Origin of the sequence: Pseudomonas benzenivorans, from assembly GCF_024397895.1 — a bacterium.
In the GTDB taxonomy this organism is placed as follows: domain Bacteria; phylum Pseudomonadota; class Gammaproteobacteria; order Pseudomonadales; family Pseudomonadaceae; genus Aquipseudomonas; species Aquipseudomonas benzenivorans_A.
Map to the genome: position 1 here is coordinate 3178771 of NZ_CP073346.1, position 55730 is coordinate 3234500.

Consider the following 55730-nt stretch of genomic DNA (forward strand, 5'->3'; position numbering starts at 1 on the left):
CCTGCGTGCTGTGGATGGACGAGGTGGAGAAAGGCCTGGCCAGCGGCGACAACGACGGCGGCGTCAGCCAGCGGGTGCTCGGCACCCTGCTGACCTGGATGGCCGAGCGGCGGGCGCCGGTGTTCATGGTGGCCACCGCCAATGCCATCGACAGGCTGCCGCCGGAGCTGGTGCGCAAGGGTCGCTTCGACGAGCTGTTCTTCGTCGACCTGCCGGATGCCGCGGTGCGCGCGGAGATCTTCCGCATTCACCTGAAGCGCCGTGAACTGGACCTTGCCGGCTTCGACCTCGAGCTGCTGGCGGCGACCAGCACCGGCTTTTCCGGGGCCGAGATCGAGCAGGTGGTGGTCAGCGGGCTGTATGCCGCCCAGGCGCAGCAGCAGGCGGTCGATCAGGCCCTGCTGCTGCACGGCATCCAGAGCACCGCGCCCCTGTCGGTGGTGATGGCGGAGGATCTCGCCGCGTTGCGCGCCTGGGCCAGTGGCCGCACGGTCAATGCCAACGGCTGATGGATAGAAGTTTCAGCCCGTGTGGGCGAACCGGCGGTTGATGCGCGCGGTGAGCCTGCGCGCCAGCCAGCGGGGGGCCAGGCGCGGGGCCAGGGCCAGCAGCCGATTGCGCCAGCCGGGGATGATGATCGCGCGCTTCTTCTCCAGGGCGCGGACGGTCATCAGCGCCAGCTCCTCGGCACCCATCAGCAGCTTGCTGCCCTCCAGCGGACGGCTGTCGAGCCCGGCAGTGCGGAAGAAGGCGCTGCGGGTGGGGCCAGGGCAGAGCACCGAAACGCTGACCCCGCGCGGCTTGAGTTCTTCGCGCAGGGCCTCGGAGAAATGCAGCACGTAGGCCTTGCTGGCGTAGTAGTTGCTCATCCAGGCGCCCGGCTGGAAGGCGGCGATCGAGGCGACATTGAGAATCTGCCCGGTGCCCCGGGCGGCCATGGTCGCGCCGATGGCATGGCAGAGGCGGGCGAGGGCCAGGATATTCACCTCGATCAACCGTTGTTCGCGACTCCAGTCCTGGGCGACGAAGGCGCCTGAGGTGCCGAGACCGGCATTGTTCACCAGCAGGTCGATAGTGAGCTCGCTTTGCTCCAGTTCATGCAGCAGGCCAGACAGCTGCAGCGGCTGACTCAGGTCGCAGGTACGAAACAGCACCTCCACGGCAAAGCGCTGGCTCAACTCCAGGGCGATGCTTTCCAGCGCCGGACGCTGCCGGGCGACCAGAATAAGGTTGCGCCCGCGGCGTGCCAGGGCTTCGGCCAGGGCTAGGCCGATACCGCTGGAGGCACCAGTGATCAGGGCGTAACGGGGCATCGGGGCGTCTCCGGGAAAGGGGGGGCTGGTTGGACCACTGCGGCGCCGCAGGGTTGCCTGGGCGGCGCCTATCTTACCGCCGCCCGCGGGCCCTTCGGCAAAAGAAACCGAGCGCGATGCGCCGGTCAGGGGCTGGGAGGGCTCAGCTCGAGGCCGCTCAGGGCTATGCCGAGCATGGCGAAGCCACCCAGGAACAGGCTCAGCAGGCCGCCGAACAGCAGGATCAGGAACAGCCCGGCGAGGACCTTCACCGCGATGCTGTTGGGCGGGGGCGGCGGTCCATAGCGGTTGGCACCGGCGCTGCCCGGTAGCACCAGCATCAGGATCCAGAACAAGCTGTTGACCACGGGAACGATATTGAGCAGCAGGAGCCAGGCGCTCCAGCCGACATCGTGCAGGCGCTGCGCGCCGATCTGTACGCTGACCACCAGCGTGCCGAGCACCGCGCCGATGGCCAGCACCAGTCCGAGTGTCTCCGCGATGTTGGTCGCGATCGCCACCACCGCCATGATCCCGGCGAAGGCGACGCTGAGCATCAGTGACCAGGCCAGGTAGCGCAGACGCCCTATGCGTCCGTCGAGGCTAAAGACGTTGAGTTCGCCGACTGCGGGCAAGGCCTTGGCGACCGCTGCCTTCGGCGTGGCGTACGGGCTGTTGGCGGGGGCGGCGGCGTGATCGGGCGTGCCGGGCGTGGCCTGGGCGAACAGCGCCTGGTGAGCGATGTACTTGCCGATGATGATGCCGCAGGCGGCGCAGGAGGCCGCCTTGCGTTGCTGCTGGCCGCACTTCGGGCAGACCATGGTGGCCGCGAACTGAGGTGTCTCCCCGAGCGTCTCCGCATCCTTGCCGCCTAGCAGGCTCATGCTGGCGCCTGCGTCGGGCTCCTTGCGGGCCTTGGCGCCGGCGCGATGCAGGGCGGCGAGGTACTGATCGGCCTCGCTTTCCTGCAGGTCGCGCTTGATGGCGACGGCGTTGCCGCAGAACAGGCTGTTGATCCGCGTGCGATCGCTCTTGAACAGACGGGCGAGGTTGTCCTTGGCGGTTTCCAGGGCCACTTCGGGCATCAGCTCGCCATCGAAGACAATCTTGAAACGAGGCTGCGTCATACAGGTTTCCTTGTCGGCCCAAGGGGGAGCCCCGCATCGGTTGGCAGGCGTACAGGCCACTATCCAGCCTAGAGCAGAACTTACACGTCTGCCCGTTCTCCAGCGCGGCTGCCGGCCGCCCTCGGAGCCTCGGTCGCTCAGCGTGGCCAGCGCGTCTGCAGCCGCTGTGCCTTGGTCTGGGCGGCGCGGTACTCGCGGTCCAGGCCGGCCACCAGCTGCTCGACCGTCGGCAGGTCGCCGATGGTGCCGACGCCCTGGCCGGCCGACCACACGGTCTTCCAGGCCTTGGCCTCGTCGGCAAGGGGCTTGAGCTTTTCGCCGTAGTTGATCGCGGCCCTGTTGTGCAGCTGCTGCAGGTCGTAGCCCGCCTGCTCGAGACTCTGGCGCATGAAGCTGGCCGGCACTCCGGACACCGCGGGGGTGTGAATGATGTCGGCGGCCTGGGCGCCGATGATCATCTGCTTGTAGGCGGGACTGGCGCCGCTCTCGTGGGTGGCGATAAAGCGGGTGCCGAGGTACGCCAGGTCGGCGCCGAGCAGCTGCGCAGCGAGCAGTTCGTGGCCGTGGTTGAGGCAGCCGGCGAGCAGCAGGGTCTTGTCGAAGAACTGGCGGATCTCCGCGACCAGGGCGAACGGGCTCCAGGTGCCGGCATGGCCGCCGGCGCCGGCCGCTACCGCGATCAGTCCGTCGACGCCGGCGGCGGCAGCCTTCTCGGCATGGCGCCGGGTGGTCACGTCGTGGAACACCAGGCCGCCGTAGCTGTGCACCGCGTCGACCACCTCCTTCACGGCGCCGAGGCTGGTGATGACGATGGGCACGCGTTGCTCCACGCAGATCGCCAGATCGGCCTGCAGGCGCGGGTTGCTGGGGTGCACGATGAGGTTGACCGCGTAGGGGGCCGATGCCTGGTCGAGGCCGGCGGCGATTTCCTCCAGCCAGGCCTGGAAGCCGCTGCTTTCGCGGTGGTTCAGCGCCGGGAAACTGCCGACGATGCCGCTGCGGCAGCAGGCCAGCACCAGTTGCGGATTGGACACCAGAAACATCGGTGCCGCGACCAGCGGTAGGCGCAGGCGTTGATCGAGCAGGGCGGGCAAGGGCATGGCAGTACCTTAGGCAGCGAGGGTCAGAACGGGCGGACCACCACCAGGACGACGATGGCGATCAGCAACAGTACCGGCGCCTCGTTGAACCAGCGGTAGAACACATGGCTGCGACGATTCTCGCCGCGGGCGAAACGCTTGAGCTGCGCGCCGCAGACGTGGTGGTAGCCGATCAGCAGGACCACCAGGGCGAGCTTGGCGTGCATCCAGCCCTGGCTGAAGTAGACGCCGGCGTTGAGGCTCAGCAAGGCGATGCCGAAGACCAGGGTGGCGACCATCGACGGCAGCATGATGCCGCGATACAGCTTGCGTTCCATCACGCAGAAGCGCTCGCGGCTGGCCTCGTCTTCGCTCATGGCGTGGTAGACGAACAGGCGCGGCAGGTAGAACAACCCGGCGAACCAGCAGACCAGGGCGATGATGTGCAGGGCTTTGAGCCACAGGTAGAGCATGCTTAGACCCTCGAGAAATAAACAGGCTCGATAGTAGAGGCCGTTGGCTCATGCGTCATCAGCAACGGTTGGCCCCTGGCCGATGCGGCTTTATCATCGGCAGCTTTCCAATGGCTTTTTCGCAAGGGGCAACTAATGATCAAGGTCGGTATCGTCGGCGGCACTGGCTACACCGGTGTCGAGCTGTTACGTCTGCTGGCGCAGCACCCGCAGGCGCGAGTCGAGGTCATTACGTCGCGCTCCGAAGCGGGCATGCGCGTCGACGAGATGTATCCCAATCTTCGCGGCCACTACCCGAGCCTGTCCTTCAGCGTGCCGGACGTGGCGACCCTGGGTGCCTGCGACGTGGTGTTCTTCGCCACCCCCCATGGCGTTGCCCATGCCCTGGCCGGCGAACTGCTGGCGGCGGGCACCAAGGTGATCGACTTGTCGGCTGACTTCCGCCTGCAGGATGCCGAGGAGTGGGCCAAGTGGTACGGCCAGCCCCATGGCGCCCCGGACCTGCTGCCGGAGGCGGTCTACGGCCTGCCGGAGGTCAACCGTGAGGCGATCAAGCAGGCCCGCCTGATCGCCGTGCCCGGCTGCTACCCGACCGCCGCCCAGCTCGGCCTGCTTCCGTTGCTGGAGGCCGGTCTGGCCGACACGGGACGGCTGATCGCCGACTGCAAGTCCGGGGTCAGCGGTGCCGGGCGTGGTGCCAGCGTCGGTTCGCTGTTCAGCGAAGCGGGCGAGAGCATGAAGGCCTACGGGGTCAAGGGGCACCGCCACCTGCCGGAGATCCGCCAGGGTCTGCGCCGCGCAGCCGGCGGCGAAGTGGGGCTGACCTTCGTGCCGCACCTGACGCCGATGATCCGTGGCATCCATGCGACCCTGTACGCCACCGTGGCAGATCGCACTGTCGATCTGCAGGCCCTCTACGAGCAGCGCTACGCCAACGAACCGTTCGTCGACGTGATGCCGGCCGGCAGTCACCCGGAAACCCGCAGCGTGCGAGGCGCCAACGTCTGCCGTATCGCCGTGCACCGCCCGCAGGACGGCGACCTGGTGGTGGTCCTGTCGGTGATCGACAACCTGGTCAAGGGCGCGTCGGGGCAGGCGGTGCAGAACATGAACATTCTCTTCGGTCTGGAAGAGCAGCTCGGCCTGGCGCACGCGGCCCTGCTGCCCTGATGGCCGGCTGGGAAGTCCGCCCGAGCGACCCGCGGCGTGCCGGGCGGGTGCGCCTGGCCCTGCTGCTGCTGATCGTCGGGGTGCCCCTGGCCTTCTTTGCTGGCGCCTGGTGGCAGGCGCGCAGCACCCAGGCGTTCATGGACGAGCATGAGGCGCTGCAGGCGCGCCTGAGCGAACAGGCGCGCGAATTGGATCAGCTGCGCCAGAGCCTGGCGGTGGTCAGCAGCGGCGAGAAGGTCGCTCAGCAGGCCAACGAGCAGAGCCGCCTGACCATCAAGCTGCTCGAAGAGCAGATCTTCAAACAGCAGCAGGACCTGGCCTTCTACAAGGGTGTGCTGGCGCCGGCCAGTCGTCGTGAAGGCTTGCGCATTCGCGCCTTTGAGTTGCAGGCCACGGACAAGCCACGGCATTTCCGTTACAAACTGCTGCTCAGCCGCGTGGGTAAGGACGACAAGCCGCTGGCGGGCCAGATACGGGTCACCGTGGAGGGGCGCCGGGGCGGCAAGGACGTCAGTCTCGAGCTGGCGGACCTTACCCGGGGGTTGCCTGATGAGTTGAGCGAGCCGGTGATCGCCTTCACCTTCAAGCACTTCCAGGCGATACCCGAGGCAGGGCGATTTGCGGAGCTGAAGTTACCTGAGGGCTTCGAGCCACGTCAGGTCAGGGTGCGCGCCGAAGTCAAAGGCGAAAAGCCCTTGGAGCGCACATTCAAATGGATCGACGAAGAGTAAGAGTCCCCGATGTGGAATAAAGACAAGAGCAAATCCGACCTGCAGCGCTTCAGCGGCAAGACCAGCCTGATTGCCACGGGAGCCGAACTGACCGGCGACCTGCGGTTTCAGGGCGCGGTGCAGGTCGACGGACGCATGAACGGCAATGTGCAGACCAGTGACGGCATGGTGCGGGTCAGTGTCGAGGGACAGGTTGAAGGTGAGATCCGTGCGCCCCATATCGTGATCGACGGCGAGGTGATCGGTGACGTACATGCCAGCGAGCACCTGGAGCTTGGCGCCCGGGCACGGGTTCGCGGCAATCTCTATTACGGCCTGATGGAGATGGCCATGGGCGCGCAGATCGAGGGGCGCCTGTGTCACCTCAAGGACGGGCAGCGACCGTTGGAGCTGCCGGAGAGCCTGGAACTCGCACAATAGTTGACCGCTTTTCTAGGGTAAGCGGATAATGCAGGGCCTCAACGCAGTATGGCGCTTGGCGCCGGGAGAAAGTCAGCATGAGCGTCGAAACCTTCACCCCCACAGCTTTGCTGTTCACCGAAGGCGCAGCGAGCAAGGTGAAGAGCCTGGTCGATGAAGAGGGCAACCCGCGCCTCAAGTTGCGCGTATTCGTCACGGGAGGCGGTTGTTCCGGCTTCCAGTACGGCTTCACCTTCGATGAAGAGGTGGCCGACGACGACACCATCGTCGAGCGCGAGGGTGTAAGCCTGGTGGTCGACCCGATGAGCTTTCAGTACCTCGCTGGTGCCGAAGTGGATTATCAGGAAGGCCTGGAAGGCTCGCGCTTTGTGATCAAGAACCCCAATGCGACCACTACCTGTGGCTGCGGTTCGTCCTTCTCGATCTGATTGACGTCTGCCGTTGTGATCGAAACGCCGTGCCTTGTGCACGGCGTTGTCGTTTCTAGGGTCGGAGCAAGGCGATCAGGCGGGATAGATGGCGCCGAGCACGCGCAGCCCGCGAGCGCCGGTGACGCTCGGTCGATTGGCCGGAATGCCTTCCAGGCAGCAGTGCGCCAGCCAGGCGAAGGCCATGGCCTCTACCCAGTCGGCGGGTACGCCGAGGGACTCGGTGCCGCTCACGACACAGTGAGGCAAAAAGGCGGCCAGACGTGTCATCAGGGCGCTGTTGTGTGCGCCGCCACCGCAGACCAGCAGCTGATCGATCCGCGCCATGGCCTCGGTCAGGGCATTGATGGTGCTGGTGGCCGTCAGCTCCAGCAGAGTGGCCTGAACGTCCTGCGCGGCGAACGGCTCGAAGCGGCTCAGCTGGCTGTCGAGCCAGGACAGGTTGAACAGTTCGCGGCCGGTGCTCTTGGGCCCCTGGGTGCTGAAGAACGGATCGCTCAGCAGGGCCCGCAGCAGTGCCGGCTGCACCCGTCCGCTGGCGGCCCAGGCGCCGTCTCGGTCGTAGCTGGCACCCTGGTGGCGGTGAATCCAGGCATCGAGCAGGACGTTGCCCGGACCGCAATCGAAGCCCCGCACCGGTTGTCCGGGTTCGAGCAGGCTGAGGTTGCTGAAGCCGCCAAGGTTCAGCACCGCGCGATGGCTGTCCGGCGCGCCGAACAAGGCTTCATGAAAGGCCGGGACCAGGGGGGCACCTTGACCGCCTGCGGCGACGTCGCGGCGACGGAAATCGCCGACTACGCAGATGCCGGTCAGCTCCGCCAGTAATGCGGGGTTGCCGATCTGGACAGTGAAGCCGCGCGCCGGTTCGTGGCGCACGGTCTGGCCGTGGCTGCCGATGGCGCGGATCGACTCGGGGCCGAGTTTCTGCCGCTGCAGCAGGGCGTCGACGCCTTGGGCGGCGAGCTCGACCCAGTGCTGCTCGGCCACTGCCGCACGAGCCAGTTCGTCCGGGCCAGGGGCGCACAGTTCGAGCAGCTCGCTGTGCAGTGCGGCCGGCATGGGCAGGAAGTGGGTCGCGAGCAGGCGGGTGTGGTCGGTCTGCTCGATCAGGGCGATGTCCATGCCGTCCAGGCTGGTACCGGACATCACCCCCAGATAGAGCGGCATGTGGTCAGCGCTTGTTCAGTGCAAGTAGGGTGGAGCGTTCCTGATCCATGCGAGCCATCAGCGGCTTGCTCAGCTGGAGAAAGCGTTGCTTCTCGTTGCGGGCGATGGGGTCGGCCATCGGCAACTTCTGGCTCAGCGGGTCGACATGGACACCGTTGACCTGGAACTCGTAGTGCAGGTGCGGCCCGGTGGAGAGGCCGGTGGTCCCGATGTAGCCGATGATCTGCCCCTGCTTGACGCTGCCACCGGTGCGGATGCCCTTGGCGAAACCCTGCATATGCGCATAGAGGGTGCGGTAACGGCTGCCGTGCTGGATCACCACGGCGTTGCCGTAGCCGCCCTTGCGGCCGGCCAGGGCGATCTTGCCATCGCCGGCGGCCTTGATCGGCGTGCCGCGCGGCGCGGCGTAGTCGACGCCCTTGTGCGCGCGGATTTTGTTGAGGATCGGATGGCGACGGCCGTTGGAGAAGCGCGAGCTGATGCGCGCGAAATCCACCGGGGTACGGATGAAGGCCTTGCGCATGCTGGTGCCGTCGGCGCCGTAATAGCTGGTGTTGCCCTGCTTGTCGGTGTAGCGCACCGCGGTGAAGGTCTTGCCGCGGTTGGTGAAGCGGGCAGAAAGAATATCGCCGCTGCCGACTTTCTTGCCCGCGACCACTTTCTCTTCGTAGATCAACTCGAATTCATCCCCTTCGCGAATGTCCATGGCGAAGTCGATGTCGTAGCCGAAGATGTTGGCCAGGTCCATGGTCAGTCCATGGGACAGGCCGGCGCGCTTGGCCGCCAGGAACAGCGAGCTATCGATCACGCCGTGGGCATAGCTCGAGCGGACGTCTGGCTTGACCAGTTCGCGCTTGAAGGCGAAGCCCTTGTCGGTATTGGCCAGGCTGATGCTTTCCAGGTCGCTCAGCTTGCTGCGCAAGCTGTCCAGCTGACCGTCCGCCGTCAGCTGAAACTCAAGTTCCTGACCAACCTTGAGGCGGCTGAACTGCTTGGCCTCCTTGCTGCTGTTCAGCACCTCGTGCAGAGCGGAAGCCGATAGGCCCACCTTGGCAAATACCGTCGACAGCGTATCGCCATTGGCAACGCGGATGGTCTTGTGGAGGGGGTCTGTTGGTGGGGTGGATTCGGTGGCGAGCTCTGAGCTCTTCTGCTTTGTAGCGAGGCCCTGGTCGGCGGCGCCTTCGATCTCGGTGAACGGCGAGGCACTGTCGTCAGTGGAGCGGTTGCCCGGTCGCAGATCGTCTTTCTCTTGCAGCACGAGCTCCGAGCCGCTGTCGAGCTCGAGGTTCAGGTAGGTACGCTTGGCTTCGACTTCCCGGGATGGAAACACCAGGAGCGCCAGGCTGAGCGTGGCGGCTACGCCGCTGGCAGCCAATATGTGGCTTTTCGGGTACAGAGGGGGGGCTTTTCTTGTAGAGGTCATGGGCTGCTTTTGACTTTGAAGAGATGAAAAGAAAAAGATGAAGAAAATGCTGAATATGCAGTAACTGTATAAAATATAACCAAATCGTCTGTGAGGCAACCCTGAAGGTGCCTCCGTGTGCAGCTATTCGCGCGCTCACTGGGGGCAAAACTTGTCATTTGTCCGTGATCTTGTATGGTTGGTTCCCTTTGGTTTTTGAGTGGTCGTGAGTCCTGTCATGAAGTCGGTCGAAGAGCAGCTGGCGCTGATCAAGCGCGGTGCAGAAGAGGTTTTGGTTGAGTCCGAGCTGGTGGAAAAGCTCAAGCGCGGTCAGCCGTTGCGTATCAAGGCCGGCTTCGATCCGACTGCACCGGATCTTCACCTCGGTCATACCGTGCTTATCAACAAGCTGCGCCAGTTCCAGGAGCTGGGGCATCAGGTGATTTTCCTGATAGGTGACTTCACCGGGATGATCGGTGACCCGAGCGGCAAGAGCGCGACCCGCCCGCCACTCACTCGCGAGCAAGTGCTGGACAACGCCGAGACCTACAAGGCTCAGGTTTTCAAGATTCTCGATCCCGCCAAGACCGAGGTGGCGTTCAACTCCACCTGGATGGATCAGTTGAAGCCGGCCGACTTCATTCGTCTGGCCTCGCAGTACACCGTAGCGCGCATGCTCGAGCGCGATGACTTCAGCAAGCGCTACTCGACCAATCAACCCATTGCCATACATGAGTTCCTCTACCCGCTGGTTCAGGGCTATGACTCGGTGGCCTTGCGCGCCGATGTCGAGCTGGGGGGGACCGATCAGAAGTTCAATCTGCTGATGGGGCGTGAGTTGCAGCGGGCCTATGGGCAGGCGTCCCAGTGCATCGTCACCATGCCGTTGCTCGAAGGCCTGGATGGCGTCAAGAAGATGTCCAAGTCCCTGGGCAACTATGTGGGTATCCAGGAGGCGCCGGGTGTGATGTACGGCAAGCTGGTGTCCATTCCGGATGTGCTCATGTGGCGCTACTTCGAGCTGCTGAGCTTTCGCACAATGGACGAGATCAACCAGTTCAAGCTGGATGTCGATCAGGGTGCCAACCCTCGTGACATTAAGATCAAGTTGGCCGAAGAGATCGTGGCGCGCTTCCATGGTGATGAAGCGGCGGCCAATGCCCATCGCTCCGCTGGCAATCGCATGAAGGAGGGTGAGCTACCGGAGGACCTGCCGGAGATCGAGTTGGCTGCGGCTGAGGATATGCCGATCGCCGCGCTGCTCAACAAGGCTGGCCTGGTTAAGAACGCCGCCATGGCGCGTGACCTGCTCGGCTCGGGCGGTGTTCGGGTCGATGGTGAGGTGGTGGATCGCTCCTTCATATGTAAGCGCGGTGCGGTCCATGTTTTCCAGGCCGGCAAGAAAGCCTTTGCGCGCATTACCCTCAAAGCCGAGTAGTGGCCCTGTAGATAGTGGTTGACCTTGTGTCGCCTGCGCCTATAATGCGCGCCTTCTCCGGCGCAGGCCTCTCGTAAAAGTATTTGTAAAACAGATACTTAGATTTAAATGAGGGGTTGCAAAGCAGCGCAGGCTGCGTAGAATGCGCCGGGCTGACAGGGTGGTTTGTTGATCCTGTCGGTGCTTCGGTCGAGTGGCTCGAAAGCGGTTGCAAGAGGTGGTTGACAGCGGTTTTGAACGCTGTAGAATTCGCCTCCCGCTGACGAGAAGCTGAAGGTTGATCGGAGGCGCAAGTGGTTGAAGTAGAAAAGAAATTTTCGAAACTGCTTGACGGAAGATGAGGCTGCTGTAGAATGCGCGCCTCGGTTGAGACGAAAGACTTAACCAACTGTTCTTTAACAACTGAATCAAGCAATTCGTGTGGGTGCTTGTGAGGTAAGACTGGTAGTCAACTGATTATCAGCATCACAAAGCAACACTCGTTAATTCGAGAGTTAACTCTTACTTCGGTAAGAGGTTTGCGATTGCTGAGCCAAGTTTAGGGTTTTCTCAAAACCCAAGCAGTATTGAACTGAAGAGTTTGATCATGGCTCAGATTGAACGCTGGCGGCAGGCCTAACACATGCAAGTCGAGCGGATGAGGGTAGCTTGCTACCTGATTCAGCGGCGGACGGGTGAGTAATGCCTAGGAATCTGCCTGGTAGTGGGGGACAACGTTTCGAAAGGAACGCTAATACCGCATACGTCCTACGGGAGAAAGTGGGGGATCTTCGGACCTCACGCTATCAGATGAGCCTAGGTCGGATTAGCTAGTTGGTGAGGTAATGGCTCACCAAGGCGACGATCCGTAACTGGTCTGAGAGGATGATCAGTCACACTGGAACTGAGACACGGTCCAGACTCCTACGGGAGGCAGCAGTGGGGAATATTGGACAATGGGCGAAAGCCTGATCCAGCCATGCCGCGTGTGTGAAGAAGGTCTTCGGATTGTAAAGCACTTTAAGTTGGGAGGAAGGGTTGTAACCTAATACGTTGCAATTTTGACGTTACCGACAGAATAAGCACCGGCTAACTCTGTGCCAGCAGCCGCGGTAATACAGAGGGTGCAAGCGTTAATCGGAATTACTGGGCGTAAAGCGCGCGTAGGTGGTTTGTTAAGTTGGATGTGAAAGCCCCGGGCTCAACCTGGGAACTGCATCCAAAACTGGCAAGCTAGAGTACGGTAGAGGGTGGTGGAATTTCCTGTGTAGCGGTGAAATGCGTAGATATAGGAAGGAACACCAGTGGCGAAGGCGACCACCTGGACTGATACTGACACTGAGGTGCGAAAGCGTGGGGAGCAAACAGGATTAGATACCCTGGTAGTCCACGCCGTAAACGATGTCAACTAGCCGTTGGGTTCCTTGAGAACTTAGTGGCGCAGCTAACGCATTAAGTTGACCGCCTGGGGAGTACGGCCGCAAGGTTAAAACTCAAATGAATTGACGGGGGCCCGCACAAGCGGTGGAGCATGTGGTTTAATTCGAAGCAACGCGAAGAACCTTACCTGGCCTTGACATCTACAGAACTTTCCAGAGATGGATTGGTGCCTTCGGGAACTGTAAGACAGGTGCTGCATGGCTGTCGTCAGCTCGTGTCGTGAGATGTTGGGTTAAGTCCCGTAACGAGCGCAACCCTTGTCCTTAGTTACCAGCACGTTATGGTGGGAACTCTAAGGAGACTGCCGGTGACAAACCGGAGGAAGGTGGGGATGACGTCAAGTCATCATGGCCCTTACGGCCAGGGCTACACACGTGCTACAATGGTCGGTACAAAGGGTTGCCAAGCCGCGAGGTGGAGCTAATCCCATAAAACCGATCGTAGTCCGGATCGCAGTCTGCAACTCGACTGCGTGAAGTCGGAATCGCTAGTAATCGTGAATCAGAATGTCACGGTGAATACGTTCCCGGGCCTTGTACACACCGCCCGTCACACCATGGGAGTGGGTTGCACCAGAAGTAGCTAGTCTAACCGCAAGGGGGACGGTTACCACGGTGTGATTCATGACTGGGGTGAAGTCGTAACAAGGTAGCCGTAGGGGAACCTGCGGCTGGATCACCTCCTTAATCGACGACACCAGCTTCCTTATAAGCTCCCACACGAATTGCTTGATTCATTGCGAAAGACGATTGGGTCTGTAGCTCAGTTGGTTAGAGCGCACCCCTGATAAGGGTGAGGTCGGCAGTTCGAATCTGCCCAGACCCACCAATTGTTGTGGGGTTTGGCCTTGTACGAATATGGGGCCATAGCTCAGCTGGGAGAGCGCCTGCCTTGCACGCAGGAGGTCAGCGGTTCGATCCCGCTTGGCTCCACCACTTACAGCGCCGTTGTGTAGAGTTCAGAAATGAACATTCCTGAAATGCTCAGTTGAATGTTGATTTCTGGTCTTTGACCAGTACGAAAATCGTTCTTTAAAAATTTGGGTATGTGATAGAAGTGACTGATTAATTACTTTCACTGGTAATTAGTTTGGTCAAGGTAAAATTTGCGTTGTTCTCAAGTGCAAATTTTCGGCGAATGTCGTCTTCACGTTAGAGACAGTAACCAGATTGCTTGGGGTTATATGGTCAAGTGAAGAAGCGCATACGGTGGATGCCTTGGCAGTCAGAGGCGATGAAAGACGTGGTAGCCTGCGAAAAGCTTCGGGGAGTCGGCAAACAGACTTTGATCCGGAGATCTCTGAATGGGGGAACCCACCCAGCATAAGCTGGGTATCCTGCACTGAATACATAGGTGTAGGAGGCGAACCAGGGGAACTGAAACATCTAAGTACCCTGAGGAATAGAAATCAACCGAGATTCCCTTAGTAGTGGCGAGCGAACGGGGACTAGCCCTTAAGCTTCTTTGATTTTAGCGGAACGCTCTGGAAAGTGCGGCCATAGTGGGTGATAGCCCTGTACGCGAAAGGATCTTAGAAGTGAAATCGAGTAGGACGGAGCACGAGAAACTTTGTCTGAATATGGGGGGACCATCCTCCAAGGCTAAATACTACTGACTGACCGATAGTGAACCAGTACCGTGAGGGAAAGGCGAAAAGAACCCCGGAGAGGGGAGTGAAATAGAACCTGAAACCGTATGCGTACAAGCAGTGGGAGCCTACTTTGTTGGGTGACTGCGTACCTTTTGTATAATGGGTCAGCGACTTATATTCAGTGGCGAGCTTAACCGAATAGGGGAGGCGTAGCGAAAGCGAGTCTTAATAGGGCGTTTAGTCGCTGGGTATAGACCCGAAACCGGGCGATCTATCCATGGGCAGGTTGAAGGTTAGGTAACACTGACTGGAGGACCGAACCGACTACCGTTGAAAAGTTAGCGGATGACCTGTGGATCGGAGTGAAAGGCTAATCAAGCTCGGAGATAGCTGGTTCTCCTCGAAAGCTATTTAGGTAGCGCCTCGTGTATCACTGCTGGGGGTAGAGCACTGTTTCGGCTAGGGGGTCATCCCGACTTACCAAACCGATGCAAACTCCGAATACCAGCAAGTGTCAGCACGGGAGACACACGGCGGGTGCTAACGTCCGTCGTGAAAAGGGAAACAACCCAGACCGTCAGCTAAGGTCCCAAAGTTATGGTTAAGTGGGAAACGATGTGGGAAGGCTTAGACAGCTAGGAGGTTGGCTTAGAAGCAGCCACCCTTTAAAGAAAGCGTAATAGCTCACTAGTCGAGTCGGCCTGCGCGGAAGATGTAACGGGGCTCAAACCATACACCGAAGCTACGGGTTCAACGTAAGTTGAGCGGTAGAGGAGCGTTCTGTAAGCCTGTGAAGGTGAGTTGAGAAGCTTGCTGGAGGTATCAGAAGTGCGAATGCTGACATGAGTAACGACAATGCGAGTGAAAAACTCGCACGCCGAAAGACCAAGGTTTCCTGCGCAACGTTAATCGACGCAGGGTGAGTCGGCCCCTAAGGCGAGGCAGAAATGCGTAGTCGATGGGAAACGGGTTAATATTCCCGTACTTCTAGTTACTGCGATGGAGGGACGGAGAAGGCTAGGCCAGCACGGCGTTGGTTGTCCGTGTTTAAGGTGGTAGGCAGAGTGCTTAGGTAAATCCGGGTGCTTAATGCCGAGAGCTGATGACGAGCGTTCTTTTAGAATGCGAAGTGGTTGATGCCATGCTTCCAGGAAAAGCTTCTAAGCTTCAGGTAACTAGGAACCGTACCCCAAACCGACACAGGTGGTTAGGTAGAGAATACCAAGGCGCTTGAGAGAACTCGGGTGAAGGAACTAGGCAAAATGGCACCGTAACTTCGGGAGAAGGTGCGCCGGTGAGGGTGAAGCATTTACTGCGTAAGCTCATGCCGGTCGAAGATACCAGGCCGCTGCGACTGTTTATTAAAAACACAGCACTCTGCAAACACGAAAGTGGACGTATAGGGTGTGACGCCTGCCCGGTGCCGGAAGGTTAATTGATGGGGTTAGCTAACGCGAAGCTCTTGATCGAAGCCCCGGTAAACGGCGGCCGTAACTATAACGGTCCTAAGGTAGCGAAATTCCTTGTCGGGTAAGTTCCGACCTGCACGAATGGCGTAACGATGGCGGCGCTGTCTCCACCCGAGACTCAGTGAAATTGAAATCGCTGTGAAGATGCAGTGTATCCGCGGCTAGACGGAAAGACCCCGTGAACCTTTACTATAGCTTTGCACTGGACTTTGAGTTTACTTGTGTAGGATAGGTGGGAGGCTTTGAAGCGTGGACGCCAGTTCGCGTGGAGCCAACCTTGAAATACCACCCTGGTAACCTTGAGGTTCTAACTCTGGTCCGTTATCCGGATCGAGGACAGTGTATGGTGGGTAGTTTGACTGGGGCGGTCTCCTCCTAAAGAGTAACGGAGGAGTACGAAGGTGCGCTCAGACCGGTCGGAAATCGGTCGTAGAGTATAAAGGCAAAAGCGCGCTTGACTGCGAGACAGACACGTCGAGCAGGTACGAAAGTAGGTCTTAGTGATCCGGTGGTTCTGTATGGAAGGGCCATCGCTCAACGGATAAAAGGTACTCCGGGGATAACAGGCTGATACCGCCCAAGAGTTCATATCGACGGCGGTGTTTGGCACCTCGATGTCGGCTCATCACATCCTGGGGCTGAAGCCGGTCCCAAGGGTATGGCTGTTCGCCATTTAAAGTGGTACGCGAGCTGGGTTTAGAACGTCGTGAGACAGTTCGGTCCCTATCTGCCGTGGACGTTTGAGATTTGAGAGGGGCTGCTCCTAGTACGAGAGGACCGGAGTGGACGAACCTCTGGTGTTCCGGTTGTCACGCCAGTGGCATTGCCGGGTAGCTATGTTCGGAAAAGATAACCGCTGAAAGCATCTAAGCGGGAAACTTGCCTCAAGATGAGATCTCACTGGAGCCTTGAGCTCCCTGAAGGGCCGTCGAAGACTACGACGTTGATAGGTGGGGTGTGTAAGCGCTGTGAGGCGTTGAGCTAACCCATACTAATTGCCCGTGAGGCTTGACCATATAACACCCAAACAATTTGTTGTTTGTGTGCTCGATGGCTGAAGTCGACAACAAACCGAAAATTTGCCAGAACACGCAATACCACGACATCACATACCCAATTCGGGGAAGCGCCTTAACCGCGAATCCCCTGCTGAATTGCTTGACGACCATAGAGCGTTGGAACCACCTGATCCCATCCCGAACTCAGTAGTGAAACGATGCATCGCCGATGGTAGTGTGGGGTTTCCCCATGTGAGAGTAGGTCATCGTCAAGCACCTATCCCAAACCCCCGATCCGCGCAAGCGGGTCGGGGGTTTGCTTTTAGTGAAAGCCTAAGTTTTGTACTTGGGCGTGAAGCTAAAAGCTGGCGAAAGCCGCTAAGTTTCACCAAGCGGTTGAAGTAGAAAAGAAATTTTCGAAACTGCTTGACGGAAGATGAGGCTGCTGTAGAATGCGCGCCTCGGTTGAGACGAAAGACTTAACCAACTGTTCTTTAACAACTGAATCAAGCAATTCGTGTGGGTGCTTGTGAGGTAAGACTGGTAGTCAACTGATTATCAGCATCACAAAGCAACACTCGTTAATTCGAGAGTTAACTCTTACTTCGGTAAGAGGTTTGCGATTGCTGAGCCAAGTTTAGGGTTTTCTCAAAACCCAAGCAGTATTGAACTGAAGAGTTTGATCATGGCTCAGATTGAACGCTGGCGGCAGGCCTAACACATGCAAGTCGAGCGGATGAGGGTAGCTTGCTACCTGATTCAGCGGCGGACGGGTGAGTAATGCCTAGGAATCTGCCTGGTAGTGGGGGACAACGTTTCGAAAGGAACGCTAATACCGCATACGTCCTACGGGAGAAAGTGGGGGATCTTCGGACCTCACGCTATCAGATGAGCCTAGGTCGGATTAGCTAGTTGGTGAGGTAATGGCTCACCAAGGCGACGATCCGTAACTGGTCTGAGAGGATGATCAGTCACACTGGAACTGAGACACGGTCCAGACTCCTACGGGAGGCAGCAGTGGGGAATATTGGACAATGGGCGAAAGCCTGATCCAGCCATGCCGCGTGTGTGAAGAAGGTCTTCGGATTGTAAAGCACTTTAAGTTGGGAGGAAGGGTTGTAACCTAATACGTTGCAATTTTGACGTTACCGACAGAATAAGCACCGGCTAACTCTGTGCCAGCAGCCGCGGTAATACAGAGGGTGCAAGCGTTAATCGGAATTACTGGGCGTAAAGCGCGCGTAGGTGGTTTGTTAAGTTGGATGTGAAAGCCCCGGGCTCAACCTGGGAACTGCATCCAAAACTGGCAAGCTAGAGTACGGTAGAGGGTGGTGGAATTTCCTGTGTAGCGGTGAAATGCGTAGATATAGGAAGGAACACCAGTGGCGAAGGCGACCACCTGGACTGATACTGACACTGAGGTGCGAAAGCGTGGGGAGCAAACAGGATTAGATACCCTGGTAGTCCACGCCGTAAACGATGTCAACTAGCCGTTGGGTTCCTTGAGAACTTAGTGGCGCAGCTAACGCATTAAGTTGACCGCCTGGGGAGTACGGCCGCAAGGTTAAAACTCAAATGAATTGACGGGGGCCCGCACAAGCGGTGGAGCATGTGGTTTAATTCGAAGCAACGCGAAGAACCTTACCTGGCCTTGACATCTACAGAACTTTCCAGAGATGGATTGGTGCCTTCGGGAACTGTAAGACAGGTGCTGCATGGCTGTCGTCAGCTCGTGTCGTGAGATGTTGGGTTAAGTCCCGTAACGAGCGCAACCCTTGTCCTTAGTTACCAGCACGTTATGGTGGGAACTCTAAGGAGACTGCCGGTGACAAACCGGAGGAAGGTGGGGATGACGTCAAGTCATCATGGCCCTTACGGCCAGGGCTACACACGTGCTACAATGGTCGGTACAAAGGGTTGCCAAGCCGCGAGGTGGAGCTAATCCCATAAAACCGATCGTAGTCCGGATCGCAGTCTGCAACTCGACTGCGTGAAGTCGGAATCGCTAGTAATCGTGAATCAGAATGTCACGGTGAATACGTTCCCGGGCCTTGTACACACCGCCCGTCACACCATGGGAGTGGGTTGCACCAGAAGTAGCTAGTCTAACCGCAAGGGGGACGGTTACCACGGTGTGATTCATGACTGGGGTGAAGTCGTAACAAGGTAGCCGTAGGGGAACCTGCGGCTGGATCACCTCCTTAATCGACGACACCAGCTTCCTTATAAGCTCCCACACGAATTGCTTGATTCATTGCGAAAGACGATTGGGTCTGTAGCTCAGTTGGTTAGAGCGCACCCCTGATAAGGGTGAGGTCGGCAGTTCGAATCTGCCCAGACCCACCAATTGTTGTGGGGTTTGGCCTTGTACGAATATGGGGCCATAGCTCAGCTGGGAGAGCGCCTGCCTTGCACGCAGGAGGTCAGCGGTTCGATCCCGCTTGGCTCCACCACTTACAGCGCCGTTGTGTAGAGTTCAGAAATGAACATTCCTGAAATGCTCAGTTGAATGTTGATTTCTGGTCTTTGACCAGTACGAAAATCGTTCTTTAAAAATTTGGGTATGTGATAGAAGTGACTGATTAATTACTTTCACTGGTAATTAGTTTGGTCAAGGTAAAATTTGCGTTGTTCTCAAGTGCAAATTTTCGGCGAATGTCGTCTTCACGTTAGAGACAGTAACCAGATTGCTTGGGGTTATATGGTCAAGTGAAGAAGCGCATACGGTGGATGCCTTGGCAGTCAGAGGCGATGAAAGACGTGGTAGCCTGCGAAAAGCTTCGGGGAGTCGGCAAACAGACTTTGATCCGGAGATCTCTGAATGGGGGAACCCACCCAGCATAAGCTGGGTATCCTGCACTGAATACATAGGTGTAGGAGGCGAACCAGGGGAACTGAAACATCTAAGTACCCTGAGGAATAGAAATCAACCGAGATTCCCTTAGTAGTGGCGAGCGAACGGGGACTAGCCCTTAAGCTTCTTTGATTTTAGCGGAACGCTCTGGAAAGTGCGGCCATAGTGGGTGATAGCCCTGTACGCGAAAGGATCTTAGAAGTGAAATCGAGTAGGACGGAGCACGAGAAACTTTGTCTGAATATGGGGGGACCATCCTCCAAGGCTAAATACTACTGACTGACCGATAGTGAACCAGTACCGTGAGGGAAAGGCGAAAAGAACCCCGGAGAGGGGAGTGAAATAGAACCTGAAACCGTATGCGTACAAGCAGTGGGAGCCTACTTTGTTGGGTGACTGCGTACCTTTTGTATAATGGGTCAGCGACTTATATTCAGTGGCGAGCTTAACCGAATAGGGGAGGCGTAGCGAAAGCGAGTCTTAATAGGGCGTTTAGTCGCTGGGTATAGACCCGAAACCGGGCGATCTATCCATGGGCAGGTTGAAGGTTAGGTAACACTGACTGGAGGACCGAACCGACTACCGTTGAAAAGTTAGCGGATGACCTGTGGATCGGAGTGAAAGGCTAATCAAGCTCGGAGATAGCTGGTTCTCCTCGAAAGCTATTTAGGTAGCGCCTCGTGTATCACTGCTGGGGGTAGAGCACTGTTTCGGCTAGGGGGTCATCCCGACTTACCAAACCGATGCAAACTCCGAATACCAGCAAGTGTCAGCACGGGAGACACACGGCGGGTGCTAACGTCCGTCGTGAAAAGGGAAACAACCCAGACCGTCAGCTAAGGTCCCAAAGTTATGGTTAAGTGGGAAACGATGTGGGAAGGCTTAGACAGCTAGGAGGTTGGCTTAGAAGCAGCCACCCTTTAAAGAAAGCGTAATAGCTCACTAGTCGAGTCGGCCTGCGCGGAAGATGTAACGGGGCTCAAACCATACACCGAAGCTACGGGTTCAACGTAAGTTGAGCGGTAGAGGAGCGTTCTGTAAGCCTGTGAAGGTGAGTTGAGAAGCTTGCTGGAGGTATCAGAAGTGCGAATGCTGACATGAGTAACGACAATGCGAGTGAAAAACTCGCACGCCGAAAGACCAAGGTTTCCTGCGCAACGTTAATCGACGCAGGGTGAGTCGGCCCCTAAGGCGAGGCAGAAATGCGTAGTCGATGGGAAACGGGTTAATATTCCCGTACTTCTAGTTACTGCGATGGAGGGACGGAGAAGGCTAGGCCAGCACGGCGTTGGTTGTCCGTGTTTAAGGTGGTAGGCAGAGTGCTTAGGTAAATCCGGGTGCTTAATGCCGAGAGCTGATGACGAGCGTTCTTTTAGAATGCGAAGTGGTTGATGCCATGCTTCCAGGAAAAGCTTCTAAGCTTCAGGTAACTAGGAACCGTACCCCAAACCGACACAGGTGGTTAGGTAGAGAATACCAAGGCGCTTGAGAGAACTCGGGTGAAGGAACTAGGCAAAATGGCACCGTAACTTCGGGAGAAGGTGCGCCGGTGAGGGTGAAGCATTTACTGCGTAAGCTCATGCCGGTCGAAGATACCAGGCCGCTGCGACTGTTTATTAAAAACACAGCACTCTGCAAACACGAAAGTGGACGTATAGGGTGTGACGCCTGCCCGGTGCCGGAAGGTTAATTGATGGGGTTAGCTAACGCGAAGCTCTTGATCGAAGCCCCGGTAAACGGCGGCCGTAACTATAACGGTCCTAAGGTAGCGAAATTCCTTGTCGGGTAAGTTCCGACCTGCACGAATGGCGTAACGATGGCGGCGCTGTCTCCACCCGAGACTCAGTGAAATTGAAATCGCTGTGAAGATGCAGTGTATCCGCGGCTAGACGGAAAGACCCCGTGAACCTTTACTATAGCTTTGCACTGGACTTTGAGTTTACTTGTGTAGGATAGGTGGGAGGCTTTGAAGCGTGGACGCCAGTTCGCGTGGAGCCAACCTTGAAATACCACCCTGGTAACCTTGAGGTTCTAACTCTGGTCCGTTATCCGGATCGAGGACAGTGTATGGTGGGTAGTTTGACTGGGGCGGTCTCCTCCTAAAGAGTAACGGAGGAGTACGAAGGTGCGCTCAGACCGGTCGGAAATCGGTCGTAGAGTATAAAGGCAAAAGCGCGCTTGACTGCGAGACAGACACGTCGAGCAGGTACGAAAGTAGGTCTTAGTGATCCGGTGGTTCTGTATGGAAGGGCCATCGCTCAACGGATAAAAGGTACTCCGGGGATAACAGGCTGATACCGCCCAAGAGTTCATATCGACGGCGGTGTTTGGCACCTCGATGTCGGCTCATCACATCCTGGGGCTGAAGCCGGTCCCAAGGGTATGGCTGTTCGCCATTTAAAGTGGTACGCGAGCTGGGTTTAGAACGTCGTGAGACAGTTCGGTCCCTATCTGCCGTGGACGTTTGAGATTTGAGAGGGGCTGCTCCTAGTACGAGAGGACCGGAGTGGACGAACCTCTGGTGTTCCGGTTGTCACGCCAGTGGCATTGCCGGGTAGCTATGTTCGGAAAAGATAACCGCTGAAAGCATCTAAGCGGGAAACTTGCCTCAAGATGAGATCTCACTGGAGCCTTGAGCTCCCTGAAGGGCCGTCGAAGACTACGACGTTGATAGGTGGGGTGTGTAAGCGCTGTGAGGCGTTGAGCTAACCCATACTAATTGCCCGTGAGGCTTGACCATATAACACCCAAACAATTTGTTGTTTGTGTGCTCGATGGCTGAAGTCGACAACAAACCGAAAATTTGCCAGAACACGCAATACCACGACATCACATACCCAATTCGGGGAAGCGCCTTAACCGCGAATCCCCTGCTGAATTGCTTGACGACCATAGAGCGTTGGAACCACCTGATCCCATCCCGAACTCAGTAGTGAAACGATGCATCGCCGATGGTAGTGTGGGGTTTCCCCATGTGAGAGTAGGTCATCGTCAAGCACCTATCCCAAACCCCCGACCCGCGCAAGCAGGTCGGGGGTTTGCTTTTGCGCGATAGAAAAGGCCGGCGGTCATGCGGCGGGCTGATTTGTAGGCAAGCGGAGGGGGCGTCGTTATCATGCGTGCCTTATCGCTTCGAGGGGAGGCTGCATGCTGCCATTGTTAAGGCTTCTACAAGATGGGCGTTTCCATTCGGGGGAGGCGCTAGGCGCGGCGCTGGGTATCAGTCGAGCCGCGGTATGGAAGCAGCTACGTTCCCTGGAAGCCGAGCTTGAGTTGCCTATTCACAAGGTTCGCGGCCGAGGCTACCGTCTGGCGAGCCCGCTTCGACTGTTGGATGAGTGTCTCCTGGCGTCAAGCCCCTCCGGCCAAGCCTGGCCGGTCAGCGTGCTGCACTCGGTCGACTCGACAAGTTCCGAAGCGCTGAGGCGCCTAGAGGCGCGCAATGCAGCGCCATTTATCGTGCTGGCTGAGCGGCAGTCGGCCGGTCGCGGCCGTCGAGGGCGCACCTGGGTGAGCCCGTTCGCGGAGAATCTCTATTACAGCCTGGTACTGCGAGTAGAAGGCGGTATGCGCCAGCTCGAGGGACTCAGCTTGGTGGTTGGGTTGGCGCTCCTGCAGGCAATTCGTGCGATGGGCGTGTCGGGTGCCGGCTTGAAGTGGCCGAATGACCTGTTGGTGGGGGATCGCAAGATCGCCGGAATCCTTCTTGAATTGTCGGGCGATCCGGCAGACGTTTGTCATGTGGTGATCGGTGTCGGCGTGAACGTCAACATGATGCCAACTGAAGCGCAGCCGATCGACCAGCCCTGGACGTCGATGCGGGCCGCTCTGGGGCATGGTGTCGACCGAAACGAACTGGTCGTTGCGCTCAATCAGCAACTGGCGCGCTATCTCGAATCGCATCGGAAGCAGGGTTTCTCGGCCCTGCGCGAGGAGTGGCAAAATAACCACCTGTGGCAGGGGCGGCGGGTAGTGCTCACTGCCGGGGGTCAACAGATCGCCGGTGTAGTGCTGGGGGTGGATGCTTCCGGCGCCATTCGACTGTTAGTCGATGGCGAGGAGCAGCATTTCAGCGGTGGTGAGCTCAGTCTGAGGCTGTCGAATGATTCTTGAGCTCGATTGCGGCAACAGCTTTATCAAGTGGCGGGTAGTCACCCGTGACGGCGTCGTCGCCTGTGGCGGCGTGGTTGGCTCCGATCTGGAGCTGGTCGAGGCGCTTCGCGCGCAGGTGGCGGGCCTCGATGCCTGTCGGCTGGTTAGCGTGCGTACCGAAGAGGAAACGGCCTCCCTTATAGCGGCGCTCCGGCAGACGTTTTCCATCGAATGCCTACGGGCTCGCCCCGCCGCAGAGCTGGCCGGCGTGCGCAATGGTTACGAGCAGCACGAACTCCTCGGCTTGGATCGTTGGTTGGCGCTGGTCGGGGCCTTCCACCTGGCTCGGGGTGCCTGCCTGGTTCTGGACCTCGGAACCGCGGTGACCTCCGACTTTGTCGATACTGGCGGCCAGCATAGGGGGGGATTCATTTGCCCAGGGGTACCCTTGATGCGCAACCAGTTGCGCACCCATACACGGCGGATTCGCTATGACGACAAGGTCGCAGAGCGAGCCTTGCATAGCCTCGACCCAGGTCGTTCGACGGCAGAGGCGGTCGAGCGTGGTTGCTCGCTGATGCTCCAGGGCTTCGTGCTGACCCAGTTGGATCTCGCGCGCCAGTACTGGGGGGATTCCTTCCAGGTCTTTCTCACAGGGGGTGATGCGCCGTTGGTCGCAGGTGTGGTGCCGACTGCGCGGGTAGCGCCGGATCTAGTATTTACCGGGCTTGCGATCGCCTGTCCGTTAACTTGAGGTGGCCCATGCGCTGGTTGTTCTTGCTGTTGTTGGTGCTCAATCTGTTCTATTACGTCTGGCATCAGCAGCAGGCCCCTATGCGAGCGAAGGAGGTTGCGCCGCTGGCCCTGCTAAGCCGGGGAGAGGGTGATATCCGGCTGTTGAGCGAGTCGCAGCCGCCGCAGTCACGTGAGCAGCTTAGGGCTTCGGCTGAGGAGTCAGTTTGCCTGTTCCTGGGTAGCTTCGAGCAGAAGACAGCGGCGGCTGTGTTGGAGCAGCGCCTGATTAGTCTGGATATTCGCTCCAGTGTGCAGGCCGTCGATGCCGCAGCGGGCGTGGACTATTGGGTCTATCTGCCGCCACTTTCGTCACGGCAGGCTTCGCTGCGGCAGCTCAAGGAGCTGCAGGCGCGCAAGATTGACAGCTACATCATCGCCGAGGGCGACCTGGCCAACGGTATCTCGCTGGGGATATTTCCGCGCCGCGACTCCGCTCAGAGTGTTGTCGAACGGTTGCGAGGCGCCGGCTACGAGCCGCTGCTTAAGGAGCTGTCCCGCGCGGAGCGCAGCTATTGGGTCAGGATTGCGCCGGAGAGTCGGCGTTTGGCCGAAGATTCGCTGCTGGAGCGTTTGGCCCTGGACTTCAATGGCTTAGAACATCAAATAAAGCCGTGCGAAAGCATTGCAACCTCCTCGAGGATTGACTAGAATGGCGCCCGCTTCGCAGGGTGGGTCCAGCGATGGATCTGCGAAGCGACTGGAAAAGCAGCTAACCTCACGATTTTAAATGAGAAAATGCTTGACAGTAGGGTGGCATGAAAAGAGAATGCCGCCACCTTTTGGAGGGATTCCCGAGTGGCCAAAGGGATCAGACTGTAAATCTGACGTCATCGACTTCGAAGGTTCGAATCCTTCTCCCTCCACCAGATTTAGCGTGAGCTGAAGGCTCCGCGGGTATAGTTCAGTGGTAGAACCTCAGCCTTCCAAGCTGATGATGCGGGTTCGATTCCCGCTACCCGCTCCAAGTCTTCGGTCGGCAACAAGTGTTTCGCTCATGTAGCTCAGTTGGTAGAGCACACCCTTGGTAAGGGTGAGGTCAGCGGTTCAAATCCGCTCATGAGCTCCAATTAATAAAGGCAGATATGAAAGTATCTGCCTTTATTTTAATGGGTAGTGTGACTTGCTCAATTCTTCGTTGGGAGACGGTCAAAATGGCTAAAGAGAAATTTGAACGTAACAAACCGCACGTCAACGTCGGCACCATCGGTCACGTTGACCACGGTAAAACTACTCTGACTGCTGCTCTGACTCGCGTCTGCTCCGAAGTTTTCGGTTCGGCCCGCGTTGACTTCGACAAGATCGACAGCGCCCCGGAAGAGAAGGCTCGTGGTATCACCATCAACACCGCGCACGTAGAGTACGATTCCACTATTCGTCACTACGCGCACGTTGACTGCCCTGGCCACGCTGACTATGTGAAGAACATGATCACCGGTGCTGCGCAGATGGACGGCGCCATCCTGGTTTGCTCCGCAGCCGACGGCCCGATGCCGCAGACTCGCGAGCACATCCTGCTGTCCCGTCAGGTGGGTGTACCGTACATCGTGGTCTTCCTGAACAAGGCTGACATGGTGGACGACGCCGAGCTGCTGGAACTGGTTGAGATGGAAGTGCGTGACCTGCTGTCGACTTACGACTTCCCGGGCGACGACACTCCGATCATCATCGGTTCCGCGCTGATGGCGCTGAACGGTCAAGATGACAACGAGATGGGTACCACTGCCGTCAAGAAGCTGGTCGAGACTCTGGACAGCTACATTCCTGAGCCGGTTCGCGCCATCGACAAGCCGTTCCTGATGCCGATCGAAGACGTGTTCTCCATTTCCGGTCGCGGTACCGTGGTGACCGGTCGTATTGAGCGTGGCATCGTCCGTATCCAGGAAGAAATCGAGATCGTAGGTCTGCGTGACACCACCAAGACTACCTGTACTGGTGTTGAGATGTTCCGCAAGCTGCTCGACGAAGGTCGTGCTGGTGAGAACTGCGGCGTCCTGCTGCGTGGCACCAAGCGTGACGACGTAGAGCGTGGTCAGGTTCTGGCCAAGCCGGGCACCATCAAGCCGCACACCAAGTTCGAAGCTGAAGTGTACGTGCTGTCCAAGGAAGAAGGCGGTCGTCACACCCCGTTCTTCAAGGGCTACCGTCCGCAGTTCTACTTCCGTACTACCGACGTAACTGGTAGCTGCGAGCTGCCGGAAGGCGTTGAGATGGTAATGCCGGGCGACAACGTGAAGATGGTTGTTACCCTGATCAAGCCGATCGCCATGGAAGACGGCCTGCGTTTCGCGATTCGCGAAGGCGGTCGTACCGTTGGTGCCGGCGTGGTTGCCAAGATCGTCGAGTAATCGGTTGATCTGTCTCTGTCAGGTCGGCATAATGGTCGGCCTGATTTTCATCTAGGTCAGTAGCTCAATTGGCAGAGCGGCGGTCTCCAAAACCGCAGGTTGGGGGTTCGATTCCCTCCTGACCTGCCATATTTCTAGCGAATATGGCGTGTCTTTCACAGGATCCTCGTAAATGAATGCTAATGCTGAGGCCAAAGACTCGCGCTTCGATCTGCTCAAGTGGCTGGTTGTAGTCGCTCTGGTCGTCGTGGGTGTGGTCGGTAATCAGTACTTCTCTGCCGAGCCGATTCTGTACCGTGTCCTGGTGTTGTTGGCTCTGGCTGGTGTTGCGGGCGCTGTTGCGCTGCAGACCGCGAAGGGGCAGGCGTTTACCGGGCTGGCCAAGGAAGCGCGCGTCGAGATTCGCAAGGTCGTCTGGCCGACTCGTCAAGAAACCACGCAAACCACGTTGATCGTGGTGGCTGTCGTCCTCGTGATGGCGCTTTTGCTGTGGGGGCTTGACTCGTTGCTGGGCTGGCTTGTTTCGTTGATTGTAGGTTAAGGGTGTCCCGTGGCTAAGCGTTGGTACGTTGTGCATGCTTACTCGGGCTACGAGAAGCATGTGATGCGTTCGTTGATCGAGCGCGTCAAGCTCGCTGGCATGGAAGATGGCTTTGGCGAAATTCTGGTTCCTACCGAAGAAGTGGTAGAGATGCGTAACGGCCAGAAGCGCAAGAGCGAGCGCAAATTCTTCCCAGGCTATGTGCTGGTGCAGATGGACATGAACGAAGGGACTTGGCACTTGGTCAAGGATACCCCGCGTGTCATGGGCTTTATTGGTGGTACTGCCGATAAGCCGGCGCCGATCACCGACAAAGAGGCCGAGGCCATCCTGCGTCGTGTTGCCGATAGTGGCGACAAGCCGAAGCCGAAGACGCTGTTCGAGCCGGGCGAGATGGTTCGCGTGGTCGACGGTCCGTTCGCTGATTTCAGTGGCGTGGTCGAAGAAGTCAATTATGAAAAGAGCCGTATCCAGGTGGCGGTGACCATTTTCGGTCGCTCGACGCCGGTCGAGCTGGAGTTCAGTCAGGTCGAAAAGGCATAACTGACACAAGCATCCCATACCCCGCAGTCTCGGACTGCGGGGTTTTGTCGTCACTGGGATAAATATGTAATCACCGGGGAGCCGCAAGGCGCTAGTACCCGTAATTGGAGTAGCTCATGGCTAAGAAGATAACGGCTTATATCAAGCTGCAAGTAAAGGCTGCACAGGCCAACCCGAGCCCGCCAGTAGGCCCGGCTCTGGGTCAGCACGGTGTGAATATCATGGAATTCTGCAAGGCGTTCAACGCCAAGACCCAAGGCATGGAGCCTGGTCTGCCGACTCCGGTGATCATCACTGTTTACAGCGACCGCAGCTTCACCTTTGAAACCAAAAGCACCCCGGCTTCGGTTCTGCTGAAGAAAGCGGCAGGTCTGACCAGCGGCTCGGCTCGTCCGAACACCGTCAAGGTCGGCACTGTGACCCGTGCCCAGCTGGAAGAGATCGCCAAGACTAAAGAGGCTGATCTGACTGCAGCTGACCTGGATGCGGCCGTGCGTACCATCGCCGGTTCCGCTCGCAGCATGGGCCTGAACGTGGAGGGTGTGTAATGGCTAAGTTGACTAAGCGTCAAAAGGCAATCGCGGAAAAAGTCGAAGCCGGCAAGGCTTACAACTTCGTCGAGGCCGCTGCACTGCTGGCCGAGCTCTCGGCTGTCAAGTTTTCCGAGTCCGTGGACATCGCGGTAAACCTGGGTGTCGACCCGCGTAAATCCGACCAGGTCGTGCGCGGCGCCACCGTGCTGCCGAACGGCTCCGGCAAGTCGGTACGCGTTGCCGTGTTCACCCAGGGTCCGGCTGCCGAGGCCGCTCTGGCTGCCGGCGCCGACCGCGTAGGCATGGACGACCTGGCTGCCGAAATGAAAGGCGGCGACCTGAACTATGACGTGGTCATCGCTTCGCCGGACGCCATGCGCGTCGTCGGTCAGTTGGGCCAGGTGCTCGGCCCGCGCGGCCTGATGCCGAACCCGAAGGTCGGCACCGTGACCCCGGACGTCGCCACTGCGGTGAAGAATGCCAAGGCTGGTCAGGTGCGTTTCCGTACCGACAAGAACGGCATCATCCACGGTTCCGTCGGCAAGGTCGGTTTCGAAGCCGACAAGCTGAAGCAGAACGTTGAGGCGCTGATTTCCGACCTCAAGCGTCTGAAGCCGTCGACTTCCAAAGGTATTTACGTCAAGCGCGTGACCCTGAGCACCACCATGGGTCCGGGTCTGGTCATCGATCAGGCATCGCTGGACGTGTAATGAAGTTGGCCGGCGGAGTTGCTCCGTCGGCCTGAAAGATTGGGGTCCCTGCCTGGCGGGGGCTGTCCAAGACCGTAGGCGGCGCAAGCCTTAAACCTCCAGCCTACGCAGATGGTGCTCCCGATTCGTACCGAATCAGACACCAAAACGCCGTCCAGCTCCGGTTGGACGAAACGGTAACATCCAGGAGTAAACCCGTGGCAATTAAACTCGAAGACAAGAAGGCCATCGTCGCTGAAGTCAACGAGGCTGCCAAAGCTGCCCTGTCCGCTGTCGTGGCTGATGCCCGTGGCGTGACCGTAGGTGCTATGACCGGACTCCGTAAAGAGGCCCGCGCATCTGGTGTGTACGTGAGAGTCGTACGTAACACCCTGCTGCGCCGCGCCGTTGAAGGCACTCAGTTTGACGTGCTCAACGACGTGTTCAAAGGCCCGACCCTGATCGCGTTCTCCAACGAACATCCGGGCGCTGCTGCCCGTATCTTCAAGGAATTCTCGAAGGGTCAGGACAAGTTCGAGATCAAGGCAGCTGCGTTCGAGGGTCAGTTCCTCGCAGCCAACCAGATCGACGTACTGGCAACTCTGCCGACTTACAACGAAGCGATTTCTCAGCTGATGAGCGTGATGCAAGGCGCCACCAGCAAGTTCGTTCGTACTTTGGCGGCTGTTCGCGACCAGAAAGAAGGCGTTGCTGCCTGATCCAGGCCGCATAGTCCCCTTTCAATCTTATTTGTTTAATTTGATGGCCGCGAAGGCTGTCCCCCAATACAGGAATTAGAGTCATGGCTCTGACCAACGAAGACATCATCAACGCCGTATCCGACATGTCCGTGATGCAGGTTGTTGAACTGATCAAGGCAATGGAAGAGAAGTTCGGCGTAACCGCCGCCGCTGCTGTTGCTGCCGGCCCAGCCGCTGCTGCCGCTGCAGTCGAAGAGCAGACCGAGTTCAACATCGTTCTGGTTTCCGCTGGCGAGAAGAAAGTGAACGTCATTAAGGCTGTTCGCGAGCTGACCGGCCTGGGCCTGAAAGAAGCCAAGGCAGTCGTTGACGGCGCTCCGGGCGTAGTCAAGGAAGGCGCTTCCAAGGATGAAGCCGAAGCCGCTAAGAAGGCTCTGGAAGAAGCTGGCGCCACTGTCGAGCTCAAGTAAGCGACGACTTTGCGTCTGCAGCCTAAGCGATTCGCATAAGGCTGATGGCTGGTGGCTCTTGCCACCGGCCTTTTTCCGTTCCAGGTCGACTAATCATCGCTCGGCCTGGTTCGGAAGCTCCCACCCTACGCGGGTGGCGCAAACCTAGGGTTTGCAAGATTTTCTGGCTGCTCCCGTCGGAGAGGCCAAATAAGCAGGTGACCAAGCTGGGGAACGCTGATGGCTTACTCATACACTGAGAAAAAACGTATCCGCAAGGACTTTAGCAAGTTGCCGGATGTCATGGATGTGCCTTATCTCCTGGCCATCCAGCTGGATTCGTATCGCGAATTCCTGCAGGCGGGAGCGACCAAGGACCAGTTTCGCGACATCGGCCTGCACGCGGCCTTCAAGTCCGTTTTCCCGATTATCAGCTATTCCGGCAATGCTGCTCTGGAGTATGTCGGTTATCGCCTGGGCGAACCGGCCTTTGACGTCAAGGAATGCGTGCTGCGCGGCGTGACTTTCGCCGTACCGCTGCGGGTTAAGGTTCGTTTGATCATTTTCGACAAAGAATCGTCGAACAAAGCGATCAAGGACATTAAAGAGCAAGAAGTTTACATGGGGGAAATCCCCCTGATGACCGAGAACGGTACCTTCGTTATCAACGGTACTGAGCGCGTCATCGTTTCCCAGTTGCACCGCTCGCCGGGCGTGTTCTTCGATCATGACCGCGGCAAGACCCACAGCTCCGGCAAGCTGCTGTACTCCGCACGGATCATTCCGTACCGCGGTTCCTGGCTGGACTTCGAGTTCGACCCGAAGGACGCCGTGTTCGTGCGTATCGACCGCCGCCGCAAGCTGCCGGCCTCGGTCCTGCTGCGTGCCCTGGGTTACAGCACCGAAGAGATGCTGGACGCCTTCTATGACACCAACGTGTTCCACGTGAAGGGCGATTCCCTGAGCCTGGAACTGGTGCCGCAGCGTCTGCGTGGCGAAATTGCCGTACTCGACATCAAGGATGGCAACGGCAAGGTCATCGTCGAGCAAGGTCGCCGTATCACTGCCCGCCATATCAACCAGCTGGACAAGGCTGGCATCAAGGAGCTGGACGTACCGCTCGACTACCTGATCGGCCGCACCACGGCCAAGGTGATCGTGCACCCGGCTACCGGCGAAATCATCGCCGAGTGCAACACCGAGCTGACGCTGGAGCTGCTGCTCAAGATCGCCAAGGCTCAGGTCGTACGCATCGAAACCCTGTACACCAACGACATCGATTGTGGTCCGTTCGTCTCCGATACCCTGAAGATCGACTCCACCACCAATCAGTTGGAAGCGCTGGTCGAGATCTACCGCATGATGCGTCCTGGCGAGCCGCCAACCAAGGATGCCGCCGAGACCCTGTTCAACAACCTGTTCTTCAGCGCCGAGCGTTACGACCTGTCGGCCGTCGGCCGCATGAAGTTCAACCGTCGTATCGGTCGTACCGAGATCGAAGGTTCCGGCGTGCTCAGCCGCGAAGACATCGTCGCGGTCCTCAAGACCCTGGTCGATATCCGTAACGGCAAGGGCATCGTCGACGACATCGACCACCTGGGTAACCGCCGCGTGCGTTGCGTCGGCGAGATGGCCGAGAACCAGTTCCGCGTGGGCCTGGTGCGTGTCGAGCGGGCGGTCAAAGAGCGCCTGTCGATGGCCGAAAGCGAAGGCCTGATGCCGCAGGACCTGATCAACGCCAAGCCGGTTGCGGCGGCGGTGAAGGAGTTCTTCGGTTCCAGCCAGCTCTCGCAGTTCATGGACCAGAACAACCCGCTCTCCGAGATCACCCACAAGCGCCGCGTCTCCGCGCTTGGCCCGGGCGGTCTGACCCGTGAGCGTGCCGGCTTCGAAGTGCGTGACGTACACCCGACCCACTACGGCCGTGTGTGCCCGATCGAAACCCCGGAAGGCCCGAACATCGGCCTGATCAACTCCCTGGCGGCCTATGCCCGCACCAACCAGTACGGCTTCCTCGAGAGCCCGTACCGCGTGGTGAAGGACACCCTGGTCACCGACGAGATCGTCTTCCTGTCCGCCATTGAAGAGGCCGATCACGTGATCGCCCAGGCTTCGGCGACCATGAACGACAAGGGTCAGCTGGTCGATGAGCTGGTGGCCGTGCGTCACCTCAACGAATTCACCGTCAAGGCGCCGGAAGACGTCACCCTGATGGACGTCTCGCCGAAGCAGGTGGTTTCGGTCGCGGCCTCGTTGATTCCGTTCCTCGAGCACGATGACGCCAACCGCGCACTGATGGGTTCGAACATGCAGCGTCAGGCGGTGCCGACCCTGCGTTCGGACAAGCCGCTGGTCGGTACCGGCATGGAGCGCAACGTCGCCCGTGACTCCGGGGTCTGCGTGGTCGCACGCCGTGGCGGGGTGATCGACTCGGTCGACGCCAGCCGCATCGTGGTACGGGTCAACGATGACGAAGTCGAGACCGGTGAGGCCGGTGTCGACATCTACAACCTGACCAAGTACACCCGCTCCAACCAGAACACCTGCATCAACCAGCGTCCGCTGGTGAGCAAGGGTGACAAGGTCGAGCGCAGCGACATCCTCGCCGACGGCCCGTCCACCGACATGGGTGAGCTGGCGCTCGGCCAGAACATGCGCGTCGCGTTCATGCCGTGGAACGGTTACAACTTCGAAGACTCCATCCTCCTGTCGGAGCGTGTGGTTCAGGAAGACCGCTTCACCACGATCCACATCCAGGAACTGACCTGTGTGGCCCGTGACACCAAGCTCGGCCCAGAAGAAATCACCGCGGACATCCCGAATGTGGGTGAGGCTGCGCTGAACAAGCTGGACGAGGCCGGTATCGTCTACGTGGGTGCCGAAGTCGGCGCCGGTGACATCCTGGTCGGCAAGGTCACGCCGAAGGGCGAGACCCAGCTGACCCCGGAAGAGAAGCTGCTGCGCGCGATCTTCGGTGAGAAGGCATCCGACGTGAAGGATACCTCCCTGCGCGTGCCGACCGGTACCAAGGGCACCGTGATCGACGTTCAGGTCTTCACCCGCGATGGTGTCGAGCGTGATGCCCGTGCCCTGTCGATCGAGAAGATGCAGCTGGACGAGATCCGCAAGGACCTCAACGAGGAGTTCCGCATCGTCGAAGGCGCGACCTTCGAGCGTCTGCGTGCAGCCCTGGTCGGCAAGATCGCCGAGGGCGGCGCCGGCCTGAAGAAGGGCAGCGAAGTCACCGACGAGTTCCTCGATGGCCTCGAGCGCGGCCAGTGGTTCAAGCTGCGCATGGCGGACGACGCGCTGAACGAGCAGTTGGAGAAGGCCCAGGCCTACATCTCCGACCGCCGCCAGCTGCTCGACGACAAGTTCGAAGACAAGAAGCGCAAGCTGCAACAGGGCGATGACCTGGCGCCGGGCGTGCTGAAGATCGTCAAGGTCTACCTGGCCATTCGCCGTCGCATCCAGCCGGGTGACAAGATGGCCGGTCGTCACGGTAACAAGGGTGTGGTCTCGGTGATCATGCCGGTCGAGGATATGCCCCACGATGCCAACGGCACGCCGGTGGATATCGTCCTCAACCCGCTGGGTGTACCGTCGCGTATGAACGTCGGTCAGATCCTCGAAACCCACCTGGGCCTCGCGGCCAAGGGCCTGGGCGAGAAGATCAACCGCATGCTCGAAGAGCAGCGCAAGGTCGCCGAGCTGCGTCAGTTCATGCAGCAGATCTACAACGAGATCGGTGGGCGTCAGGAAAGCCTGGACGAGCTGAGCGATCAGGAGATCCTCAACCTGGCCAAGAACCTGCGCGGCGGTGTGCCAATGGCCACTCCGGTGTTCGACGGTGCCAAGGAAAGCGAGATCAAGGCGATGCTCAAGCTCGCCGACCTGCCGGAAAGCGGTCAGATGCGCCTGATCGACGGCCGTACCGGTAACCAGTTCGAGCGTCCGACCACTGTCGGTTACATGTACATGCTCAAACTGAACCACCTGGTGGACGACAAGATGCACGCGCGTTCCACTGGTTCCTACAGCCTGGTGACCCAGCAGCCGCTGGGTGGTAAGGCGCAGTTCGGTGGTCAGCGCTTCGGGGAGATGGAGGTGTGGGCGCTGGAAGCCTACGGCGCCGCCTACACCCTGCAGGAAATGCTGACCGTGAAGTCGGACGACGTGAACGGCCGTACCAAGATGTACAAGAACATCGTGGACGGCGATCACCGTATGGAGCCGGGCATGCCCGAGTCCTTCAACGTACTGATCAAAGAGATCCGTTCGCTCGGTATCGACATCGATCTGGAAACCGAATAACACGTGACGCGAATCGGGAGTGGGGCGCTGTAGCCCACTCCCTGCTCCGCCAGGAGGAAAGGCCTTGAAAGACCTACTGAATTTGCTGAAAAACCAGGGTCAGATCGAAGAGTTCGACGCCATCCGTATCGGATTGGCCTCGCCTGAGATGATCCGTTCGTGGTCGTTCGGTGAAGTTAAAAAGCCGGAAACCATCAACTACCGTACCTTCAAGCCCGAGCGCGATGGTCTGTTCTGCGCCAAGATCTTTGGCCCGGTAAAGGACTATGAGTGCCTGTGCGGCAAGTACAAGCGCCTCAAGCATCGCGGCGTGATCTGCGAGAAGTGCGGCGTCGAAGTGGCCCTGGCCAAGGTTCGCCGTGAGCGCATGGCGCACATCGAGCTGGCCTCGCCGGTCGCCCACATCTGGTTCCTCAAGTCGCTGCCGAGCCGTATCGGCCTGCTGATGGACATGACCCTGCGTGACATCGAACGCGTGCTCTATTTCGAGAGCTACGTGGTAATCGATCCGGGCATGACCACCCTGGAAAAGGGCCAGCTGCTGAACGACGAGCAGTACTTCGAAGCCCTCGAAGAGTTCGGCGACGACTTCGACGCGCGCATGGGCGCCGAAGCCGTGCGCGAGCTGCTGCACGCCATCGACCTGGAGCACGAGATCGGCCGCCTGCGCGAAGAGATTCCGCAGACCAACTCGGAAACCAAGATCAAGAAGCTGTCCAAGCGTCTGAAGCTGATGGAAGCCTTCCAGGGCTCCGGCAATCTGCCGGAATGGATGATCCTGACCGTGCTGCCGGTGCTGCCGCCGGACCTGCGTCCGCTGGTTCCGCTGGATGGCGGCCGTTTCGCGACCTCCGACCTGAACGACCTGTACCGCCGGGTGATCAACCGTAACAACCGCCTCAAGCGCCTGCTCGACCTCTCCGCGCCGGACATCATCGTGCGCAACGAGAAGCGCATGCTGCAGGAGGCGGTCGACGCCCTGCTCGACAACGGCCGTCGCGGTCGCGCCATCACCGGCTCGAACAAGCGTCCGCTGAAGTCCCTGGCCGACATGATCAAGGGTAAGCAAGGTCGTTTCCGTCAGAACCTGCTCGGTAAGCGCGTGGACTACTCCGGTCGTTCCGTGATCACCGTGGGCCCGACCCTGCGCCTGCACCAGTGCGGCCTGCCGAAGAAGATGGCCCTGGAGCTGTTCAAGCCGTTCATTTTCGGCAAGCTGGAAATGCGTGGTCTGGCGACCACCATCAAGGCGGCCAAGAAGATGGTCGAGCGCGAGCTGCCGGAAGTCTGGGACGTGCTCGCCGAAGTGATCCGCGAACACCCCGTGCTGCTCAACCGTGCGCCGACCCTGCACCGTCTGGGTATCCAGGCGTTCGAGCCGGTGCTCATCGAAGGCAAGGCGATTCAGCTGCACCCGCTGGTCTGCGCCGCGTACAACGCCGACTTCGACGGTGACCAGATGGCCGTGCACGTGCCGCTGACGCTGGAAGCCCAGCTGGAAGCGCGCGCGCTGATGATGTCGACCAACAACATCCTCTCGCCGGCCAACGGCGAGCCGATCATCGTGCCGTCCCAGGACGTGGTACTGGGTCTGTATTACATGACCCGTGAAGCGGTCAACGCCAAGGGCGAGGGTCGTGTGTTCGCCGACCTGCAGGAAGTCGACCGCGTGTTCCGCGCCGGTGAGGCCTCGCTGCATGCTCGCGTGAAGGTCCGGATCAACGAGACCATCAACGAGAAGGACGGCAGCGTCACCAAGAACACCCGCATCGTCGACACCACTGTCGGCCGTGCGCTGCTGTTCCAGATTGTCCCCGCCGGCATGCCGTACGACGTGGTCAACCAGTCGATGAAGAAGAAGGCGATCTCCAAGCTGATCAACCAGTGCTACCGCACGGTCGGTTTGAAGGACACCGTGATCTTCGCCGACCAGCTGATGTACACGGGTTTCGCCTACTCGACCATCTCCGGTGTGTCGATCGGCGTGAACGACTTCGTCATCCCGGACGAGAAGGCGCGGATCATCGACGCCGCCACCGAGGAAGTGAAGGAGATCGAGAGCCAGTACGCCTCCGGCCTGGTGACCCAGGGCGAGAAGTACAACAAGGTGATCGACCTGTGGTCCAAGGCCAACGACGAAGTGTCCAAGGCGATGATGGGCAACCTCTCGAAAGAGAAGGTTATCGATCGCGATGGCAACGAAGTCGAGCAGGAATCCTTCAACTCCATGTACATGATGGCCGACTCCGGTGCGCGGGGTTCTGCTGCGCAGATCCGTCAGCTCGCCGGTATGCGCGGTCTGATGGCCAAGCCGGACGGCTCGATCATCGAGACGCCGATCACCGCGAACTTCCGCGAAGGTCTGAGCGTTCTGCAGTACTTCATCTCGACCCACGGTGCGCGTAAGGGTCTGGCGGATACCGCGTTGAAGACCGCGAACTCCGGTTACCTGACCCGTCGCCTGGTCGACGTGGCCCAGGACCTGGTGGTGACCGAGATCGACTGCGGCACCGAGCACGGCCTGCTGATGACGCCGCACATCGAAGGCGGCGACGTGGTCGAGCCCCTGGGCGAGCGCGTACTGGGTCGAGTCATCGCCCGCGACGTGTTCAAGCCGGGCACCGACGAGGTCATCGTCCCGGCCGGCACCCTGGTCGACGAGCAGTGGGTCGAGTTCATCGAGCTGAACAGCATCGACGAAGTGATCGTGCGTTCGCCGATCAGCTGCGAAACCCGCTACGGCATCTGCGCCAAGTGCTACGGCCGCGATCTGGCCCGTGGTCACCAGGTGAACATCGGTGAAGCGGTCGGCGTTATTGCCGCCCAGTCCATCGGTGAGCCGGGTACCCAGCTGACCATGCGTACGTTCCACATCGGTGGTGCGGCCAGCCGGACCTCCGCGGCCGACAGCGTTCAGGTCAAGAACGGCGGCGCTATCCGCCTGCACAACCTCAAGCACGTCGAGCGTCTGGACGGCGCCCTGGTCGCGGTTTCGCGTTCCGGCGAGCTGGCCGTGGCCGACGAGTTCGGTCGCGAGCGCGAGCGCTACAAGCTGCCCTACGGTGCGGTGATTTCGGTCAAGGAAGGTGACAAGGTCGAAGCTGGCGCCATCGTCGCCAAGTGGGACCCGCACACCCACCCGATCGTCACCGAGATGATGGGTACCGTGACCTTCGTCGGCATGGAAGAAGGCATCACCATCAAGCGTCAGACCGACGAACTGACCGGTTTGACCAACATCGAGGTACTGGATCCGAAGGATCGCCCGGCGTCCGGCAAGGACATCCGTCCGGCGGTCAAGATGGTCGACGCCTCCGGCAAGGAACTGCTGCTGCCAGGTACCGACGTACCGGCTCAGTACTTCCTGCCGGCCAACGCCCTGGTGGGTGTGGCCGACGGTGGTCAGGTCAACGTGGGTGACGTCATCGCACGTATCCCGCAGGAAACCTCGAAGACCCGTGACATCACCGGTGGTCTGCCGCGCGTTGCCGACCTGTTCGAGGCACGCCGGCCGAAAGAGCCGTCGATCCTCGCGGAGATCAGCGGCACCATCTCGTTCGGCAAGGAGACCAAGGGCAAGCGTCGCTTGGTGATCACGCCGACCGATGGCAGCGATCCGTACGAGGAGCTGATTCCGAAGTGGCGTCACCTCAACGTCTTCGAAGGCGAACAGGTGAACAAGGGCGAAGTCATCTCCGACGGCCCGAGCAATCCGCACGATATCCTGCGTCTGCTCGGCGTCAGCGCCCTGGCCAAGTACATCGTCAACGAGATCCAGGACGTTTACCGCCTGCAGGGTGTGAAGATCAACGACAAGCACATCGAGACCATCCTGCGGCAGATGCTGCGCAAGGTCGAAGTGGCTGAGTCGGGTGACTCCAGTTTCATCAAGGGCGACCAGATGGAGCTGACCCAGGTGCTGGAAGAGAACGAGCGCCTGTCCGGCGACGATCGCTTCATCGCCAAGTACGACCGCGTGCTGCTGGGTATCACCAAGGCCTCGCTGTCCACCGAGTCGTTCATCTCGGCGGCGTCGTTCCAGGAGACCACTCGCGTTCTGACCGAGGCGGCGGTAACTGGCAAGCGCGACTTCCTCCGCGGCCTGAAGGAAAACGTGGTGGTGGGACGTCTGATTCCCGCCGGTACCGGTCTGGCGTACCACAGCGAGCGCAAGCGCAAGCGTGATGCCGACAAGCCGGTACGGGTCAGCGCCAGTGAGGTGGAAGCCGCACTGACCGAAGCGCTGAACTCCAGCGGTAGCTAATCGAGGGGTGGTCCCGTGGCTTTGGTTGCGGGGCTTAGCCTTGACGCAGGGGGCGGGTCTCATTAGACTCATGCACCCCTAAATTTGGCAGGGCGTTCAGCTCTGCCATTTTGTTTATGTCGAAAGACAACAGTGGAGCTAGTAGATGGCAACTATCAACCAGCTGGTACGTCAGCCGCGCAAGCGTATCGTCGAGAAATCCGACGTGCCTGCGCTGCAGAACTGCCCGCAGCGTCGTGGCGTGTGCACCCGCGTGTACACCACTACGCCGAAAAAACCTAACTCGGCACTGCGTAAAGTATGCCGCGTGCGCCTGACCAACGGTTTCGAGGTTTCCTCGTACATCGGTGGTGAAGGTCACAACCTGCAAGAGCACAGCGTGGTGCTGATCCGTGGCGGTCGTGTAAAAGACCTTCCGGGTGTGCGTTACCACACCGTGCGCGGTTCCCTGGACACCTCCGGTGTGAAGGGCCGTAACCAGGGTCGTTCGAAGTACGGTACCAAGCGTCCGAAATAATTCGGTGCGCTGACTGATTTTCTATTTATTGAGTCGATAAGAGTAAGGTCGGGCGACACCTAAGGGTGGGATCCCGGGCTAACCTGAAGACCGTTTGAGGGCTTATCAATGCCAAGACGTCGCGTAGCAGCCAAGCGTGAGATTCTGGACGATCCGAAATACGGAAGCCAGATCCTCGCCAAGTTCATGAACCACGTAATGGAAAGCGGCAAAAAAGCCGTCGCCGAACGTATCGTTTATGGCGCGCTGGACAAAGTTAAAGAGCGCAAGAACAGCGATCCCCTGGAAATCTTCGAGAAAGCTCTCGACGCCATCGCTCCGCTGGTCGAAGTGAAGTCGCGCCGTGTAGGTGGTGCGACTTACCAGGTTCCGGTCGAAGTTCGCCCGTCTCGTCGTAACGCTCTGGCCATGCGCTGGCTTGTAGACTACGCCCGCAAGCGCGGCGAGAAGTCTATGGCGCTGCGTTTGGCTGGCGAGTTGCTGGATGCCGCTGAAGGCAAAGGTGCTGCAGTTAAGAAGCGTGAAGACGTGCACCGCATGGCTGAAGCCAACAAGGCGTTCTCGCACTACCGCTTCTAATTCTGGCAACACTAATTTTGCGAGGGCTTTATGGCTCGTACTACAGCAATTAACCGCTACCGTAACATTGGTATCTGTGCGCACGTTGATGCGGGCAAGACCACTACTACCGAGCGGATCCTGTTCTACACAGGTCTCAGCCACAAGATGGGTGAGGTGCACGACGGTGCAGCCACCACCGACTGGATGGTGCAGGAGCAGGAGCGCGGTATCACCATTACCTCCGCTGCCGTTACCACCTTCTGGAAAGGCTCCGTTGGTCAGTATGACAACTACCGCGTAAACGTCATTGATACCCCCGGCCACGTTGACTTCACCATTGAAGTGGAGCGTTCGCTGCGCGTGCTCGATGGCGCCGTCGTGGTGTTCTGCGGCACTTCCGGTGTCGAGCCTCAGTCCGAAACCGTATGGCGTCAGGCCAACAAGTACGGCGTTCCGCGTGTTGTTTACGTGAACAAGATGGACCGTGCGGGTGCCAACTTCCTGCGCGTCGTCGGTCAGATCAAGAATCGTCTGGGCCACACTCCGGTGCCGATCCAGCTGGCCATCGGTTCGGAAGATAACTTCCAGGGCCAGGTCGACCTGATCAAGATGAAGGCCATCTACTGGAACGAAGACGACAAGGGCACCACCTATCGTGAGGAAGAGATTCCTGCCGATATGCTGGAGCTGGCTGAAGAGTGGCGCTCGAACATGGTTGAGGCTGCTGCCGAAGCCAACGAAGAGCTGATGAACAAGTACCTTGAAGAAGGTGAGCTGAGCGTCGAAGAGATCAAGGCAGGCCTGCGTGCGCGCACCCTGGCTAGCGAGATCGTTCCGGCAGTTTGCGGTTCCTCCTTCAAGAACAAGGGTGTTCCTCTGGTTCTCGATGCTGTCATCGACTTCCTGCCTGCTCCGACCGAGATTCCGGCGATCAAGGGTATTCACCCTGACCTCATCGAGAAGCCGAAAGAAGAGCTGGTTGAAGGCGACTTTGATGAGCGTCATGCGGATGACAGCGAGCCGTTTTCGGCCCTGGCGTTCAAGATCGCTACCGACCCGTTCGTTGGTACTCTGACTTTCGTGCGCGTCTACTCGGGGTTCCTGAGCTCGGGCGACTCCGTGATCAACTCGGTCAAGGGCAAGAAGGAGCGCGTTGGTCGTATGGTGCAGATGCACGCCAACCAACGTGAAGAGATCAAAGAAGTGCGCGCTGGTGACATCGCCGCTCTGATCGGCATGAAGGACGTCACCACTGGTGACACCCTGTGCAACGCCGACAAGCCGATTATCCTCGAGCGTATGGACTTCCCGGAGCCGGTGATCTCGGTAGCTGTTGAGCCGAAGACCAAGGCTGACCAGGAGAAGATGGGTATCGCGCTGGGCAAGCTTGCTCAGGAAGACCCGTCGTTCCGTGTCAAGACCGACGAAGAAACCGGCCAGACCATCATCTCCGGTATGGGCGAGTTGCACCTGGACATCCTTGTTGACCGCATGAAGCGCGAGTTCAACGTCGAGGCCAACATCGGCAAGCCGCAGGTTTCCTACCGCGAGAAGATCACCAAGAACTGCGAGATCGAAGGCAAGTTCGTTCGTCAGTCTGGTGGTCGCGGTCAGTTCGGTCACTGCTGGATCCGCTTTGCGCCGGCAGACGAAGGTCAGGAAGGTCTGGTATTCGTCAACGAGGTCGTGGGCGGTGTGGTTCCGAAGGAATACATTCCGGCCATCCAGAAGGGTATCGAAGAGCAGATGAAGAACGGCGTTGTTGCCGGTTATCCGCTCATCGGCCTCAAGGCGACCGTGTTCGACGGTTCCTACCATGACGTCGACTCCAACGAGATGGCGTTCAAGGTGGCGGCTTCCATGGCGACCAAGCAGCTGGCCCAGAAGGGCGGCGGTGTTGTGCTTGAGCCGATCATGAAAGTGGAAGTGGTAACCCCTGAAGACTACATGGGTGACGTGATGGGTGACCTGAATCGTCGTCGCGGTCTGATCCAGGGTATGGAGGACACAGTGTCCGGCAAGGTTATCCGTGCCGAAGTTCCGCTGGGTGAGATGTTCGGTTATGCGACCGACGTCCGTTCCATGTCTCAGGGTCGCGCCAGCTACTCCATGGAATTCTCCAAATACTCCGAAGCTCCGTCGAACATCGTCGAAGCACTGGTTAAAAAACAAGGCTGATTCAGTCCTTTAGGCAAGAGGTTCACTGTCGTGGCTAAAGAAAAATTTGAACGTAACAAACCGCACGTCAACGTTGGCACCATCGGTCACGTTGACCACGGTAAAACCACTCTGACTGCTGCTCTGACTCGCGTCTGCTCCGAAGTTTTCGGTTCGGCCCGCGTTGACTTCGACAAGATCGACAGCGCCCCGGAAGAGAAGGCTCGTGGTATCACCATCAACACCGCGCACGTAGAGTACGATTCCACTATTCGTCACTACGCACACGTTGACTGCCCTGGCCACGCTGACTATGTGAAGAACATGATCACCGGTGCTGCGCAGATGGACGGCGCCATCCTGGTTTGCTCCGCAGCCGACGGCCCGATGCCGCAGACTCGCGAGCACATCCTGCTGTCCCGTCAGGTGGGTGTACCGTACATCGTGGTCTTCCTGAACAAGGCTGACATGGTGGACGACGCCGAGCTGCTGGAGCTGGTTGAGATGGAAGTGCGTGACCTGCTGTCGACTTACGACTTCCCGGGCGACGACACTCCGATCATCATCGGTTCCGCGCTGATGGCGCTGAACGGTCAAGATGACAACGAGATGGGCACCACTGCCGTCAAGAAGCTGGTCGAGACTCTGGACAGCTACATTCCTGAGCCGGTTCGCGCCATCGACAAGCCGTTCCTGATGCCGATCGAAGACGTGTTCTCCATCTCCGGTCGCGGTACCGTGGTGACCGGTCGTATTGAGCGTGGCATCGTCCGTATCCAGGAAGAAATCGAGATCGTAGGTCTGCGTGACACCACCAAGACTACCTGTACTGGTGTTGAGATGTTCCGCAAGCTGCTCGACGAAGGTCGTGCTGGTGAGAACTGCGGCGTCCTGCTGCGTGGCACCAAGCGTGACGACGTAGAGCGTGGTCAGGTTCTGGCCAAGCCGGGCACCATCAAGCCGCACACCAAGTTCGAAGCTGAAGTGTACGTGCTGTCCAAGGAAGAAGGCGGTCGTCACACCCCGTTCTTCAAGGGCTACCGTCCGCAGTTCTACTTCCGCACTACCGACGTAACTGGTAGCTGCGAACTGCCGGAAGGCGTTGAGATGGTAATGCCGGGCGACAACGTGAAGATGGTTGTTACCCTGATCAAGCCGATCGCCATGGAAGACGGCCTGCGTTTCGCGATTCGCGAAGGCGGCCGTACCGTTGGTGCCGGCGTGGTTGCCAAGATCGTCGAGTAATCGACTGGTCTAAAAGAAGCCCCCGCTTGCGGGGGCTTTTTTATTGGGTTGACACTCAAGGGGGGCGTCTATAGAATCACGCCTCCTTTTAACGGGCGTATTGCGTCCGTTGGGAATAGCAGCTTGGAATCTGAGGTCAAAATGCAAAACCAACAAATCCGTATTCGGTTGAAGGCTTTTGACCATCGCCTGATCGATCAATCTACCCAGGAAATCGTGGAAACCGCGAAACGTACTGGTGCTCAGGTGCGTGGTCCGATTCCTCTGCCTACCCGCAAAGAGCGGTACACCGTACTGACTTCTCCGCACGTCAACAAAGACGCGCGCGATCAGTATGAAATTCGTACCCACAAGCGTGTTCTGGACATCGTCCAGCCAACGGATAAAACCGTTGACGCGCTGATGAAGCTCGATCTTGCGGCTGGCGTGGAAGTGCAGATCAGCCTCGGCTAAAACCTTGGGGTTTTAGTCGTGTAACGCTCTGAAATGGGCGGCCATAGCGGGTGAAAGCCCCGTACACTCATGAGGTTTACAACATGACTATTGGTGTAGTCGGTCGTAAGTGCGGCATGACCCGCATTTTCACCGAAGAAGGTGTCTCCATTCCGGTCACGGTCATTGAGATCGAGCCGAATCGCGTCACCCAGTTCAAAACTGAAGAGTCCGATGGCTATCGCGCAGTGCAGGTCACTGTTGGCGAGCGCCGCGCTTCTCGTGTCAGCAAGGCTCAGGCCGGTCACTTCGCCAAGGCGAACGTCGCGGCAGGTCGTGGTGTTTGGGAGTTCCGTCTCGAAGGCGGCGACTACCAGGCCGGCGACCAGATCAACGCTGAAATTTTCCAAGCTGGTCAACTGGTGGATGTCACCGGTCAGTCCAAGGGTAAAGGCTTTGCCGGTACCATCAAGCGTTGGAACTTCCGCGGCCAAGACAACACTCACGGTAACTCCGTGTCCCACCGCGTACCGGGCTCCATTGGCCAGTGCCAGACTCCGGGTCGCGTCTTCAAGGGCAAGAAAATGTCCGGTCACATGGGTGCTGAGCGTGTGACTGTGCAGTCCCTGGAAGTAGTGCGCGTCGACGCTGAACGCAACCTGCTGCTGGTCAAGGGTGCCGTTCCTGGCGCTACTGGCGGCAACCTGGTTGTGCGTCCGGCAGCCAAGGCTCGCGGTTAAGGGGAAGCTGACATGCAATTAAATGTAAATGGCGCTCAGGCGATCGAAGTTTCCGAAGCGACTTTCGGTGGCGAGTTCAACGAGACCCTGGTTCACCAAGCAGTTGTGGCCTACATGGCTGGCGGCCGTCAGGGCAGCAAGCAGCAGAAGACCCGTTCCGACGTGTCCGGCGGCGGTAAGCGTCCGTGGCGTCAGAAGGGCACCGGTCGTGCTCGTGCGGGTACCACTCGTGGTCCGATCTGGCGTGGCGGTGGCGTGACTTTCGCGGCGCGTCCGCAGAATCACGACCAGAAGCTGAACAAGAAGATGTATCGCGCGGCCATCCGTTCGATCCTTGCTGAGCTGGTGCGTACCGAGCGTTTGGTCGTGGTCGAGGACTTCTCCGTTGAAGCGCCGAAAACCAAAGAACTGCTGGGCAAGCTGAATGGCATGGGTCTGAACGACGTTCTGATCGTGTCCGATGCTGTTGACCAGAATCTGTACCTGGCTGCCCGCAACCTGCCGCATGTCGATGTTCGCGACGTGCAGGGTTCCGATCCGGTCAGTCTGATCGCGTATGAAAAGGTGCTGGTCACCGTTTCTGCCGTGAAGAAATTCGAGGAGCTGCTGGGATGAACCAGGAACGCGTATTCAAAGTGCTGCTTGGCCCGCACATCTCCGAGAAGGCCACTCTGCTGGCTGACAAAAAAAGCCAGTTCGTTTTCAAGGTTGCAACCGATGCAACCAAGCTGGAAATCAAGAAGGCCGTCGAAAGCCTGTTCAGTGTGAAGGTTGAGCGCGTGACTACTCAGAACGTTCTGGGTAAGAGCAAGCGCACCGCTCGCGGTCTGGGCAAGCGTAACGACTGGAAGAAGGCGATCATCTCCCTTCAGCCGGGCCAAGATCTCGATTTCGCCAGCAGTGCTGAGTAAGGAAGGGGTGCATCATGGCAATCGTTAAATGCAAACCGACTTCCGCTGGCCGCCGTTTTGTGGTCAAGGTGGTCAACCAGGAGCTGCACAAAGGCGCTCCTTATGCTCCGCTGCTCGAGAAGAAGTCGAAGACTGGCGGTCGTAACAACAATGGCCGTATCACCACCCGTCATATCGGTGGTGGCCATAAGCAGCATTACCGTCTGGTCGACTTCCGTCGCAACGACAAAGATGGCATTCCTGCCACTGTCGAGCGCGTGGAATACGATCCGAACCGTACTGCTCACATCGCTCTGCTGAAGTATGCCGACGGCGAGCGCCGCTACATCATCGCGCCCAAGGGCGTGGTAGCTGGCGATCAGCTGGTATCCGGTGCCATGGCGCCGATCAAGGCCGGTAACAGCCTGCAGCTGCGCAACATTCCGGTAGGTTCGACCGTTCACGGTATCGAGCTGAAGCCGGGCAAAGGTGCTCAGATCGCACGTTCCGCTGGTGCTTCGGCTCAGCTGATCGCTCGTGAAGGCGTCTATGTGACTCTGCGTCTGCGTTCCGGTGAGATGCGCAAAGTATTGGCCGAGTGCCGTGCGACCCTGGGCGAAGTCTCGAACTCCGAGCACAGCCTGCGTTCGCTGGGTAAGGCCGGTGCCAAGCGCTGGCGTGGCGTTCGCCCGACCGTTCGTGGTGTTGCCATGAACCCGGTCGACCACCCACACGGTGGTGGTGAAGGTCGTACCTCTGGTGGTCGTCATCCGGTGTCTCCATGGGGCTTCCCGACTAAGGGCGCGAAGACTCGTGGTAACAAGCGCACCGATAACATGATCGTCCGTCGTCGCAAGTAAATAGAGGGATACGACAGTGCCACGTTCTCTGAAAAAAGGTCCTTTTATTGATCTTCACCTACTGAAGAAGATCGAAGTGGCGGTGGAGAAGAACGATCGCAAGCCGGTGAAAACCTGGTCGCGCCGTTCGATGATCCTGCCGCAGATGGTCGGTCTGACCATCGCTGTACATAACGGTCGTCAGCATGTCCCGGTTCTCGTGAACGAAGACATGGTCGGTCACAAACTGGGCGAGTTTGCCGGTACCCGCACTTATCGTGGGCACGTGGCTGACAAGAAAGCCAAGCGTTAAGGGGTAAGGAAAGATGGAAGTAGCCGCTAAGTTGTCGGGCGCTCGAATCTCCGCCCAGAAAGCCCGCTTGGTCGCCGACCAGATCCGCGGGAAGAAGGTGGGCGAAGCGCTCAACCTGTTGGCTTTCAGCAGTAAGAAAGCCGCGGAAATCATGAAGAAAGTGCTGGAGTCGGCCGTTGCCAACGCCGAGCACAACGAAGGCGCCGATGTCGATGACCTCAAGGTCAGCACCGTTTTCGTCAACGAAGGGCGTTCGCTGAAGCGCATCATGCCGCGTGCCAAAGGCCGCGCTGATCGCATCGTCAAGCGGTCTTGCCATATCACTGTCAAGGTTGCGGACAAGTAACGGAGTCGATCAGATGGGTCAGAAAGTACATCCCACTGGCATTCGCCTGGGAATCGTCAAGGATCACACATCCGTCTGGTACGCAGACGGTCGGACTTATGCGGACTATTTGTTCGCAGATCTGAAAGTGCGTGAGTACCTCCAAGACAAACTAAAAAGCGCGTCCGTAAGCCGTATCGACATTGCTCGTCCGGCTCAAACCGCACGCATCACCATCCACACCGCCCGTCCCGGTATCGTGATCGGCAAGAAAGGTGAGGATGTTGAGAGGCTGCGTCAGGACCTGACCAAGCAAATGGGTGTGCCGGTACACATCAACATCGAAGAGATCCGCAAGCCGGAACTCGACGCGATGCTGGTTGCCCAGAGCGTCGCCCAGCAGCTGGAGCGTCGTGTGATGTTCCGTCGCGCCATGAAGCGCGCCGTACAGAACGCCATGCGCATTGGTGCCAAGGGCATCAAGATCCAGGTAAGTGGTCGTCTCGGCGGTGCGGAAATCGCACGTACCGAGTGGTACCGCGAAGGTCGTGTGCCGCTGCACACCCTGCGCGCTGACATTGACTACAACACCTACGAAGCGCACACCACCTACGGTGTGATCGGTGTCAAGGTTTGGATCTTCAAGGGCGAGGTCATCGGTGGCCGCCAGGAAGAGCTCAAGCCGCAGGCGCCCGCTCCTCGTAAAAAAGCTGCCAAGTAAGGGGTACGCCAAATGTTGCAACCAAAGCGTACGAAGTTCCGCAAGCAGATGACCGGCCACAACCGTGGCCTGGCTCAGCGCGGTAGCAAGGTCAGCTTCGGCGAGTTCGCGCTGAAGTCTGTTGCCCGCGGTCGTCTCACCGCCCGTCAGATCGAGTCCGCTCGTCGTGCTCTGACTCGTCACGTTAAGCGTGGCGGCAAGATCTGGATTCGCGTGTTCCCTGACAAGCCGGTAACCAAGAAGCCTCTCGAAGTGCGGATGGGTAAAGGTAAGGGTGGCGTTGAATATTGGGTAGCCCAGATTCAGCCAGGCAAAGTCCTGTATGAAATCGAAGGCGTTTCCGAAGAGCTGGCGCGTGAGGCTTTCGCCCTGGCTGCTGCAAAGCTGCCGCTCGCCACCACCTTTGTTAAGCGGACGGTGATGTGATGAAAGCGAATGAGCTTCGTGAAAAATCAGCACAGCAGCTGAACGAGCAACTGCTCGGCCTGCTGCGCGACCAGTTCAATCTGCGCATGCAGAAAGCAACTGGCCAGTTGGGGCAGTCTCACCTGCTCTCGCAAGTTAAGCGCGACATCGCTCGTGTGAAAACTGTGCTCAACCAGCAGGCAGGTAAGTGATCATGGCTGAAGCCGAAAAAACAGTCCGTACGCTGACCGGCCGTGTCGTCAGCGACAAGATGGACAAGACCATCACCGTATTGATCGAGCGTCGCGTTAAGCACCCGATCTACGGCAAATATGTCAAGCGTTCGACCAAGCTGCACGCGCACGACGAAAGCAACCAGTGCCACATCGGCGACAAGGTTTCCATTCGCGAAACCCGTCCGATGGCCAAGACCAAGTCTTGGGCGCTGGTTGAAGTTCTCGAACGCGCAGTGGAAGTCTAAGGGCTAAGGGTCGGAGAAATTATATGATTCAGACTCAATCCATGCTCGATGTGGCCGACAACAGTGGTGCACGCCGCGTCATGTGCATCAAGGTGCTGGGTGGCTCGCATCGCCGCTACGCTGGCATCGGCGACATCATCAAAGTTACCGTCAAGGAAGCGATTCCGCGCGGTAAGGTGAAGAAGGGCCAGGTGATGACTGCGGTCGTCGTCCGTACCCGTCACGGCGTACGCCGTGCCGATGGCTCGATCATTCGCTTCGACGGCAACGCTGCTGTTCTGCTGAACAACAAGCAAGAGCCGATCGGCACCCGTATCTTTGGGCCCGTGACCCGTGAACTGCGTTCCGAGAAGTTCATGAAGATCGTCTCGCTCGCCCCTGAAGTGCTGTAAGGAGATCCGACATGCAAAAGATTCGTCGTGACGACGAGATCATCGTGATCGCCGGCAAGGACAAGGGTAAGCGCGGTAAGGTGCTGAAGGTGCTCGCTGACGACCGTCTGGTCGTTGGCGGGATCAACCTGGTCAAGCGCCATACCAAGCCGAACCCGATGTCGGGCGTTCAAGGCGGTATCGTCGAGAAAGAAGCGCCGCTGCACGCTTCTAACGTGGCCATCTTCAACGGCGAAACCAACAAGGCTGACCGCGTTGGTTTCAAGGTTGAGGACGGTAAGAAAATTCGTGTCTTCAAGTCGACCCAAAAAGCGGTTGATGCTTGAACACTGCTAGGTAGAAGACCATGGCACGACTAAAAGAGATTTACCGGAAAGAAATCGCGCCGAAGCTTAAGGAAGAACTTAAGCTCGCGAACGTGATGGAAGTTCCGCGCATCACCAAGATCACCCTGAACATGGGCCTGGGCGAAGCGATCGGTGACAAGAAGATCATCGAGAACGCGGTAGCCGACCTGGAAAAGATCACCGGTCAGAAAGTCGTTGTGACTCATGCCCGTAAGTCGATTGCAGGCTTCAAGGTTCGTGAAGGTTGGCCGATCGGCGTCAAGGTAACCCTGCGCCGCGAGCGTATGTACGAGTTCCTCGATCGTCTGCTGTCCATCTCCCTGCCGCGCGTGCGTGACTTCCGCGGCCTGAATGCCAAGTCCTTCGATGGTCGCGGCAACTACAGCATGGGCGTGAAAGAGCAGATCATCTTCCCGGAAATCGATTACGACAAAATCGATGCGCTGCGCGGTCTGGACATCACCCTGACCACCACCGCCCGTACGGATGATGAAGGTCGTGCGCTGCTGCGCGCCTTCAAATTCCCGTTCCGCAACTGACTGGAGTTCGATCATGGCCAAAATGAGCATGAAGAACCGTGAGCTGAAGCGTCAGCAAACGGTAGCCAAGTACGCCAAGAAGCGTGCCGAGCTGAAGGCTGTCATCGCCAACCCGAACAGCAGTCCGGAAGCGCGTTGGGAAGCCCAGGTAGCCCTGCAGAAGCAGCCGCGTGACGCCAGCGCCTCGCGCCTGCGCAACCGCTGCCGCATCACCGGTCGTCCGCACGGCGTATTCCGCAAGTTCGGTCTGTCCCGTATCAAGCTGCGCGAAGCTGCAATGCGCGGTGATGTACCAGGTCTGGTGAAAGCCAGCTGGTAATACGCGAAGCCGGCCCTGTGCCGGCTTTGTCTTTATGTGAATCGAGCCCCTTTGGGGCTTGATTCATTTTTGAGCAGTCTCTAGAATGTTCGGCTCGCCTGAGCCTGGGCCCAGTTTTGCCCGGGGCATTCGGTGACTCTTAGCCGCAAGGCTAATTCTTTTTGTATCAGGAGCGTCTAGCCCATGAGTATGCAGGACCCGTTAGCGGACATGCTAACTCGTATCCGTAATGCCCAGATGGCTGAAAAGTCCGTCGTAAGCATGCCGTCTTCCACGTTGAAGGTGGCTGTAGCCAAAGTTCTCAAGGACGAAGGTTATATTGCGGGTTATCAGATCAGCGGCGAAAGCAAGCCGCAGCTGTCCATCGAGCTGAAGTACTTCGAAGGCCGTCCGGTCATCGAAGAAGTTAAGCGCGTGAGCCGTCCCGGCCTTCGCCAGTACAAGTCCGTCGATGATCTGCCGAAGGTTCGTGGCGGTCTCGGCGTATCCATCGTCTCCACCAATAAAGGTGTGATGACGGATCGCGCTGCGCGCGCTGCCGGTGTCGGCGGCGAAGTGCTTTGCACTGTGTTCTAAGGGGGGATAGCCATGTCTCGCGTTGCTAAAAACCCCGTCAAGCTGCCGTCCGGAGTCGAGATCAAACTCGCCGGTCAGCAGCTTTCGGTAAAGGGTGCCAAGGGTACTCTGGAACTGAAAGTTCACTCGTCTGTTGAAGTGGTCCAGGAAGCCGATGAGCTGCGTTTCGCTGCTCGCAACGGCGACCAGCAGACTCGCGCAATGGCCGGTACCACTCGTGCTCTGGTCAACAATATGGTGATCGGCGTTAGCACTGGCTTCGAGCGCAAGCTGCAGCTGGTCGGCGTTGGTTACAAGGCGCAAGCCAAAGGTCAGGTGCTGTCGCTGGCTCTGGGCTTCTCCCATCCGATCGACTACGAGCTGCCGGAAGGCGTGACCGCCGAAACCCCGAGCCAGACCGATATCCTGATCAAGGGTGTCGACAAACAACTGGTTGGTCAGGTTGCTGCGGAGATTCGTGACTTCCGTCGTCCTGAACCTTACAAGGGCAAAGGTGTTCGTTACGCTGACGAAGTCGTCCGTCGTAAAGAAGCCAAGAAGAAGTAGGGCCTAGCAAATGACCGCCAAGAAAGAAACAAGACTGCGTCGCGCGCGCAAAGCACGCCTGAAAATGCACGAGCTCGAAGTCGTGCGTCTCTGCGTGTACCGCTCCTCGCAGCACATTTACGCCCAGGTCATTTCGGCCGACGGCAGCAAGGTTCTGGCCAGCGCCTCTACCTTGGACAAAGCACTGCGTGATGGCGCCACTGGCAACGTCGACGCGGCCAAGAAAGTTGGTCAGCTGGTTGCTGAGCGTGCGAAAGCCGCTGGTGTGACTCAGGTCGCATTCGACCGTTCTGGCTTCAAGTACCACGGCCGCGTCAAGGCGCTGGCTGATGCTGCTCGTGAAGGCGGGCTGGAGTTCTAAGTTATGGCAAATAACGACCAAAAGCGCGACGAAGGCTATATCGAGAAGCTGGTACAGGTTAACCGCGTAGCCAAGACCGTTAAGGGTGGCCGTATCTTCACTTTCACCGCGTTGACCGTGGTAGGTGATGGTAAGGGTCGCGTCGGTTTCGGCCGCGGCAAGTCCCGTGAAGTGCCGGCCGCCATCCAAAAGGCGATGGAAGCTGCTCGTCGCAACATGATCCAGGTGGACCTGAACGGCACCACTCTGCAGTACGCCATGAAGGCCGCCCACGGCGCCTCCAAGGTGTACATGCAGCCGGCCTCGGAAGGTACCGGGATCATCGCCGGCGGCGCCATGCGCGCCGTGCTGGAAGTTGCTGGTGTGCAGAACGTTCTGGCCAAGTGCTACGGCTCGACCAACCAAGTGAACGTGGTGCATGCCACCTTCAAGGGTCTGAAGGCTATGCAGTCTCCAGAGTCTGTTGCGGCCAAGCGTGGCAAGAGCGTCGAGGAGATTCTCTAACCATGGCTAGTACCGTAAAAGTCACGCTGATCAAGAGCGTGAATGGCCGTCTGGCCAACCACAAAGCTTGCGTCAAGGGCCTAGGCCTGCGCCGCATTAATCACACCGTCGAGGTTCTGGATACTCCGGAGAATCGCGGCATGATTAACAAGGCTTACTATCTGCTGCGCGTGGAGGGTTAATCCATGTACCTGAACGATTTGAGTCCTGCGCCGGGTTCCCGTCGCGAGAAGCACCGTCCGGGCCGTGGCATCGGTAGCGGCTTGGGCAAGACCGGTGGCCGCGGCCACAAGGGTCAGACCTCGCGCTCCGGCGGCACCATTGCTCCGGGTTTTGAAGGCGGCCAGCAGCCTCTGCATCGTCGTCTGCCCAAGTTCGGTTTCGTGTCTCTGAAGGCTATGGATCGCGCCGAAGTGCGTACCTCCGAGCTGAACAAGATCGAAGGCGACGTTGTTACTCTGCAGGCGCTGAAGGATGCCGACCTGATTAACCAGAACGTACAGCGTGTGAAAGTCATGCTGTCCGGTGAGGTTACTCGCGCGGTCACCCTTAAAGGTATCGCCGCCACCAAGGGTGCGCGCGCGGCTATCGAAGCAGCTGGCGGTAAGTTCGAGGACTAAATGGCTAAAGGTGCTCTCTCAGCGCTCAGCAATGGCGGGTTATCCGAGCTCTGGGCTCGACTGCGCTTCCTGTTCATGGCGATCATCGTCTACCGGATCGGCGCACACATCCCAGTTCCGGGGATAAACCCTGACCGTCTGGCGGACCTGTTTCGACAGAATGAGGGGACCATTCTTAGCTTGTTCAACATGTTTTCCGGCGGCGCGCTGGAACGGATGAGCATCTTCGCGCTGGGGATCATGCCGTACATTTCGGCATCGATCATCATGCAGTTGATGAGCGCCGTCAGCCCGCAGCTGGAGCAGTTGAAGAAGGAAGGTGAGGCTGGTCGTCGCAAGATCAGCCAATACACCCGCTACGGCACTCTCGTCCTGGCGTTCGTTCAAGCGATCGGCATGTCCGTTGGCTTGGCGAGTCAGGGCGTAGCGTTTTCGGACGGTTTCGGCTTCCACTTCGTCGCAATCACCACTTTTGTGGCGGGTGCGATGTTCATGATGTGGCTGGGCGAGCAAATCACCGAGCGCGGTGTTGGCAACGGTATCTCGATGCTGATTTTTGCAGGCATCGTGGCCGGTCTGCCGGCGGCGATCGGGCAGTCTTTCGAGTCTGCTCGTCAGGGCGATATCAATATCTTCGCGCTGATCGCCATCGGTTTGTTGGCAGTAGCGATTATCGGTTTCGTGGTGTTCATTGAGCGTGGTCAGCGTCGCATTGCGGTGCATTACGCCAAGCGTCAGCAGGGCCGCAAGGTTTTTGCTGCGCAGACCAGCCACCTGCCGTTGAAGGTGAACATGGCTGGGGTTATCCCGGCGATTTTCGCCAGCAGCCTTCTGTTGTTCCCGGCCTCGCTGGGTGCCTGGTTTGGTCAGTCCGAAGGTATGGGCTGGCTGCAGGATATTTCGCAGGCTATCGCTCCTGGTCAGCCGTTGAACATTTTGCTGTTTAGTGCAGGGATCGTTTTCTTCTGCTTCTTCTATACGGCGCTGATGTTCAACCCGAAAGACGTAGCGGAAAACCTGAAGAAGTCCGGTGCCTTTATTCCGGGTATCCGTCCGGGTGAGCAGTCCGCGCGCTATATCGATGGCGTGTTGACCCGCTTGACCATGTTCGGTGCTCTGTACATGACGGCCGTATGCTTGTTGCCCCAGTTCCTGGTGGTGGCGGCCAACGTACCGTTCTACCTTGGCGGGACCTCGTTGCTGATCGTGGTGGTGGTTGTGATGGACTTCATGTCGCAAGTACAATCGCACCTCGTTTCGCACCAGTACGAATCCCTGATGAAGAAAGCCAACCTGAAGGGCTACGGCAGCGGCATGATGCGCTGAGGTACCCATAAGGTTCGAGGAGTTGGTGATGAAAGTTCGTGCATCGGTGAAAAAGCTGTGCCGCAACTGCAAGATTATCCGTCGCGACGGTGTCGTGCGCGTGATCTGCAGCGCGGAGCCGCGTCACAAGCAGCGCCAAGGCTGAGTGTGAGTGAAGCGTGATAAGCCCGGCAGCTAGTGCGCTGCCGGGTTGATTATTTGTTTCTACAGCGTTAATATCTCGCGCCCTATTTCTTGGCTTCCGGGGCGTAGGTAGCTGTCAATTGGAGTTCCACTGAATGGCCCGTATTGCAGGCGTAAACATTCCGGATAACAAGCACACTGTTATCTCGCTGACTTACATCTTTGGTGTCGGTCGCACTACCGCACAGAAAATCTGTGCTGCTACCGGTGTCAATCCGGCGGTAAAAATCAAGGATCTCTCTGACGAGCAGATCGAGCAGCTGCGTGGTGAAGTCGCCAAGGTGAATACCGAGGGTGACCTGCGCCGTGAAGTGAACATGAAAATCAAGCGCTTGATGGATCTGGGCTGCTATCGCGGCCTGCGCCATCGCCGTGGTCTGCCGGTTCGCGGTCAGCGTACCAAGACCAACGCCCGCACCCGCAAGGGCCCGCGCAAGCCGATCCGCAAGTAATCGCATTGGCGAATCGACAGGAATTTAGTCATGGCAAAACCTGCTGCTCGTACTCGTAAGAAAGTCAAAAAGACGGTGGTTGATGGCATCGCCCATATCCACGCGTCGTTCAACAACACCATCGTGACCATTACCGACCGTCAGGGTAACGCCCTGTCCTGGGCTACCTCGGGTGGCTCGGGTTTCCGCGGCTCGCGTAAGAGCACCCCGTTCGCCGCCCAGGTGGCTGCCGAACGTGCTGGTCAAGCTGCGCTGGAATACGGCCTGAAGAACCTCGACGTGAACGTCAAGGGTCCCGGTCCGGGTCGTGAGTCCGCCGTCCGTGCTTTGAACGGCTGCGGTTACAAGATCGCCAGCATCACCGATGTGACGCCCATCCCGCACAACGGATGCCGTCCTTCGAAGAAGCGTCGCGTGTAATCAGGAGACAGTGAGAAATGGCTCGTTACATTGGTCCCAAATGCAAACTGTCTCGTCGTGAAGGCACCGATCTGTTCCTGAAGAGCGGCGTTCGCGCTCTGGAATCGAAGTGCAACATCGAAGCAGCCCCTGGTATTCACGGCCAGCGCCGTAGCCGTCAGTCCGACTACGGCACCCAGCTGCGTGAAAAGCAGAAAGTCCGTCGTATCTACGGCGTTCTCGAGCGTCAGTTCAGCGGTTACTACAAGCAAGCTGCCAGCCAGAAGGGCGCCACCGGCGAGAACCTGCTGCAGCTGCTGGAATGCCGTCTGGATAACGTGGTTTACCGTATGGGTTACGGCGCTACCCGTGCCGAATCCCGTCAGCTGGTTTCGCACAAAGCGATCAGCGTCAACGGTCAGACCGTAAACGTCCCGTCCTACCAGGTTAAAGCTGGCGACGTCGTTGCTGTTCGCGAGAAGTCGAAGAATCAGCTGCGCATTGTTCAGGCTCTTGAGCTGTGTGCCCAGCGTGGCCGCGTTGAATGGGTAGAAGTAGACACTGAGAAGAAGTCCGGCGTGTTCAAGAACGTCCCGGCTCGCAGTGACCTCTCCGCCGACATCAACGAAAGCCTGATTGTCGAGCTCTACTCCAAGTAAGGGCTAGAAAATAGGTGCATCCATGCAGATTTCGGTAAATGAGTTCCTGACCCCCCGCCATATCGATGTGCAGGTGGTCAGTCCGACCCGCGCCAAGATCACCCTCGAGCCTCTCGAGCGTGGTTTCGGCCATACCTTGGGCAACGCGCTGCGCCGCATCCTGTTGTCCTCCATGCCTGGCTGTGCAGTAGTCGAGGCCGAGATTGACGGTGTGCTCCATGAGTACAGCGCCATCGAAGGTGTGCAGGAAGATGTGATTGAGATCCTGCTCAACCTTAAAGGTCTGGCTGTCAAGCTGCACGGTCGCGACGAAGTGACGCTGACTCTGGCGAAGAAGGGCTCGGGTGTAGTTACCGCTGCCGATATTCAGCTGGATCACGATGTCGAAATCGTCAACGGCGACCACGTGATCGCCAACCTGGCCGCCAATGGCGCGTTGAACATGAAGCTCACCGTGGCCCGTGGCCGCGGCTATGAGCCGGCTGACGCCCGCCAGAGCGACGAAGACGAGAGCCGCAGCATTGGTCGCTTGCAGCTCGACTCTTCGTTCAGCC

General features: G+C 58.6%; 55 protein-coding genes, 8 tRNA genes and 6 rRNA genes (2 of these 69 only partly in view). 63 read left to right on the forward strand and 6 right to left on the reverse strand.

Features of this window, described 5'->3' with window-relative positions:
• Positions 1 to 509: the end of an AAA family ATPase gene (locus KDW96_RS14735; protein WP_255837005.1), read on the forward strand. It extends 976 nt beyond the left edge of the window; the window shows 509 of its 1485 coding nt (coding positions 977-1485); its start codon lies beyond the left edge, outside the window; the stop codon is at positions 507 to 509.
• Positions 510 to 521: 12 nt separating this feature from the next.
• Here the strand turns inward: KDW96_RS14735 and KDW96_RS14740 are convergent, their stop codons facing one another.
• From KDW96_RS14740 to hemJ, 4 genes are all read right to left on the reverse strand, one after another.
• Entirely contained in the window at positions 522 to 1313 is a 792-nt protein-coding gene (locus tag KDW96_RS14740) for an SDR family NAD(P)-dependent oxidoreductase (protein WP_255837006.1), read from the reverse strand.
• Positions 1314 to 1438: 125 nt separating this feature from the next.
• Positions 1439 to 2419 (reverse strand): DUF805 domain-containing protein, encoded by a 981-nt coding sequence (locus KDW96_RS14745; protein ID WP_255837007.1) that lies wholly within the window; start codon positions 2417 to 2419, stop codon positions 1439 to 1441.
• Positions 2420 to 2556: 137 nt separating this feature from the next.
• Entirely contained in the window at positions 2557 to 3519 is a 963-nt protein-coding gene (locus tag KDW96_RS14750; RefSeq protein ID WP_255837008.1) for an NAD(P)H-dependent flavin oxidoreductase, read from the reverse strand.
• Positions 3520 to 3542: 23 nt separating this feature from the next.
• Positions 3543 to 3971 carry a protoporphyrinogen oxidase HemJ gene (gene hemJ / locus KDW96_RS14755; RefSeq protein WP_255837009.1) on the reverse strand — a complete coding sequence of 143 codons (429 nt, stop codon included), beginning with the start codon at positions 3969 to 3971 and terminating at the stop codon, positions 3543 to 3545.
• A 135-nt stretch (positions 3972 to 4106) separates the two neighbouring features.
• Here hemJ and argC point away from each other — a divergent pair, with 135 nt between their 5' ends.
• From argC to erpA, 4 genes are all read left to right on the forward strand, one after another.
• Positions 4107 to 5141, forward strand: a complete 1035-nt coding sequence (gene argC / locus KDW96_RS14760) for an N-acetyl-gamma-glutamyl-phosphate reductase (RefSeq protein WP_255837010.1) — start codon at positions 4107 to 4109, stop codon at positions 5139 to 5141.
• Entirely contained in the window at positions 5141 to 5872 is a 732-nt protein-coding gene (locus KDW96_RS14765) for a DUF6776 family protein (RefSeq protein ID WP_255837011.1), read from the forward strand. The genes argC and KDW96_RS14765 overlap by 1 nt, the downstream gene beginning before the upstream one ends.
• A 9-nt stretch (positions 5873 to 5881) precedes the next feature.
• Positions 5882 to 6292, forward strand: a complete 411-nt coding sequence (locus KDW96_RS14770) for a bactofilin family protein (RefSeq protein ID WP_255837012.1) — start codon at positions 5882 to 5884, stop codon at positions 6290 to 6292.
• A gap of 77 nt (positions 6293 to 6369) precedes the next feature.
• Positions 6370 to 6720 carry an iron-sulfur cluster insertion protein ErpA gene (gene erpA / locus KDW96_RS14775; protein WP_255837013.1) on the forward strand — a complete coding sequence of 117 codons (351 nt, stop codon included), beginning with the start codon at positions 6370 to 6372 and terminating at the stop codon, positions 6718 to 6720.
• A 75-nt stretch (positions 6721 to 6795) separates the two neighbouring features.
• On the opposite strand, the gene KDW96_RS14780 is transcribed toward erpA, so the two are convergent.
• Both KDW96_RS14780 and KDW96_RS14785 read right to left on the reverse strand, forming a co-directional pair.
• Complete coding sequence (locus KDW96_RS14780; RefSeq protein WP_255837014.1) at positions 6796 to 7887, reverse strand: anhydro-N-acetylmuramic acid kinase; 1092 nt, start codon at positions 7885 to 7887, stop codon at positions 6796 to 6798.
• A 4-nt stretch (positions 7888 to 7891) separates the two neighbouring features.
• On the reverse strand, positions 7892 to 9313 hold the full coding sequence (locus KDW96_RS14785) for a peptidoglycan DD-metalloendopeptidase family protein (RefSeq protein WP_255837016.1): 1422 nt from the start codon (positions 9311 to 9313) through the stop codon (positions 7892 to 7894).
• A 217-nt stretch (positions 9314 to 9530) separates the two neighbouring features.
• Between KDW96_RS14785 and tyrS the strand changes: the two genes are divergently transcribed.
• The 58 genes from tyrS to KDW96_RS15075 all read left to right on the forward strand — a co-directional run.
• Complete coding sequence (tyrS, locus tag KDW96_RS14790) at positions 9531 to 10730, forward strand: tyrosine--tRNA ligase (protein ID WP_255837017.1); 1200 nt, start codon at positions 9531 to 9533, stop codon at positions 10728 to 10730.
• A gap of 568 nt (positions 10731 to 11298) precedes the next feature.
• Positions 11299 to 12835 (forward strand): 16S ribosomal RNA (locus tag KDW96_RS14795).
• 65 nt (positions 12836 to 12900) lie between these two features.
• Positions 12901 to 12977, forward strand: a tRNA-Ile gene (locus KDW96_RS14800).
• A gap of 31 nt (positions 12978 to 13008) precedes the next feature.
• Positions 13009 to 13084: transfer RNA gene (locus KDW96_RS14805), tRNA-Ala, on the forward strand.
• Between the two features lie 250 nt (positions 13085 to 13334).
• Positions 13335 to 16225 (forward strand): 23S ribosomal RNA (locus tag KDW96_RS14810).
• 141 nt (positions 16226 to 16366) lie between these two features.
• A 5S ribosomal RNA gene (gene rrf, locus KDW96_RS14815) occupies positions 16367 to 16482 on the forward strand.
• Positions 16483 to 16874: 392 nt separating this feature from the next.
• A 16S ribosomal RNA gene (locus KDW96_RS14820) occupies positions 16875 to 18411 on the forward strand.
• Between the two features lie 65 nt (positions 18412 to 18476).
• Positions 18477 to 18553: transfer RNA gene (locus KDW96_RS14825), tRNA-Ile, on the forward strand.
• 31 nt (positions 18554 to 18584) lie between these two features.
• Positions 18585 to 18660: transfer RNA gene (locus KDW96_RS14830), tRNA-Ala, on the forward strand.
• Positions 18661 to 18910: 250 nt separating this feature from the next.
• Positions 18911 to 21801 (forward strand): 23S ribosomal RNA (locus tag KDW96_RS14835).
• A 141-nt stretch (positions 21802 to 21942) separates the two neighbouring features.
• Positions 21943 to 22058: ribosomal RNA gene (gene rrf, locus KDW96_RS14840) — 5S ribosomal RNA — on the forward strand.
• Together the 16S, 23S and 5S rRNA genes with 4 tRNA genes alongside form the textbook arrangement of a ribosomal RNA operon.
• Positions 22059 to 22208: 150 nt before the next feature.
• Entirely contained in the window at positions 22209 to 23174 is a 966-nt protein-coding gene (gene birA / locus KDW96_RS14845) for a bifunctional biotin--[acetyl-CoA-carboxylase] ligase/biotin operon repressor BirA (protein WP_255837018.1), read from the forward strand.
• Positions 23164 to 23907, forward strand: a complete 744-nt coding sequence (locus tag KDW96_RS14850) for a pantothenate kinase (RefSeq protein WP_255837019.1) — start codon at positions 23164 to 23166, stop codon at positions 23905 to 23907. Before birA ends, KDW96_RS14850 begins: the two co-directional genes overlap by 11 nt.
• A gap of 8 nt (positions 23908 to 23915) precedes the next feature.
• A complete protein-coding gene (locus KDW96_RS14855; protein WP_255837020.1) occupies positions 23916 to 24596 on the forward strand; it encodes an SPOR domain-containing protein in 681 nt (226 codons plus the stop codon).
• Between the two features lie 133 nt (positions 24597 to 24729).
• Positions 24730 to 24814: transfer RNA gene (locus KDW96_RS14860), tRNA-Tyr, on the forward strand.
• Between the two features lie 24 nt (positions 24815 to 24838).
• Positions 24839 to 24912, forward strand: a tRNA-Gly gene (locus KDW96_RS14865).
• Positions 24913 to 24938: 26 nt separating this feature from the next.
• Positions 24939 to 25014, forward strand: a tRNA-Thr gene (locus KDW96_RS14870).
• A gap of 85 nt (positions 25015 to 25099) precedes the next feature.
• A complete protein-coding gene (gene tuf / locus KDW96_RS14875; RefSeq protein ID WP_255837021.1) occupies positions 25100 to 26293 on the forward strand; it encodes an elongation factor Tu in 1194 nt (397 codons plus the stop codon).
• A 53-nt stretch (positions 26294 to 26346) separates the two neighbouring features.
• A tRNA-Trp gene (locus KDW96_RS14880) sits at positions 26347 to 26422 on the forward strand.
• A 43-nt stretch (positions 26423 to 26465) separates the two neighbouring features.
• A complete protein-coding gene (gene secE / locus KDW96_RS14885) occupies positions 26466 to 26834 on the forward strand; it encodes a preprotein translocase subunit SecE (protein WP_255837022.1) in 369 nt (122 codons plus the stop codon).
• A 9-nt stretch (positions 26835 to 26843) separates the two neighbouring features.
• A complete protein-coding gene (gene nusG, locus KDW96_RS14890; RefSeq protein ID WP_255837023.1) occupies positions 26844 to 27377 on the forward strand; it encodes a transcription termination/antitermination protein NusG in 534 nt (177 codons plus the stop codon).
• A 116-nt stretch (positions 27378 to 27493) separates the two neighbouring features.
• Positions 27494 to 27925 carry a 50S ribosomal protein L11 gene (rplK, locus tag KDW96_RS14895; RefSeq protein ID WP_213641507.1) on the forward strand — a complete coding sequence of 144 codons (432 nt, stop codon included), beginning with the start codon at positions 27494 to 27496 and terminating at the stop codon, positions 27923 to 27925.
• The gene (rplA, locus tag KDW96_RS14900; RefSeq protein ID WP_255837025.1) at positions 27925 to 28620 is read left to right on the forward strand and encodes a 50S ribosomal protein L1; all 696 of its coding nucleotides are present in this window, start codon (positions 27925 to 27927) and stop codon (positions 28618 to 28620) included. Before rplK ends, rplA begins: the two co-directional genes overlap by 1 nt.
• Positions 28621 to 28817: 197 nt before the next feature.
• Positions 28818 to 29318: a 50S ribosomal protein L10 gene (rplJ, locus tag KDW96_RS14905; protein WP_255837026.1), complete on the forward strand. Its 501-nt coding sequence runs from the start codon at positions 28818 to 28820 to the stop codon at positions 29316 to 29318.
• A gap of 83 nt (positions 29319 to 29401) precedes the next feature.
• Positions 29402 to 29770 carry a 50S ribosomal protein L7/L12 gene (gene rplL / locus KDW96_RS14910; protein ID WP_255837027.1) on the forward strand — a complete coding sequence of 123 codons (369 nt, stop codon included), beginning with the start codon at positions 29402 to 29404 and terminating at the stop codon, positions 29768 to 29770.
• A gap of 219 nt (positions 29771 to 29989) precedes the next feature.
• The gene (gene rpoB, locus KDW96_RS14915; RefSeq protein ID WP_255837028.1) at positions 29990 to 34063 is read left to right on the forward strand and encodes a DNA-directed RNA polymerase subunit beta; all 4074 of its coding nucleotides are present in this window, start codon (positions 29990 to 29992) and stop codon (positions 34061 to 34063) included.
• 64 nt (positions 34064 to 34127) lie between these two features.
• On the forward strand, positions 34128 to 38327 hold the full coding sequence (rpoC, locus tag KDW96_RS14920) for a DNA-directed RNA polymerase subunit beta' (RefSeq protein ID WP_255837029.1): 4200 nt from the start codon (positions 34128 to 34130) through the stop codon (positions 38325 to 38327).
• Between the two features lie 145 nt (positions 38328 to 38472).
• Positions 38473 to 38844: a 30S ribosomal protein S12 gene (rpsL, locus tag KDW96_RS14925; RefSeq protein WP_003186084.1), complete on the forward strand. Its 372-nt coding sequence runs from the start codon at positions 38473 to 38475 to the stop codon at positions 38842 to 38844.
• 108 nt (positions 38845 to 38952) lie between these two features.
• The gene (rpsG, locus tag KDW96_RS14930; RefSeq protein WP_008089143.1) at positions 38953 to 39423 is read left to right on the forward strand and encodes a 30S ribosomal protein S7; all 471 of its coding nucleotides are present in this window, start codon (positions 38953 to 38955) and stop codon (positions 39421 to 39423) included.
• Between the two features lie 30 nt (positions 39424 to 39453).
• The gene (gene fusA / locus KDW96_RS14935; RefSeq protein ID WP_255837030.1) at positions 39454 to 41583 is read left to right on the forward strand and encodes an elongation factor G; all 2130 of its coding nucleotides are present in this window, start codon (positions 39454 to 39456) and stop codon (positions 41581 to 41583) included.
• A 30-nt stretch (positions 41584 to 41613) separates the two neighbouring features.
• Entirely contained in the window at positions 41614 to 42807 is a 1194-nt protein-coding gene (gene tuf, locus KDW96_RS14940; RefSeq protein ID WP_255837021.1) for an elongation factor Tu, read from the forward strand.
• Positions 42808 to 42948: 141 nt separating this feature from the next.
• Entirely contained in the window at positions 42949 to 43260 is a 312-nt protein-coding gene (gene rpsJ, locus KDW96_RS14945; RefSeq protein ID WP_213641498.1) for a 30S ribosomal protein S10, read from the forward strand.
• Between the two features lie 83 nt (positions 43261 to 43343).
• Positions 43344 to 43979, forward strand: a complete 636-nt coding sequence (rplC, locus tag KDW96_RS14950; RefSeq protein WP_255837031.1) for a 50S ribosomal protein L3 — start codon at positions 43344 to 43346, stop codon at positions 43977 to 43979.
• A 12-nt stretch (positions 43980 to 43991) separates the two neighbouring features.
• Entirely contained in the window at positions 43992 to 44594 is a 603-nt protein-coding gene (gene rplD / locus KDW96_RS14955; protein WP_255837032.1) for a 50S ribosomal protein L4, read from the forward strand.
• Positions 44591 to 44890 (forward strand): 50S ribosomal protein L23, encoded by a 300-nt coding sequence (gene rplW / locus KDW96_RS14960; RefSeq protein WP_069901955.1) that lies wholly within the window; start codon positions 44591 to 44593, stop codon positions 44888 to 44890. The genes rplD and rplW overlap by 4 nt, the downstream gene beginning before the upstream one ends.
• Positions 44891 to 44904: 14 nt before the next feature.
• Complete coding sequence (gene rplB / locus KDW96_RS14965; protein WP_255837033.1) at positions 44905 to 45729, forward strand: 50S ribosomal protein L2; 825 nt, start codon at positions 44905 to 44907, stop codon at positions 45727 to 45729.
• A 16-nt stretch (positions 45730 to 45745) separates the two neighbouring features.
• Positions 45746 to 46021: a 30S ribosomal protein S19 gene (rpsS, locus tag KDW96_RS14970; protein WP_010486981.1), complete on the forward strand. Its 276-nt coding sequence runs from the start codon at positions 45746 to 45748 to the stop codon at positions 46019 to 46021.
• Between the two features lie 13 nt (positions 46022 to 46034).
• Entirely contained in the window at positions 46035 to 46367 is a 333-nt protein-coding gene (gene rplV, locus KDW96_RS14975; RefSeq protein WP_003103908.1) for a 50S ribosomal protein L22, read from the forward strand.
• A gap of 13 nt (positions 46368 to 46380) precedes the next feature.
• The gene (gene rpsC, locus KDW96_RS14980; protein WP_255837034.1) at positions 46381 to 47067 is read left to right on the forward strand and encodes a 30S ribosomal protein S3; all 687 of its coding nucleotides are present in this window, start codon (positions 46381 to 46383) and stop codon (positions 47065 to 47067) included.
• A 12-nt stretch (positions 47068 to 47079) separates the two neighbouring features.
• On the forward strand, positions 47080 to 47493 hold the full coding sequence (gene rplP, locus KDW96_RS14985; RefSeq protein WP_003243901.1) for a 50S ribosomal protein L16: 414 nt from the start codon (positions 47080 to 47082) through the stop codon (positions 47491 to 47493).
• Positions 47493 to 47684 (forward strand): 50S ribosomal protein L29, encoded by a 192-nt coding sequence (gene rpmC, locus KDW96_RS14990; RefSeq protein ID WP_002555481.1) that lies wholly within the window; start codon positions 47493 to 47495, stop codon positions 47682 to 47684. Before rplP ends, rpmC begins: the two co-directional genes overlap by 1 nt.
• A gap of 2 nt (positions 47685 to 47686) precedes the next feature.
• On the forward strand, positions 47687 to 47953 hold the full coding sequence (gene rpsQ / locus KDW96_RS14995; protein WP_255837035.1) for a 30S ribosomal protein S17: 267 nt from the start codon (positions 47687 to 47689) through the stop codon (positions 47951 to 47953).
• 23 nt (positions 47954 to 47976) lie between these two features.
• Positions 47977 to 48345 (forward strand): 50S ribosomal protein L14, encoded by a 369-nt coding sequence (gene rplN / locus KDW96_RS15000; protein ID WP_003243907.1) that lies wholly within the window; start codon positions 47977 to 47979, stop codon positions 48343 to 48345.
• 11 nt (positions 48346 to 48356) lie between these two features.
• Positions 48357 to 48671 (forward strand): 50S ribosomal protein L24, encoded by a 315-nt coding sequence (gene rplX, locus KDW96_RS15005; RefSeq protein WP_009397501.1) that lies wholly within the window; start codon positions 48357 to 48359, stop codon positions 48669 to 48671.
• A gap of 20 nt (positions 48672 to 48691) precedes the next feature.
• Positions 48692 to 49231 (forward strand): 50S ribosomal protein L5, encoded by a 540-nt coding sequence (rplE, locus tag KDW96_RS15010; protein ID WP_255837036.1) that lies wholly within the window; start codon positions 48692 to 48694, stop codon positions 49229 to 49231.
• Between the two features lie 13 nt (positions 49232 to 49244).
• Positions 49245 to 49550 carry a 30S ribosomal protein S14 gene (gene rpsN, locus KDW96_RS15015; RefSeq protein ID WP_255837037.1) on the forward strand — a complete coding sequence of 102 codons (306 nt, stop codon included), beginning with the start codon at positions 49245 to 49247 and terminating at the stop codon, positions 49548 to 49550.
• 183 nt (positions 49551 to 49733) lie between these two features.
• A complete protein-coding gene (rpsH, locus tag KDW96_RS15020) occupies positions 49734 to 50126 on the forward strand; it encodes a 30S ribosomal protein S8 (protein WP_160347652.1) in 393 nt (130 codons plus the stop codon).
• 12 nt (positions 50127 to 50138) lie between these two features.
• Complete coding sequence (rplF, locus tag KDW96_RS15025) at positions 50139 to 50672, forward strand: 50S ribosomal protein L6 (RefSeq protein ID WP_255837038.1); 534 nt, start codon at positions 50139 to 50141, stop codon at positions 50670 to 50672.
• Between the two features lie 10 nt (positions 50673 to 50682).
• Positions 50683 to 51033, forward strand: a complete 351-nt coding sequence (rplR, locus tag KDW96_RS15030) for a 50S ribosomal protein L18 (protein WP_255837039.1) — start codon at positions 50683 to 50685, stop codon at positions 51031 to 51033.
• Between the two features lie 3 nt (positions 51034 to 51036).
• A complete protein-coding gene (rpsE, locus tag KDW96_RS15035) occupies positions 51037 to 51537 on the forward strand; it encodes a 30S ribosomal protein S5 (RefSeq protein ID WP_255837040.1) in 501 nt (166 codons plus the stop codon).
• 2 nt (positions 51538 to 51539) lie between these two features.
• Complete coding sequence (gene rpmD, locus KDW96_RS15040) at positions 51540 to 51719, forward strand: 50S ribosomal protein L30 (protein WP_255837041.1); 180 nt, start codon at positions 51540 to 51542, stop codon at positions 51717 to 51719.
• 3 nt (positions 51720 to 51722) lie between these two features.
• Positions 51723 to 52157, forward strand: coding sequence for a 50S ribosomal protein L15 (gene rplO, locus KDW96_RS15045; RefSeq protein WP_255837042.1), 435 nt, complete (start codon positions 51723 to 51725; stop codon positions 52155 to 52157).
• Positions 52158 to 53483, forward strand: coding sequence for a preprotein translocase subunit SecY (secY, locus tag KDW96_RS15050; RefSeq protein ID WP_255837043.1), 1326 nt, complete (start codon positions 52158 to 52160; stop codon positions 53481 to 53483).
• Between the two features lie 28 nt (positions 53484 to 53511).
• On the forward strand, positions 53512 to 53628 hold the full coding sequence (gene rpmJ, locus KDW96_RS15055; protein ID WP_003281814.1) for a 50S ribosomal protein L36: 117 nt from the start codon (positions 53512 to 53514) through the stop codon (positions 53626 to 53628).
• Positions 53629 to 53761: 133 nt separating this feature from the next.
• Entirely contained in the window at positions 53762 to 54118 is a 357-nt protein-coding gene (gene rpsM / locus KDW96_RS15060) for a 30S ribosomal protein S13 (protein WP_255837044.1), read from the forward strand.
• Positions 54119 to 54148: 30 nt separating this feature from the next.
• Positions 54149 to 54538 carry a 30S ribosomal protein S11 gene (gene rpsK, locus KDW96_RS15065; protein WP_013789773.1) on the forward strand — a complete coding sequence of 130 codons (390 nt, stop codon included), beginning with the start codon at positions 54149 to 54151 and terminating at the stop codon, positions 54536 to 54538.
• A 17-nt stretch (positions 54539 to 54555) separates the two neighbouring features.
• Positions 54556 to 55176 carry a 30S ribosomal protein S4 gene (gene rpsD / locus KDW96_RS15070; protein ID WP_255837045.1) on the forward strand — a complete coding sequence of 207 codons (621 nt, stop codon included), beginning with the start codon at positions 54556 to 54558 and terminating at the stop codon, positions 55174 to 55176.
• A 22-nt stretch (positions 55177 to 55198) separates the two neighbouring features.
• Positions 55199 to 55730, forward strand: the 5' portion of a protein-coding gene (locus KDW96_RS15075) for a DNA-directed RNA polymerase subunit alpha (protein ID WP_255837046.1). The gene runs 470 nt beyond the window's last position; 532 of the gene's 1002 nt are visible here — the first part of the coding sequence; the start codon lies at positions 55199 to 55201; the stop codon falls past the right edge of the window.

Bases quoted from the DNA above. Each gene is read 5' to 3' on its own strand.
- rplL (WP_255837027.1), top strand. From the start codon at position 29,402: ATGGCTCTGACCAACGAAGACATCATCAACGCCGTATCCGACATGTCC.
- rpoB (WP_255837028.1), top strand. From the start codon at position 29,990: ATGGCTTACTCATACACTGAGAAAAAACGTATCCGCAAGGACTTTAGC.
- fusA (WP_255837030.1), top strand. From the start codon at position 39,454: ATGGCTCGTACTACAGCAATTAACCGCTACCGTAACATTGGTATCTGT.
- KDW96_RS14740 (WP_255837006.1), bottom strand. From the start codon at position 1,313: ATGCCCCGTTACGCCCTGATCACTGGTGCCTCCAGCGGTATCGGCCTA.
- secE (WP_255837022.1), top strand. From the start codon at position 26,466: ATGAATGCTAATGCTGAGGCCAAAGACTCGCGCTTCGATCTGCTCAAG.
- rpmC (WP_002555481.1), top strand. From the start codon at position 47,493: ATGAAAGCGAATGAGCTTCGTGAAAAATCAGCACAGCAGCTGAACGAG.
- rplR (WP_255837039.1), top strand. From the start codon at position 50,683: ATGACCGCCAAGAAAGAAACAAGACTGCGTCGCGCGCGCAAAGCACGC.
- rplK (WP_213641507.1), top strand. From the start codon at position 27,494: ATGGCTAAGAAGATAACGGCTTATATCAAGCTGCAAGTAAAGGCTGCA.
- erpA (WP_255837013.1), top strand. From the start codon at position 6,370: ATGAGCGTCGAAACCTTCACCCCCACAGCTTTGCTGTTCACCGAAGGC.
- rplB (WP_255837033.1), top strand. From the start codon at position 44,905: ATGGCAATCGTTAAATGCAAACCGACTTCCGCTGGCCGCCGTTTTGTG.
- rplV (WP_003103908.1), top strand. From the start codon at position 46,035: ATGGAAGTAGCCGCTAAGTTGTCGGGCGCTCGAATCTCCGCCCAGAAA.
- rpsC (WP_255837034.1), top strand. From the start codon at position 46,381: ATGGGTCAGAAAGTACATCCCACTGGCATTCGCCTGGGAATCGTCAAG.
- rpsE (WP_255837040.1), top strand. From the start codon at position 51,037: ATGGCAAATAACGACCAAAAGCGCGACGAAGGCTATATCGAGAAGCTG.
- KDW96_RS14850 (WP_255837019.1), top strand. From the start codon at position 23,164: ATGATTCTTGAGCTCGATTGCGGCAACAGCTTTATCAAGTGGCGGGTA.
- rplX (WP_009397501.1), top strand. From the start codon at position 48,357: ATGCAAAAGATTCGTCGTGACGACGAGATCATCGTGATCGCCGGCAAG.
- rpsD (WP_255837045.1), top strand. From the start codon at position 54,556: ATGGCTCGTTACATTGGTCCCAAATGCAAACTGTCTCGTCGTGAAGGC.
- rpsH (WP_160347652.1), top strand. From the start codon at position 49,734: ATGAGTATGCAGGACCCGTTAGCGGACATGCTAACTCGTATCCGTAAT.
- secY (WP_255837043.1), top strand. From the start codon at position 52,158: ATGGCTAAAGGTGCTCTCTCAGCGCTCAGCAATGGCGGGTTATCCGAG.
- rpsL (WP_003186084.1), top strand. From the start codon at position 38,473: ATGGCAACTATCAACCAGCTGGTACGTCAGCCGCGCAAGCGTATCGTC.
- rplN (WP_003243907.1), top strand. From the start codon at position 47,977: ATGATTCAGACTCAATCCATGCTCGATGTGGCCGACAACAGTGGTGCA.
- rplE (WP_255837036.1), top strand. From the start codon at position 48,692: ATGGCACGACTAAAAGAGATTTACCGGAAAGAAATCGCGCCGAAGCTT.
- rpmJ (WP_003281814.1), top strand. From the start codon at position 53,512: ATGAAAGTTCGTGCATCGGTGAAAAAGCTGTGCCGCAACTGCAAGATT.
- rpsG (WP_008089143.1), top strand. From the start codon at position 38,953: ATGCCAAGACGTCGCGTAGCAGCCAAGCGTGAGATTCTGGACGATCCG.
- rplW (WP_069901955.1), top strand. From the start codon at position 44,591: ATGAACCAGGAACGCGTATTCAAAGTGCTGCTTGGCCCGCACATCTCC.
- tyrS (WP_255837017.1), top strand. From the start codon at position 9,531: ATGAAGTCGGTCGAAGAGCAGCTGGCGCTGATCAAGCGCGGTGCAGAA.
- rpsM (WP_255837044.1), top strand. From the start codon at position 53,762: ATGGCCCGTATTGCAGGCGTAAACATTCCGGATAACAAGCACACTGTT.
- KDW96_RS14855 (WP_255837020.1), top strand. From the start codon at position 23,916: ATGCGCTGGTTGTTCTTGCTGTTGTTGGTGCTCAATCTGTTCTATTAC.
- KDW96_RS14765 (WP_255837011.1), top strand. From the start codon at position 5,141: ATGGCCGGCTGGGAAGTCCGCCCGAGCGACCCGCGGCGTGCCGGGCGG.
- KDW96_RS14785 (WP_255837016.1), bottom strand. From the start codon at position 9,313: ATGACCTCTACAAGAAAAGCCCCCCCTCTGTACCCGAAAAGCCACATA.
- KDW96_RS14780 (WP_255837014.1), bottom strand. From the start codon at position 7,887: ATGCCGCTCTATCTGGGGGTGATGTCCGGTACCAGCCTGGACGGCATG.
- rplD (WP_255837032.1), top strand. From the start codon at position 43,992: ATGCAATTAAATGTAAATGGCGCTCAGGCGATCGAAGTTTCCGAAGCG.
- tuf (WP_255837021.1), top strand. From the start codon at position 25,100: ATGGCTAAAGAGAAATTTGAACGTAACAAACCGCACGTCAACGTCGGC.
- rpmD (WP_255837041.1), top strand. From the start codon at position 51,540: ATGGCTAGTACCGTAAAAGTCACGCTGATCAAGAGCGTGAATGGCCGT.
- rplC (WP_255837031.1), top strand. From the start codon at position 43,344: ATGACTATTGGTGTAGTCGGTCGTAAGTGCGGCATGACCCGCATTTTC.
- rpsN (WP_255837037.1), top strand. From the start codon at position 49,245: ATGGCCAAAATGAGCATGAAGAACCGTGAGCTGAAGCGTCAGCAAACG.
- hemJ (WP_255837009.1), bottom strand. From the start codon at position 3,971: ATGCTCTACCTGTGGCTCAAAGCCCTGCACATCATCGCCCTGGTCTGC.
- rplP (WP_003243901.1), top strand. From the start codon at position 47,080: ATGTTGCAACCAAAGCGTACGAAGTTCCGCAAGCAGATGACCGGCCAC.
- rpsQ (WP_255837035.1), top strand. From the start codon at position 47,687: ATGGCTGAAGCCGAAAAAACAGTCCGTACGCTGACCGGCCGTGTCGTC.
- rplA (WP_255837025.1), top strand. From the start codon at position 27,925: ATGGCTAAGTTGACTAAGCGTCAAAAGGCAATCGCGGAAAAAGTCGAA.
- birA (WP_255837018.1), top strand. From the start codon at position 22,209: ATGCTGCCATTGTTAAGGCTTCTACAAGATGGGCGTTTCCATTCGGGG.
- rpsK (WP_013789773.1), top strand. From the start codon at position 54,149: ATGGCAAAACCTGCTGCTCGTACTCGTAAGAAAGTCAAAAAGACGGTG.
- KDW96_RS14770 (WP_255837012.1), top strand. From the start codon at position 5,882: ATGTGGAATAAAGACAAGAGCAAATCCGACCTGCAGCGCTTCAGCGGC.
- rplF (WP_255837038.1), top strand. From the start codon at position 50,139: ATGTCTCGCGTTGCTAAAAACCCCGTCAAGCTGCCGTCCGGAGTCGAG.
- argC (WP_255837010.1), top strand. From the start codon at position 4,107: ATGATCAAGGTCGGTATCGTCGGCGGCACTGGCTACACCGGTGTCGAG.
- rpsJ (WP_213641498.1), top strand. From the start codon at position 42,949: ATGCAAAACCAACAAATCCGTATTCGGTTGAAGGCTTTTGACCATCGC.
- rplO (WP_255837042.1), top strand. From the start codon at position 51,723: ATGTACCTGAACGATTTGAGTCCTGCGCCGGGTTCCCGTCGCGAGAAG.
- KDW96_RS14750 (WP_255837008.1), bottom strand. From the start codon at position 3,519: ATGCCCTTGCCCGCCCTGCTCGATCAACGCCTGCGCCTACCGCTGGTC.
- KDW96_RS14745 (WP_255837007.1), bottom strand. From the start codon at position 2,419: ATGACGCAGCCTCGTTTCAAGATTGTCTTCGATGGCGAGCTGATGCCC.